This is a genomic window from Planococcus sp. RAB007_Raresut (assembly GCF_057369535.1).
This window is the reverse complement of sequence record NZ_JBXYIF010000007.1, coordinates 173,014-220,293: the sequence shown is the minus strand read 5'-3', so window position 1 is coordinate 220,293 and position 47,280 is coordinate 173,014. Positions and strand designations below refer to the sequence as shown.

Annotated in this window: 45 protein-coding genes and 10 tRNA genes (1 of these 55 only partly in view); 36 read left to right on the top strand and 19 right to left on the bottom strand. The window is 45.3% G+C overall.

Translation table 11 applies throughout. The features are described 5' to 3' along the window. The 10 genes from AC2Q9J_RS15795 (at position 1) to AC2Q9J_RS15750 (ending at position 891) form a co-directional block, all read left to right on the top strand. A tRNA-Phe gene (locus tag AC2Q9J_RS15795) sits at positions 1 to 76 on the top strand. 20 nt (positions 77 to 96) lie between these two features. After that, positions 97 to 172, top strand: a tRNA-Thr gene (locus tag AC2Q9J_RS15790). A 3-nt stretch (positions 173 to 175) separates the two neighbouring features. After that, a tRNA-Tyr gene (locus tag AC2Q9J_RS15785) sits at positions 176 to 259 on the top strand. Positions 260 to 265: 6 nt separating this feature from the next. Next, positions 266 to 339 (top strand) — tRNA-Trp (locus AC2Q9J_RS15780). A 22-nt stretch (positions 340 to 361) separates the two neighbouring features. After that, a tRNA-His gene (locus AC2Q9J_RS15775) sits at positions 362 to 437 on the top strand. 42 nt (positions 438 to 479) lie between these two features. Next, a tRNA-His gene (locus tag AC2Q9J_RS15770) sits at positions 480 to 555 on the top strand. A 9-nt stretch (positions 556 to 564) separates the two neighbouring features. After that, positions 565 to 636, top strand: a tRNA-Gln gene (locus AC2Q9J_RS15765). Between the two features lie 7 nt (positions 637 to 643). After that, a tRNA-Gly gene (locus AC2Q9J_RS15760) sits at positions 644 to 718 on the top strand. Between the two features lie 6 nt (positions 719 to 724). Continuing rightward, a tRNA-Cys gene (locus AC2Q9J_RS15755) sits at positions 725 to 798 on the top strand. A 9-nt stretch (positions 799 to 807) separates the two neighbouring features. Continuing rightward, positions 808 to 891, top strand: a tRNA-Leu gene (locus tag AC2Q9J_RS15750). Positions 892 to 986: 95 nt separating this feature from the next. Here the strand turns inward: AC2Q9J_RS15750 and AC2Q9J_RS15745 are convergent. Then, positions 987 to 2,033: a C45 family autoproteolytic acyltransferase/hydrolase gene (locus AC2Q9J_RS15745; RefSeq protein WP_499041443.1), complete on the bottom strand. Its 1,047-nt coding sequence runs from the start codon at positions 2,031 to 2,033 to the stop codon at positions 987 to 989. A gap of 102 nt (positions 2,034 to 2,135) precedes the next feature. After that, the gene (locus AC2Q9J_RS15740; protein ID WP_499041442.1) at positions 2,136 to 2,798 is read right to left on the bottom strand and encodes a B3/B4 domain-containing protein; all 663 of its coding nucleotides are present in this window, start codon (positions 2,796 to 2,798) and stop codon (positions 2,136 to 2,138) included. A 67-nt stretch (positions 2,799 to 2,865) separates the two neighbouring features. On the opposite strand from AC2Q9J_RS15740, the gene queG reads away from it, so the two are divergent. From queG to AC2Q9J_RS15720, 4 genes are all read left to right on the top strand, one after another. Next, a complete protein-coding gene (queG, locus tag AC2Q9J_RS15735; RefSeq protein WP_499041440.1) occupies positions 2,866 to 4,011 on the top strand; it encodes a tRNA epoxyqueuosine(34) reductase QueG in 1,146 nt (381 codons plus the stop codon). A 9-nt stretch (positions 4,012 to 4,020) separates the two neighbouring features. After that, a complete protein-coding gene (gene trmL / locus AC2Q9J_RS15730; protein WP_499041438.1) occupies positions 4,021 to 4,494 on the top strand; it encodes a tRNA (uridine(34)/cytosine(34)/5-carboxymethylaminomethyluridine(34)-2'-O)-methyltransferase TrmL in 474 nt (157 codons plus the stop codon). 337 nt (positions 4,495 to 4,831) lie between these two features. Next, positions 4,832 to 5,131 (top strand): hypothetical protein, encoded by a 300-nt coding sequence (locus tag AC2Q9J_RS15725; RefSeq protein WP_499041448.1) that lies wholly within the window; start codon positions 4,832 to 4,834, stop codon positions 5,129 to 5,131. 112 nt (positions 5,132 to 5,243) lie between these two features. Beyond that, a complete protein-coding gene (locus tag AC2Q9J_RS15720; RefSeq protein ID WP_499041436.1) occupies positions 5,244 to 6,074 on the top strand; it encodes an aldo/keto reductase in 831 nt (276 codons plus the stop codon). A gap of 42 nt (positions 6,075 to 6,116) precedes the next feature. Here AC2Q9J_RS15720 and AC2Q9J_RS15715 read toward each other — a convergent pair whose 3' ends face one another. Genes AC2Q9J_RS15715 through AC2Q9J_RS15705 form a run of 3 tightly spaced genes read right to left on the bottom strand, consistent with a single transcriptional unit; the run spans position 6,117 to position 7,914 of the window. Then, positions 6,117 to 6,962, bottom strand: coding sequence for an RluA family pseudouridine synthase (locus tag AC2Q9J_RS15715; protein WP_499041434.1), 846 nt, complete (start codon positions 6,960 to 6,962; stop codon positions 6,117 to 6,119). A 54-nt stretch (positions 6,963 to 7,016) separates the two neighbouring features. Then, on the bottom strand, positions 7,017 to 7,487 hold the full coding sequence (locus AC2Q9J_RS15710) for a thioredoxin family protein (RefSeq protein ID WP_499041432.1): 471 nt from the start codon (positions 7,485 to 7,487) through the stop codon (positions 7,017 to 7,019). Position 7,488: 1 nt separating this feature from the next. After that, positions 7,489 to 7,914: a disulfide oxidoreductase gene (locus tag AC2Q9J_RS15705; RefSeq protein WP_499041431.1), complete on the bottom strand. Its 426-nt coding sequence runs from the start codon at positions 7,912 to 7,914 to the stop codon at positions 7,489 to 7,491. A gap of 131 nt (positions 7,915 to 8,045) precedes the next feature. On the opposite strand from AC2Q9J_RS15705, the gene AC2Q9J_RS15700 reads away from it, so the two are divergent. The 4 genes from AC2Q9J_RS15700 to AC2Q9J_RS15685 all read left to right on the top strand — a co-directional run bounded on the left by AC2Q9J_RS15700 (position 8,046) and on the right by AC2Q9J_RS15685 (position 13,291). After that, the gene (locus tag AC2Q9J_RS15700; protein WP_499041429.1) at positions 8,046 to 9,590 is read left to right on the top strand and encodes a GNAT family N-acetyltransferase; all 1,545 of its coding nucleotides are present in this window, start codon (positions 8,046 to 8,048) and stop codon (positions 9,588 to 9,590) included. A gap of 121 nt (positions 9,591 to 9,711) precedes the next feature. After that, positions 9,712 to 11,415 carry a phospho-sugar mutase gene (locus AC2Q9J_RS15695; protein WP_499041427.1) on the top strand — a complete coding sequence of 568 codons (1,704 nt, stop codon included), beginning with the start codon at positions 9,712 to 9,714 and terminating at the stop codon, positions 11,413 to 11,415. Positions 11,416 to 11,518: 103 nt separating this feature from the next. Then, positions 11,519 to 12,634 (top strand): GAF domain-containing sensor histidine kinase, encoded by a 1,116-nt coding sequence (locus AC2Q9J_RS15690; RefSeq protein ID WP_499041425.1) that lies wholly within the window; start codon positions 11,519 to 11,521, stop codon positions 12,632 to 12,634. Positions 12,635 to 12,649: 15 nt separating this feature from the next. Next, the gene (locus AC2Q9J_RS15685; protein ID WP_499041423.1) at positions 12,650 to 13,291 is read left to right on the top strand and encodes a response regulator; all 642 of its coding nucleotides are present in this window, start codon (positions 12,650 to 12,652) and stop codon (positions 13,289 to 13,291) included. A 579-nt stretch (positions 13,292 to 13,870) separates the two neighbouring features. Here AC2Q9J_RS15685 and rsgA read toward each other — a convergent pair. Further along, a complete protein-coding gene (gene rsgA, locus AC2Q9J_RS15680; protein WP_499041420.1) occupies positions 13,871 to 14,926 on the bottom strand; it encodes a ribosome small subunit-dependent GTPase A in 1,056 nt (351 codons plus the stop codon). A gap of 371 nt (positions 14,927 to 15,297) precedes the next feature. On the opposite strand from rsgA, the gene AC2Q9J_RS15675 reads away from it, so the two are divergent. From AC2Q9J_RS15675 to AC2Q9J_RS15655, 5 genes are all read left to right on the top strand, one after another. Further along, complete coding sequence (locus AC2Q9J_RS15675) at positions 15,298 to 16,506, top strand: acyl-CoA dehydrogenase (protein ID WP_499041418.1); 1,209 nt, start codon at positions 15,298 to 15,300, stop codon at positions 16,504 to 16,506. Positions 16,507 to 16,524: 18 nt separating this feature from the next. Next, entirely contained in the window at positions 16,525 to 17,589 is a 1,065-nt protein-coding gene (locus tag AC2Q9J_RS15670; RefSeq protein WP_499041416.1) for a phosphotransferase family protein, read from the top strand. 290 nt (positions 17,590 to 17,879) lie between these two features. Next, the gene (locus AC2Q9J_RS15665) at positions 17,880 to 19,079 is read left to right on the top strand and encodes a cytochrome P450 family protein (RefSeq protein ID WP_499041414.1); all 1,200 of its coding nucleotides are present in this window, start codon (positions 17,880 to 17,882) and stop codon (positions 19,077 to 19,079) included. A gap of 152 nt (positions 19,080 to 19,231) precedes the next feature. Further along, positions 19,232 to 20,533, top strand: a complete 1,302-nt coding sequence (locus AC2Q9J_RS15660) for a DUF2254 domain-containing protein (RefSeq protein WP_499041412.1) — start codon at positions 19,232 to 19,234, stop codon at positions 20,531 to 20,533. A gap of 21 nt (positions 20,534 to 20,554) precedes the next feature. Continuing rightward, positions 20,555 to 21,616, top strand: a complete 1,062-nt coding sequence (locus AC2Q9J_RS15655) for a mechanosensitive ion channel family protein (protein ID WP_499041410.1) — start codon at positions 20,555 to 20,557, stop codon at positions 21,614 to 21,616. Between the two features lie 41 nt (positions 21,617 to 21,657). On the opposite strand, the gene AC2Q9J_RS15650 is transcribed toward AC2Q9J_RS15655, so the two are convergent. From AC2Q9J_RS15650 to AC2Q9J_RS15640, 3 genes are all read right to left on the bottom strand, one after another. Then, complete coding sequence (locus AC2Q9J_RS15650; protein ID WP_499041408.1) at positions 21,658 to 22,221, bottom strand: hypothetical protein; 564 nt, start codon at positions 22,219 to 22,221, stop codon at positions 21,658 to 21,660. Positions 22,222 to 22,224: 3 nt separating this feature from the next. Next, positions 22,225 to 23,127, bottom strand: a complete 903-nt coding sequence (locus AC2Q9J_RS15645; protein ID WP_499041406.1) for a cation diffusion facilitator family transporter — start codon at positions 23,125 to 23,127, stop codon at positions 22,225 to 22,227. 65 nt (positions 23,128 to 23,192) lie between these two features. Then, complete coding sequence (locus AC2Q9J_RS15640; RefSeq protein WP_499041404.1) at positions 23,193 to 24,509, bottom strand: hemolysin family protein; 1,317 nt, start codon at positions 24,507 to 24,509, stop codon at positions 23,193 to 23,195. Positions 24,510 to 24,710: 201 nt separating this feature from the next. Here AC2Q9J_RS15640 and chrA point away from each other — a divergent pair, with 201 nt between their 5' ends. From chrA to AC2Q9J_RS15625, 3 genes are read left to right on the top strand one after another with little or no spacing between them, the layout of a single operon-like run. Then, the gene (chrA, locus tag AC2Q9J_RS15635) at positions 24,711 to 25,880 is read left to right on the top strand and encodes a chromate efflux transporter (RefSeq protein WP_499041402.1); all 1,170 of its coding nucleotides are present in this window, start codon (positions 24,711 to 24,713) and stop codon (positions 25,878 to 25,880) included. 11 nt (positions 25,881 to 25,891) lie between these two features. Next, positions 25,892 to 27,151 (top strand): kynureninase, encoded by a 1,260-nt coding sequence (kynU, locus tag AC2Q9J_RS15630; protein WP_499041400.1) that lies wholly within the window; start codon positions 25,892 to 25,894, stop codon positions 27,149 to 27,151. Then, positions 27,152 to 27,775 (top strand): cyclase family protein, encoded by a 624-nt coding sequence (locus AC2Q9J_RS15625; protein ID WP_499041398.1) that lies wholly within the window; start codon positions 27,152 to 27,154, stop codon positions 27,773 to 27,775. Positions 27,776 to 27,809: 34 nt separating this feature from the next. Here AC2Q9J_RS15625 and AC2Q9J_RS15620 read toward each other — a convergent pair whose 3' ends face one another. Then, positions 27,810 to 28,244: an arsenate-mycothiol transferase ArsC gene (locus AC2Q9J_RS15620; RefSeq protein WP_499041396.1), complete on the bottom strand. Its 435-nt coding sequence runs from the start codon at positions 28,242 to 28,244 to the stop codon at positions 27,810 to 27,812. A gap of 163 nt (positions 28,245 to 28,407) precedes the next feature. Beyond that, entirely contained in the window at positions 28,408 to 28,929 is a 522-nt protein-coding gene (locus tag AC2Q9J_RS15615; RefSeq protein ID WP_499041394.1) for a universal stress protein, read from the bottom strand. 649 nt (positions 28,930 to 29,578) lie between these two features. Here AC2Q9J_RS15615 and AC2Q9J_RS15610 point away from each other — a divergent pair. After that, on the top strand, positions 29,579 to 31,315 hold the full coding sequence (locus AC2Q9J_RS15610; protein WP_499041392.1) for an ABC transporter ATP-binding protein: 1,737 nt from the start codon (positions 29,579 to 29,581) through the stop codon (positions 31,313 to 31,315). A 2-nt stretch (positions 31,316 to 31,317) separates the two neighbouring features. Continuing rightward, entirely contained in the window at positions 31,318 to 33,072 is a 1,755-nt protein-coding gene (locus AC2Q9J_RS15605) for an ABC transporter ATP-binding protein (RefSeq protein WP_499041391.1), read from the top strand. Between the two features lie 118 nt (positions 33,073 to 33,190). On the opposite strand, the gene AC2Q9J_RS15600 is transcribed toward AC2Q9J_RS15605, so the two are convergent. Then, positions 33,191 to 33,394 (bottom strand): YheE family protein, encoded by a 204-nt coding sequence (locus AC2Q9J_RS15600; RefSeq protein WP_499041389.1) that lies wholly within the window; start codon positions 33,392 to 33,394, stop codon positions 33,191 to 33,193. Between the two features lie 73 nt (positions 33,395 to 33,467). Here AC2Q9J_RS15600 and AC2Q9J_RS15595 point away from each other — a divergent pair, with 73 nt between their 5' ends. From AC2Q9J_RS15595 to AC2Q9J_RS15585, 3 genes are all read left to right on the top strand, one after another. After that, the gene (locus AC2Q9J_RS15595; RefSeq protein ID WP_499041387.1) at positions 33,468 to 34,625 is read left to right on the top strand and encodes a DUF445 domain-containing protein; all 1,158 of its coding nucleotides are present in this window, start codon (positions 33,468 to 33,470) and stop codon (positions 34,623 to 34,625) included. A gap of 12 nt (positions 34,626 to 34,637) precedes the next feature. Next, the gene (locus tag AC2Q9J_RS15590) at positions 34,638 to 34,985 is read left to right on the top strand and encodes a YlbF family regulator (RefSeq protein WP_499041386.1); all 348 of its coding nucleotides are present in this window, start codon (positions 34,638 to 34,640) and stop codon (positions 34,983 to 34,985) included. 401 nt (positions 34,986 to 35,386) lie between these two features. Beyond that, positions 35,387 to 36,166: an enoyl-CoA hydratase gene (locus tag AC2Q9J_RS15585; protein ID WP_499041384.1), complete on the top strand. Its 780-nt coding sequence runs from the start codon at positions 35,387 to 35,389 to the stop codon at positions 36,164 to 36,166. Between the two features lie 210 nt (positions 36,167 to 36,376). On the opposite strand, the gene AC2Q9J_RS15580 is transcribed toward AC2Q9J_RS15585, so the two are convergent. Continuing rightward, positions 36,377 to 36,562: a YhzD family protein gene (locus AC2Q9J_RS15580; protein ID WP_084242588.1), complete on the bottom strand. Its 186-nt coding sequence runs from the start codon at positions 36,560 to 36,562 to the stop codon at positions 36,377 to 36,379. Between the two features lie 142 nt (positions 36,563 to 36,704). Here AC2Q9J_RS15580 and AC2Q9J_RS15575 point away from each other — a divergent pair, with 142 nt between their 5' ends. From AC2Q9J_RS15575 to yhaM, 5 genes are all read left to right on the top strand, one after another. Further along, positions 36,705 to 37,604 (top strand): ABC transporter ATP-binding protein, encoded by a 900-nt coding sequence (locus tag AC2Q9J_RS15575; RefSeq protein ID WP_499041382.1) that lies wholly within the window; start codon positions 36,705 to 36,707, stop codon positions 37,602 to 37,604. Next, positions 37,597 to 38,844 carry an ABC transporter permease gene (locus AC2Q9J_RS15570; protein WP_499041380.1) on the top strand — a complete coding sequence of 416 codons (1,248 nt, stop codon included), beginning with the start codon at positions 37,597 to 37,599 and terminating at the stop codon, positions 38,842 to 38,844. Before AC2Q9J_RS15575 ends, AC2Q9J_RS15570 begins: the two co-directional genes overlap by 8 nt. 112 nt (positions 38,845 to 38,956) lie before the next feature. Further along, a complete protein-coding gene (locus AC2Q9J_RS15565; protein ID WP_499041378.1) occupies positions 38,957 to 40,174 on the top strand; it encodes a metallophosphoesterase family protein in 1,218 nt (405 codons plus the stop codon). A gap of 4 nt (positions 40,175 to 40,178) precedes the next feature. After that, positions 40,179 to 43,019 (top strand): ATP-binding protein, encoded by a 2,841-nt coding sequence (locus AC2Q9J_RS15560; protein WP_499041377.1) that lies wholly within the window; start codon positions 40,179 to 40,181, stop codon positions 43,017 to 43,019. Continuing rightward, positions 43,016 to 43,954 (top strand): 3'-5' exoribonuclease YhaM, encoded by a 939-nt coding sequence (gene yhaM, locus AC2Q9J_RS15555; protein ID WP_499041375.1) that lies wholly within the window; start codon positions 43,016 to 43,018, stop codon positions 43,952 to 43,954. Before AC2Q9J_RS15560 ends, yhaM begins: the two co-directional genes overlap by 4 nt. Before the next feature lie 68 nt (positions 43,955 to 44,022). Here yhaM and AC2Q9J_RS15550 read toward each other — a convergent pair whose 3' ends face one another. From AC2Q9J_RS15550 to AC2Q9J_RS15525, 6 genes are all read right to left on the bottom strand, one after another. Next, positions 44,023 to 44,907 carry a peptidylprolyl isomerase gene (locus AC2Q9J_RS15550; RefSeq protein ID WP_499041373.1) on the bottom strand — a complete coding sequence of 295 codons (885 nt, stop codon included), beginning with the start codon at positions 44,905 to 44,907 and terminating at the stop codon, positions 44,023 to 44,025. A gap of 138 nt (positions 44,908 to 45,045) precedes the next feature. Beyond that, complete coding sequence (locus tag AC2Q9J_RS15545) at positions 45,046 to 45,231, bottom strand: hypothetical protein (protein ID WP_033542465.1); 186 nt, start codon at positions 45,229 to 45,231, stop codon at positions 45,046 to 45,048. 59 nt (positions 45,232 to 45,290) lie between these two features. Next, the gene (locus tag AC2Q9J_RS15540) at positions 45,291 to 45,836 is read right to left on the bottom strand and encodes a DUF3267 domain-containing protein (RefSeq protein ID WP_499041371.1); all 546 of its coding nucleotides are present in this window, start codon (positions 45,834 to 45,836) and stop codon (positions 45,291 to 45,293) included. 110 nt (positions 45,837 to 45,946) lie between these two features. Beyond that, positions 45,947 to 46,504, bottom strand: coding sequence for an HTH-type transcriptional regulator Hpr (locus AC2Q9J_RS15535; protein WP_499041369.1), 558 nt, complete (start codon positions 46,502 to 46,504; stop codon positions 45,947 to 45,949). Between the two features lie 141 nt (positions 46,505 to 46,645). Next, a complete protein-coding gene (locus AC2Q9J_RS15530) occupies positions 46,646 to 47,092 on the bottom strand; it encodes a YtxH domain-containing protein (RefSeq protein WP_499041367.1) in 447 nt (148 codons plus the stop codon). A gap of 124 nt (positions 47,093 to 47,216) precedes the next feature. Then, positions 47,217 to 47,280, bottom strand: partial view of a tryptophan transporter gene (locus AC2Q9J_RS15525; protein WP_499041365.1) — the end only. It continues 467 nt past the right edge of the window; the window shows 64 of its 531 coding nt (coding positions 468–531); its start codon lies beyond the right edge, outside the window; it ends in the stop codon at positions 47,217 to 47,219.

The following is a 47,280-nucleotide window of genomic DNA, read 5'->3' as shown; positions in this document are numbered from 1 at the left end:
GGGTCAGTAGCTCAGTTGGTAGAGCATTAGATTGAAGCTCTAAGTGTCGGCGGTTCGATTCCGTCCTGACCCACCATATTTTTAAAATTTCTCCATGCCGGAGTAGCTCAACTGGTAGAGCAACTGACTTGTAATCAGTAGGTTGAGGGTTCAAGTCCTTTCTCCGGCACCACAGGGTGGGGTAGCGAAGTGGCTAAACGCGGCGGACTGTAAATCCGCTCCTTCGGGTTCGGCAGTTCGAATCTGCCCCCCACCACCAGTTTTTAGGGGCATAGTTTAACGGTAGAACAGAGGTCTCCAAAACCTCCGATGTGGGTTCGATTCCTACTGCCCCTGCCATTTTTATAAAAATTCTATTTTGGCGGTCGTGGCGAAGTGGTTAACGCACCGGATTGTGATTCCGGCACTCGGGGGTTCAATTCCCCTCGTCCGCCCCATTTATCATTCATAATTTAATGCACTTATAAAATAATAACGTGGCGGTCGTGGCGAAGTGGTTAACGCACCGGATTGTGATTCCGGCATTCGGGGGTTCAATTCCCCTCGTCCGCCCCATCTTATTATTGGGGTATAGCCAAGCGGTAAGGCAACGGGTTTTGATCCCGTCATGCCCTGGTTCGAATCCAGGTACCCCAGCTTTAATGCGGAAGTAGTTCAGTGGTAGAACGCCACCTTGCCAAGGTGGAGGTCGCGGGTTCGACCCCCGTCTTCCGCTCCAAAAATTGGCGGCATAGCCAAGTGGTAAGGCATGGGTCTGCAACACCCTTATCACCGGTTCGAGTCCGGTTGCCGCCTCCATTATATTTTGCCGGCGTGGCGGAATTGGCAGACGCGCGGGACTCAAAATCCCGTTCCTTCACGGGAGTGTCGGTTCGACCCCGACCGCCGGTATTATCCTTACTGTATGCCAAGCGGTAAGCCGAAAAAAAGCCCTGACACCAATAGTCAGGGCTTTTTTCTATCTTGATATGCAATGAATTCACTAACTACATTTCCGACATATGCGCAAAAGGCAGGTGGGTATCTATTTTTCCATTGATGCGTTTTGCATATAATCGTTCACCTTCAATCCATTTTTGGAAATCCATCATTAATGGAAGGCGATCAGGTCCAAGAGCAAAACCCACTTCGAGACTATGTGGGAAATAGGAAGCGGTATGCAGGGTTCCGGATGCGGTACTGTACTTCATAGAGAACACACCACTGTCCAAATCATTTAGAAGCCTAAAAGCACTATAGGCGTCCTCAGATTGTTTTTTATGAGTCAATAGAGCTTGCTCACGACGCTTTGAGTCGTCTGATTGATAACGGTTTTCTTCTGTCAGCAATTCAAAATGGTTGGTTGATACAGAAGCTTCCCGGACGACAACCGATCGAGGAGAGGCTTCTACTACAACTGATCTGCCACTGCGGTCCAATAGAACATAACTGAATGAACGACGGTGAGGCAGTTCTTCCAAGAGTTCGATCGCTTCACTGACATCGGCACAGTTTTCGAGGATAAGACGGCCAATCATATTACAGATAAAACCATCCTCCGAGTTTCGGCGATTAATGAAATTATAACCCATAGACAAGCCTTTTTCGTTGAGCCCATCGGTGCGCCCTGTTATTTGCATGGTAGGGCCAATTGTTGCATAGCCGCCGTCAGTCGGCTGGTAAAGCGCAAATCTTCCTTCGTATCCCTGCGGAGAACTGTCGTAATTACGGACCATGAAATCAGGGCCGGTTAATATAGAGCAGCCACTTCTTGTGTATTCCAGGTAATAACCGCCAAATTCGCGGATTGCATCATGCATGTTCCAGCCGAGCGCATCCGCCAGGCCGTTAATTTCATCCCATACTCTAGGGGCATATGTGAGAAGCATATCTCTCGCTTCTTTTTCGTTGATCATCAAATGTCGGTTTGAGGTGCCAAATTGTTTGCGGCGATTTGGAAGGATAAGTGAATCTTTTAGTTTCAATCCCTGCATATAACCGAAATCGTAATGGCTTCCCCGGAATTGGATTACATCAGTATAGATAGGTTTCAAAGTCAGATCCCTCTTTTATTCAGATTAATCCGAGTGTACTGCATGTAAGCGCTGCACGAAAAGAAATATGCCTGAGCAGCGTTAACTGGCTCAGGCATAGTGTCAGATGACATAAAAATCTGCGTCTCCGCCGTTGATGCCTGTAAACATATTGGCAGCGGCTGCGAGAAGTTCGAGTGCTGTATCACGGTCCATCGAAGGGCGCAGATAAAAGATATGCAACGCGTTTGTGGTCTGTGCGGTTACAGCTGTCCGTTTTGAATCTACGTAAGGGCTGCCGAATGCGCCATGCTGGTCTTTTGTGATAAGTATATTGGATAAAGTATTCAGGCGGTTATTGATGCCTTCATATTGATCATTGTCGGTTCCGATTGTTATCGTGACATCGCCTTCAATTTTATCGGCATCGTATAGTCCCAGCGGAATTTCATATTGAAGCGAAAGAAAGTTATTCATATCGACACCGGAATGGACTGGTGTGAGATAATTTTGTTTCTTGACTCTGCGGAAGAGTGCTTCTGCCGAAGGGCGGTAGCGATTCGGGTCCGCGCCAAGCGCTTTCCAGTTTACTTTCCATTCGAGCAGTCCTGGATAGTCGCTCAGCTCTTTATCTTCCAGGTCGAAGAATAATTGTTCCTGGAAAAGCTGGAGACGGCCTTTTAACATTTGAGGAGAATCGGAAACGGTGATATTGTTATAATGAATGATTCCAACTTTAAAGTCAGAAAGAATTTCAGAAATACGGGGATCGACTGTTGTTTCCACTGCACTCATCCTTTCGCATTAGCTATATATATTATCGTATCATATATTCAATGAAGGGGTTATCAGCATGAATCTTGAACAATTTCAAAAAGAGCTCGTTGCTTATGCCTCGGAAATCGGAATAGATAAAATCGGTTTTGCTTCAGCGGAACCATTCTTTAATTTGAAGCATCAATTGATACGGCAGCAGCAGCTGCAGTATCAGTCAGGTTTTGAAGAGTCGGATGTCGAAAAACGCACGCATCCGGAGCTATTATTGGAAGAAGCCGTTACAATTATTGCTATCGCGATCGCTTATCCCTCGAAGATGAATGACGCACCGCAAGGGACAAAGGGAGCAAGGCGCGGGATATTTTCCCGTTCATCTTGGGGAAAAGATTATCATTCAGCTTTGCGTGAGCGGCTGACTTTGCTGGAAGCTTTCATCGCCTCGCATTATCCGGATGCACGGATGCGTTCAATGGTGGATACTGGAGAATTATCCGACCGTGCTGTCGCTGAACGCGCGGGAATCGGTTGGAGTGCGAAGAACACCAATATCATTACGCCGGAATTTGGCTCTTATGTCTATCTGGGAGAAATGATCACCAATATCCCATTTACGTTGAATGAACCGATGGAAGATCAATGCGGCGACTGCCGGCTGTGCATCGATACCTGTCCGACAGGGGCCATTGTGGAAGGCGGGCAGTTGAACGCCCAGCGCTGCATTTCTTTTTTAACGCAGACGAAAGGCTTTCTGCCGGATGAATTCCGTTCGAAAATCGGTAATCGACTGTATGGCTGTGACACGTGCCAAACGGTTTGTCCGAAAAACAAACGTAAAGCGAATCAGATCCATACCGAATTTGAACCTGATCCGGAAATAGCCAAGCCATTGCTTGAGCCTTTATTGAAAATATCAAACCGGGAGTTCAAAGGAAAATTCGGATATGTATCCGGATCATGGAGAGGGAAAAAGCCGATCCAGCGCAATGCGATACTGGCTTTGGCGCATTTCAAGGAAGTAAGCGCTGTGCCGGCATTGATCGATTTGCTGGAATCGGATGAACGTCCGGTCATACGCGGTACAGCAGCCTGGGCAATCGGTAAGATTGGCACGGCTGAAGGACTGCATGCTTTGAAAAAGGCGGAAGAGCGGGAAACAGACAGTGAAGTGCTGGAGGAAATTCAAAAAGGATTGGCATTTTTTACTGAAGAATCGAAAGGATAAGTGAAGAGAGTGGCCATTAATATTGTTTTATATCAGCCGTTGATACCGGCGAATACAGGAAATATCGCACGTTCGTGCGCCGGAACAGGAGTCAGATTGCATTTGGTCCGGCCGCTTGGATTTTCAACGGATGATAAAATGTTGAAACGTGCAGGACTGGATTATTGGGAGCATGTGGATTTGACGTATCATGATTCTTTGCAGGAGCTGTTTGACAGTTATCCGGATGGTGAGTTTTATTACATTACAAAATTCGGTTCCAAACCGCATACGACATTCGATTTTTCGGATCAAGAAAAAGATCATTTCTTCGTGTTCGGCCAGGAGACGAAAGGTTTGCCGCCGGAATTGCTTGAAGCGAATCCGGATCATTGCCTGCGGATTCCGATGAATGATAATATCCGTTCCTTGAATCTTTCCAATACCGCTGCAATTCTCATGTATGAAGCATTGAGGCAGCAGGGGTATCCGGGACTCGAATAAAAAAAGGACAGCGGAAATTTATCCGCTGTCCTTTTTCAATGCTATTCTTTATCATAAGTACCTGGTTTGTCGTCGTATCCAGCAGTGAAAATAGCTGCAAGGAAAGCAACACAAACGCCTAGAATAAGGATTAAGTTCATTTATAACGACCTCCTTGAAATATGCATCTTAGTTTAGTATAGCGGAAAGTAGGGAAAAATGAAATATAAGTCCTTATTGAAATATGGAGATTTTCTGTCGGTTCAAATTTTTTGGAAACTATTGAAACTGATTCGGGTTTCATTCGTATACTAAGGTAGTGAAAATAACTAGAAGGAAAGGTTGATTATTAATGAAAATGAAAATTTCAGCTGCATTGCTGTGGGTATCAGCGATTGCAGAAGGATTCCTTGCCATTCCGTTTCTTGGCGGGTCGTTCGTCATCAGCACAGGGTACGCGGCACTTGGTTTCATGTTCGTTCTTCACGCCGTAACATTATTCTTCTGTTTCCGTGAATACTCGCCGAAATCCGGACCAATTCTGGGCTTAATCACAAGTTTGTTGGCCTGGATTCCGCTTATCGGTTGGGCATTGCACTTGCTTAGCGCAATCGTGCTATTCATCAACGCAGCTGTTGCCAGCCGCCCGCGCATCTAAACTATAACCGCCTGAAATGGCGGTTTTTTTTGTGCGTTTATTTCAGTTTGGAGTTTAAACTCGAAAATGTAGTATTGAATTCTGTACAATAAAAGAAGAAAGGGTGAGTGGAATGAATTTGACGATCAATTCAACAAAAACATTACATAATGGAGTGGAGATGCCGCGATTCGGTTTGGGCGTCTATAAAATGACGGACAAGGAAGAGGCGGTCAACGCAATGATCGCCGCAATTGATGCCGGCTACAAAGCGATCGACACGGCAACCGTTTATGAAAATGAACAGGAAGTCGGGGAAGCGGTTCGAAACGCGTCTGTGAAACGGGAAGATTTGTTCATCACTTCAAAAGTGTGGAATACGGATCAAGGTTATGACCAGACGCTTCGCGCTTTTGAAGCGTCTCTGGAGCGACTCGGGTTTGATTATTTGGATCTTTATCTGACACATTGGGCAGTGCCGGGGAAATACGAAGACACATACCGGGCGATCCAGCGGCTATATGATGAAAAGCTGGTGCGGTCAATCGGCGTGTCGAACCATCATCAGCCGCATTTGGAACGGATCCTGGCAAAAGCGAATACAAAGCCGATGGTCAATCAGATTGAGTTGCATCCCCAATTGACACAGGAGCCGCTGCGCGAATTCTGTGCGCAGCAGGAAATTGCGGTGACTTCCTGGTCGCCGCTTGCACGTGGCCGTTTGCTGGATGACGCCGTACTGGCGGAAATTGCAGCTAAGCACAATAAGACAATTGCACAGGTAATCATCCGCTGGCATTTACAGAATGACCTCATCGTTATTCCGAAATCGGTGACGCCATCCCGCATCGTGGAAAATGCCGACGTCTATGACTTTTCTCTGGCAGCGGAAGAAATAAACGCGATTGACGGCTTGAACCAAGATTGGAGAACGGGTACGAATCCAGATGATATCAAAGCATAAGAAAAGAAGTTCCCTTATTTTAATAGGGAACTTCTTTTCTTGTTATCTCGCTTTATCTTCCACGACAATTTTCTCATCAGTGAACGGATGGATAAACGACATCCGGAACGCGTGCAGATGATAGGCGCCGTCCTGCGTCGGCGGTCCGACGTATAATTCATCGCCGATGATCGGATGTCCGATGTGGGAAAGGTGGGTCCGGATCTGATGCGTCCGGCCAGTTTCAAGTGACAGCTGCAAAAGCGACTTGCCTTCCATATGGCGTAGCAATTTATAATGCGTAACAGCGCTTTGGCCTGTTGGTGATACCATACGGCGTGTTGGATGATGCCGGTCGCGGCCGATGGCGAAGTCGATAGTACCGGATTTATTGTGCACTTTGCCTTTAACGACAGCCTCGTAATCGCGTACCAATTGTTTCTGTTCCAGCATGCGGTCCAGGATGTTTTTCGCTACGGGGTGCTTCGCTACCATCAACAGCCCAGAAGTCCCCTGGTCGAGCCTATGGACGTGTTCGCCGTATGACCCGCCGCCGCGGATGATGTGGCCGATGACGGCATTGATGAATGTGTCATTTTGTCCGATTTCATTGGGGTGCGTGTTCATGCCTTTTGGCTTTTGGGCAATCAGGAAATGTTCGTCTTCGAAGAGCACAGGCAATTCGATGTCGTGGTTGGGTTCGTAAGGCGAATCCGCTTTCGGCAGGTCGAATTGCAGTACCGTTCCTTTCGTAAGTGGTTCTTTCCAAACGACTTCCTGAAATTTATCGTTCTTAACGGATTTCGCCATACGCAGCTCATGAACAACTTTCTTGCCGAGGCCCCATTCAGTGCGCAGCAATTCTTCGACGGTCATGCCGTCATCTTTGATTTCGTAATTCCAGCTCATTTTGTTTCCTCCATAAAAAAAGAGCATGCGCATTGCACATTGCTCTCTTGTCAGTTATTTTTTAACGACTTCTGTGAAAAATTCCTCGATATTCTCTTTTGGCTGTGCGCCAACCCAGCGTGAAACTTCTTCGCCGTTTTCATAATGGACAAGCGTCGGTGTCGCTTCGATGAAATAATCTGTCCAGCCCTGTTCATACTCTAACAGATTGTATTGCAGGACGTCTACATCCATATCTTCAGCAACCGGCATCAAAATAGGTGTGGTGTTCTGGCAATGCACACATGTCGGGCTGAAGAAATAAACCGTAGTCGGTTCGCCGCTTTCAATCTGTTCAGCAACTTCATCCGGCAAGGCGATGTTCTGATAATTTTCATCATCCAACTGGTCGATGGTAGCCGGGTCTAAATCATCCGTATCGTATGGGTTGTTTGCCAATTTTTCATTTTGGGACATTTGTGTAAGAACAATGATCAAAGCGAAAATGGCGAGAACAACGCCGCCGATGATAAGCATTTTTTTCAATTTAGTTTTCCTCCTTGATTGTTTTCAGCAAATAAATACTCATTCCAGCAATTAAAATGAATGCGATAAGCGCTAAAAATGGAATGGTGATAAAGCCGAAATAATTGATGTACTGGCCTGTGCAGGGAACCTGACCGCATGAAGGGGCGGACTCAGAAAGAAAGGCCAATTTTTGAATTCCATAGTGATACAGGGAAATCAAACCGCCGATGCCTGAGATGATCAGCGAGGTAAGAGCGATTCTGGCATTCTTTTGAAAATAAGCCACTCCGACAACGATGACCAGAGGATACATGAAAATACGCTGGATCCAGCAAAGCTCGCAAGGAATATAGCCGCGGATCTCTGAAAAATAAAGGGAACCGGCAGTGGCTATCAATGCTGTCGCCCAGATGCCAAGCAAAAGATTTTCTTGAATTTTCGTCATATGGCAGGTCCTCTCTTGTTAAATAGCTACTATAGAATTATAATTCTTTAGCTGGGGCAAGTAAAATAATATTAACCTCTGTGTATATCCTATATAATAAGATGTGATACTTTTGTGAAGGAGTGGCTAAAGTGGCAGAACAATTCGATTTATCCCATTTTGAAAAAAGCATGATCATCCGTGAGATGACCTATGCTGATATAAATGCCATTCTAGAGATGCAGCGTTTATGTTTTCCGGGCATGGAACCATGGGAAGAGGAACAGTTAAGAAGCCATTTGGGCGTATTTCCCCAAGGCCAGCTGGTAGCGGAACTGGACGGCAAAGTAATTGGCTCCTGTTCAAGTCTATTGATAAATTTCGATGAATACGACGACCGCCATACCTGGGACGATGTCACAGATGGCGGTTATATTACGAACCATAACCAGGACGGCTATAATATGTATGGCATTGAAGTTATGGTGCATCCGGAGTACCGCCGCATGCAGGTCGGCCAGCGGCTTTATGAAGCACGAAAAGAGTTGGCGCGTGAGCTGAACCTGAAATCGATCATCATCGGCGGGCGGATTCCAAATTATCATAAGCATGCGGAAGAAATGTCGCCTCGTGAATATGTGGATGCGGTATCCCGACATAAAATCTACGATCCTGTACTTACTTTCCAATTAATGAACGGTTTCCAGCTGATGCGCATCAACCCGAATTACCTGCGGGATGATAAAGCTTCCGGAAAATATGCGACATTGATGGAATGGAATAACGTCGATTACAAACCCGTTTCAAAACGGCATTTCAAGACGAGCCTGCCGGTTCGTATTTGTGTCGTTCAATACCTGATGCGCGCCATTGAGTCGTTTGATGACTTGGCGAACCAGGTGGAGTACTTTGTCGATGTGGCATCTGATGCCCATTCGGATTTTGTTGTTTTCCCTGAAATCTTCACGACTCAGCTGATGTCGTTCCTTAACGAACCATCGCCGAGCCAGGCTGTAAGAAAACTGACGGAATATACACCTCAGTATATTGAACTTTTCACCGATCTCGCGGTCCGCTATAACGTCAATATAATCGGCGGTTCCCATTTCGTGAAAGAAGAAGACGATGAAATCTACAATATCGCTTACCTGTTCCGTCGCGACGGCTCAATCGATAAGCAGTATAAAATCCACATCACGCCCAATGAGCGGAAGTGGTGGGGGATTTCTGCAGGGGATTCAGTCCGCGTATTCGATACGGATTGCGGCAAAATCGCCATCCAGATTTGTTATGACATCGAATTCCCGGAACTTGCGCGCATCGCAACAGATATGGGAGCGAACATCATCTTCTCGCCATTCTGTACAGAAGATCGCCAAGGCTATTTGCGCGTCCGTTATTGTGCACAGGCACGGGCTGTGGAAAATCAGATCTATACCGTTATTTCAGGTACTGTCGGCAACTTGCCGCAAACCGAGAATATGGATATCCAATATGCCCAATCGGCCATTTTTGCTCCGTCCGATTTTGAATATGCACGTGACGGCATTGTTGGCGAAACAAATGCCAATCTTGAAATGGTCCTGATCGGGGATGTGGATTTGGAAATCCTACGCCGCCAGCGCCAGAACGGCACCGTTAAACAATTGAAAGACCGCAGACATGATGTCTACCGCGTCGAGTATAAGAAAGATTAAATTCAGTCAATAAAGTGAAATTCCTGGACCGCTTCCTGATGGAGGCGGTTTTTTTTCTTCATTTTTGGTAAACTGGAAATAGACTGAACAACTTGTACGTATTATGGATGGAGGGTTCATTATGAATTGGAAAGATCGGATTAAACGCTGGCTGGATCACGAAGGGCTGGATGAAGAAACAAGAAAATCACTGAATCTATTGAAAGAAGACGAAAAATTGGCGGAAGACGCATTTTACCAGGATCTCACTTTCGGCACAGGTGGTATGAGGGGGGAAATTGGGCCGGGGACAAACCGCATGAACGTTTACACGGTGCGCAAGGCCTCACAGGGCATCGCCGATTACATAAAGTCAAACGGGGATGAAGCGATGGCAAGAGGAATCGTTATTGCCTATGACAGCCGCCGCATGTCACCCGAATTTGCGGAAGAAGCCGCTAAAACGTTTGCTTCAAACGGAATCCACACGTATTTGTATAACGGTACGCGCACGACGCCGCAATTGTCTTTCAGCGTCCGCTACTTGCACGCGTTTATGGGCGTAGTCATCACGGCAAGCCATAACCCGCCGGAATACAATGGCTATAAAGTATACGGGGAAGACGGCGCGCAATTGAATCTTGAAGACGCGGATCGCGTCATCGAATTCGTCAGCAAGGTGGAAGATGAATTGACGATTGTCAATGAACGCTTTAAACCTGAATTGTTAGTGACAGTCGGCGATACTGTAGACCAGGCGTATCTGACAAATGCTTTGACGGTCCGTGAGCAGCAAACAGCGTCACCGATTCAGGCGGTCTTCACGCCGCTTCACGGCGCATCCGGAGCAACTGTGCAGCAACTGCTTGAAAAAGCAGGCTACACGGATGTCACTTATGTTGCGGAACAGATGGAACCTAATGGTGAGTTTCCGACTGTAACGTCTCCTAATCCAGAAGAAGCGGAAGCATTCGAATTGGCGAAAAAATACGGTAAAGAAGCCGGTGCTGATTTATTGATCGCAGTGGATCCTGACGGAGATCGCGTCGGAATCGCGGTAACAAACGGCGAGCATTACGAATTGCTGTCCGGCAATCAAACAGGCGCCATCCTGATAGAATATTTATTGAGCCAGAAAAAAGCAAAAGGTGAACTTCCTGACAACGGGCGTATTTTCAAAACGATCGTAACATCCGAATTCGGCCGTGCGGTGGGTGATTCATACGGAGTCAAAACCACTGACGTCTTGACGGGCTTTAAATTCATCGGCGAAAAGCTGAGAGAGAATGACAGCACAGGAGAATTCGAATTTTTGTTTGGCTATGAAGAAAGCTATGGCTATTTGATCCGCGATTTTGCACGCGACAAAGATGCGGTGCAATCGGTGCTGCTTCTCGTTGAAGCGGCTGCGTATTATAAGACGCAGGGAAAAAACCTGCACGATGTGCTGCTCGAGTTATACAATCGCCACGGCTGGTACCGGGAAGAGCTGGTATCGGTAACGAAAAAAGGGGCGGATGGTGCGCGGGAAATCCAGTCGCTGTTGAGCGGCATGCGTCAGAACCCGCTGCAGTCCATCGCAGGAATTGCAGTAGCTTCAATAGAGGATTACGAAACTCAGAATCGTATTTTTACGGATTTGGATAAGAGTGAAAAGATCGAATTGCCACAGGCTAACGTTCTGAAATATTTCCTGGAAGACGGATCTTGGGTATGCCTTCGCCCTAGTGGCACGGAGCCGAAAGTGAAATTTTACTTCAGTGTCAAAGGGGAGACGGAGCAGGAAAGTGATGAAAAACTGGAATTGATCAAGGAATCATTCCTTGATGCAGTGAATAATAGATAACTGAAGGGCTCCCTTAATAAGGGAGCTTTTCTCATTCGAAATTATGAGGCGCAAAAGGCGTGTAAAGAGGTATGGTTGGAGTAATGGTGATGGGGTGAAAAACATGGAACTGAGCGAACATTCCAATGTAATTCTGCTTAAGGAAATTGCAGAACTTCTGAATGAGGAAACGGATATGGAACGTATGCTGACGGGAGCTATCCGGAAGCTGTTGAACGGTTCGAATTTTGAAACGGCATGGATTTTCTTTATAGACGGAGAAGGAAAGCACAGGCTCATGGCCCAAGCGAATCTTCCTTCGGCGCTGGAGGAAGACGATTGCCGCCATCTTCAAAAAGGCGGCTGCTGGTGTGTTAAAAGGTATCACGATGGCGATTTGGAGAAAGCATCCAATATCATCGCCTGCCAGCGGATCGAGAATTCAATAGCGGAAAAGACCGGAGACCATGGTAATATTACGCATCACGCGACGGTGCCGCTGCAATCCGGAGCAGAAAGGTTCGGCTTGCTGAATATTGCGGCGCCTGACCGGGAGCGTTTTTCTGCAGATGAACTGGCGTTGCTGGAATCCGTCGCTTTTCAGATCGGCTCTGCCATCAAACGCATCGGTCTGACCAAGCAGGAAAAGGAACTGGCGTTGGTGACCGAACGCAATAGACTGGCCCGTGATCTCCATGATTCAGTCAATCAATTACTGTTTTCCGTAACGCTGACCGCAAGAGGCGGCGTGGAAATGTCGGAAGAGCCGGCAATCCGGGAAACATTCAGTGATATTCAGCACCTGACACAGGAAGCGTTAAATGAAATGCGGGCGCTGATCTGGCAATTGCGTCCGAAAGGACTCGAGAGCGGCTTGCTCGAAGGGATAAAAGGCTATGCTGAGATGCTTGGTTTGGAGCTTGAAACGAAAGTGAACGGCGTCATCCAGCTTCCTTCAAGAATCGAAGAGACTTTATTCCGCATTGCGCAGGAAGCACTGAATAATATCCGGAAACATGCTGGTACAGACCGGGGACAATTGTTCCTGTCGGTTACCCAGACGGACGTGCTTCTTGTGTTGAAAGATGAAGGCAGAGGATTTGTGATGGACGAAAAACTGTATATCCCATCAATCGGCATGCTGAGCATGAAGGAACGGGCAAAATCCGAAGGCGGCACAGTGGAATGGTCCAGCGCAATGAATAAAGGGACGGAAATTCTCGTAAGGATTCCTTATTAGGGAGAGGGGGATGGAATGATGAAGGTTTTAATAGCGGATGATCATCATGTAGTCAGGAGAGGGCTGCTGTTTTTTCTGAAGACCCAAAAAGATATTGAAGTGGTCGGTGAAGCGGTGAATGGCAAGGAAGCGGTCGAAATGGCTGAGAGACTCCGTCCTGATATTGTGTTGATGGATTTGGTGATGCCGGTCATGGACGGAATTCAGGCTACACGCAAAATAAAGGAAAAGCATCCTGGAATCATTGTGCTGATGCTGACCAGTTTTTCGGACCGTGACCACGTCGTGCCGGCGATCGAAGCGGGAGCGGCGGGCTATCAACTGAAAGATATCGAACCGGATGAGCTGGTGGAATCGTTGCGAAGCTTAATGAGAGGCGAAAATACGCTGCATCCGAAGGCGACTTCTGAATTGATGAAAGGTCCGGCAGAACCAGCGCCGCATACCGTCAATTTTTTGACACCGCGTGAAAAAGAAGTGCTGGCTGAGTTGACGAAAGGGAAAAGCAACCGGGAAATCGCGTCGGCGTTATATGTGACGGAAAAAACGGTGAAAACGCATATTTCCAATATCTTTACGAAACTTGAAGTGCAGGACCGCACACAGGCTGCTCTTTATGCGGTAAAGCATGGGCTGACAGAAGCGGGGATGGAATAGAAAAGAGGCAAGAAACCGACACTTCTCAAATCATTTCGCTTTAGGCGGACGCGTTCCGCAGGGAGCTGCCTGAGCCTCCTCAGTCGCTAGGCTCCCTGCGGGGTCTCAGGACTCGCTCTATTTCCTGCAGGAAAGACATTGGCCGAAGCATGCGAGGACAAGTCTTTGCGACGAACCAGCGCAGCGATGCAGGAGCACATCTTTGCATTTCGCCGCCTGACGCTTCATTTAAGTTTCGTCTTAACTGAAGGAACATCTTCTTCAGACATTAAAAGTAAAAGACTTTTCTATTATAGAAAGCGAATTGAGATATGGAGCAAAACAGCGAAGACTCCCAGGCGACCAAGTGAAGTGCTGAGATCCACTCGGGCGAAGTGGAACGAGCACGAGTTAGCTCAGCGCGAGTAGCCAAGTGCGGCCAAAGTATTTCGGCCAGCGCTTTGCGACGAAGCTAGCGCAGCGATGCAGGAGCATGGTTTTGAAAACGAAGCTGTTTTGCGGAATATCGGTTTTAAAACTATATTTTTCTCGACAAGCAAAGGCAAGACGCATCAAGTGCGTCTTGCCTCTTTTTTCATTTCAGCGCTTTTTAACCGGCCGTTTACGTGAATCTTTCGTGATTTGCTTCCATTTCGAGCGCTCGGCTTTTTGTGCTGCCAGATCGCTTTTTCGTTCCATATGGGCAAGTTCCCGTTTCAATTTTACATAGCTGCGGAATCGCTCAGGCTCAAGTTCACCTGTTTCAAGCGCTTCACGGATTGCGCAGCCGGGTTCATTGCCATGGGCGCAGTCACGGAAACGGCAGGCATCCGCCAAAGTTTCCACATCCGTGAAGCCGGATTCCACGCCTTCGGAGTAATCACCGAGCTGAAATTCCCGCATTCCCGGTGTATCGATCAGCAGACCGCCGCTTGGCAGCAGCACCATCTCGCGGTGAGTTGTGGTGTGCCGCCCCTTGCTGTCATCTTCCCGGATTTCCTGGACTGCCATCAGTTCGGTGCCGGCGAGCGCATTGATCAGAGAAGATTTGCCGACGCCGGAGGAACCGAGCAAAGCACCTGTTTTGGAGCCGGACAGCACATTCTGTAACTCAGTGATTCCTTCCAGTGTGACACTGGAAACTGTATGGACCGGCACGCCGAACGCGACCGATTCCGTTTCTTTCAAATAAGGCTCTAGGTCGTCACATTGGTCTTTCTTGGTCAATACGATTACCGGATTTGCTCCCGAATCCCATGTTGCCAATAAATAACGTTCAAGCCGCCGGACATTAAAGTCGTGATTCAATGACATCACGAGGAATGCATAGTCCACATTCACCGCAATCGTCTGGATATCAGAAGTTTCACCTGCCGCTTTTCGTGAGAAGCTGGAGATGCGGGAAAGGACTTGATGAATGATTCCTTTTTGTTCGCCCGGCATCTGTTCGACAACGACCCAGTCGCCAACGCTGGGGAATTCCGACTTCGCATGGCTGTGCCTGTATTTTCCGGACAGGGAGCTGAGCCATTCGCCGTGATCTGTAACTACGCGGTAAAGATTTTTATGTTCGAGCACCACACGTCCCGGCACACCGTTTGTTTCAATTTTCTCCTGCCAGTTTTCGTTCCAGCCGTAATTTTCAATAATTGTCAATTTGAGTTCCTCCAATTTTTATGCATAATAAAAAACCATGGATGCGTCTTGCAAATCGCAGTCCATGGTTCCCGGGCATAATGGAAGAAGCGTATCGTCAGCGATACACGGAGCGGGATACTATAGACTGGATTTGCTGTTTCGTTGCAATGATATGAATAGCCATAATACCCCACCTCTTTCCTCAAGTTATCTTTAAGATACCGGATAATTCTGAAATGGTCAATCTATTTTTTATTTATGATTCCAATTTTTAAGATAATTCAGCAGAAGGCATTTCAAACTCTTGCAAACACTAAGCAGAAAGGCTACCATTAAATTAATATTCTGAACATACCAACTGGTCAGTATAAAGAAAGGTGGAAGTTATTTTGGATTTTTCCTATTCCCAAAAAACAAAAGATTTGCAGAAACGCTTGATCAGCTTCATGGAAGAGCATGTCTATCCGAATGAGAAAATTTTTGAACAGCAGCTGAATGAACAAAACAATCGATGGGCGCAAGTGCCGCCGGTTATGGAGGAGTTAAAACAGAAAGCGAAAGAACAGGGGCTGTGGAATCTCTTTCTCCCTGACAGTGAGTATGGAGCAGGTCTCACTAATCAGGAATACGCGCCGCTGTGTGAAATTATGGGCAGATCGCTGATTGGACCGGAAGTCTTTAATTGCGGAGCGCCGGATACCGGCAATATGGAAGTATTGGTCCGTTACGGCACAGATGAACAGAAGAAGAGCTGGCTCGAACCGCTGTTGAACGGTGAAATTCGTTCATGCTTTTCGATGACTGAACCGGATGTTGCGTCGAGTGACGCGACGAATATCTCCGCAACAATCACTAGAGACGGAGAAGAATACATCGTCAACGGCAGAAAATGGTGGTCTTCAGGGGCTGGCGATCCGCGCTGTAAAATTGCGATTGTAATGGGGAAAAATGATCCGGATGCCCCGAAGTATGAACAGCAATCGATGATCCTGGTGCCTTTGGATTCACCGGGCGTAACGATTGAACGGATGCTGCCGGTTTTCGGTTACGACCATGCACCGCACGGCCATGCTGAAATCAATTTTGATAATGTCCGTGTTCCGGCTGGCAATATGATTTGGGGAGAAGGCAAAGGTTTTGCCATTGCGCAGGGAAGACTAGGACCCGGCAGAATCCACCATTGCATGCGGCTGATTGGAGCTGCTGAACGGGCGCTTGAAGAAATGTGCCGCAGAGTTGCCGAGCGTGCACCATTTGGCAAGCCTTTGGCAAATCAAGGCGTAATCCGGGAATGGATAGCGGACTCGCGCATTGATATTGAACAGGCACGGCTTTTGACGTTGAAAGCGGCTTATATGATGGATACGGTGGGCAATAAAGAAGCGAAAGCGGAAATAGCGATGATAAAGGTCACTGCACCAAGTATGGCCTTGCGCGTTATCGACAGAGCCATTCAAGCATTTGGAGCAGCGGGTGTCAGCGATGATTTCACTTTGGCGGCACAATGGGCGAATGCGCGGACGCTTCGACTGGCGGACGGACCGGACGAAGTACACAGAAGCCAAATTGCTAAGCTGGAATTAAAAAAATACTTATAGGAAATGAGGGTTATCCAAATGGGGGATTTTACACAAGCAACGATTCCAGTTAGAAAAGGGGAAGAAATTAATCTGCAAAAACTTGAGGAATTTCTTCGCTCGTCAATTGATGGACTTCCTGAAGGCGAACTTGAAATCCGCCAGTTTGGCGCTGGCCATTCCAACTTAACCTATGCACTGAAAATTGGGGAATGGGAAGGTGTATTGCGTAAACCACCGCTTGGACCAGTGGCTCCAAAAGCGCATGATATGGAAAGGGAATTCAAAATTCTGCAGTCATTAGCTCCGATTTTTCCGGCAGCTCCAAAACCGTATCTATTTTCAGAAGAAACTTCTATAACGGGAAGTCCGTTCTTCGTCATGGAAAGGCGGCACGGCATTGTGCTGGATACAGAATTTCCAGCAGGAACAGAAGCGACTGCAGAACTCTGCAGGAAAATATCCGAGAAGATGGTGGATACGCTGGTTGAACTTCATGCCATCGATTATAAGAAAACGGCGCTTGCCGGCATGGCGAAACCGGATGGATTTATGGAACGGCAAGTCAATGGCTGGATTGGCCGGTATGACCGCGCGAAAACAGATGATATTGAAGAAGTGGAAGCTCTGAAGAAGTGGATGCTGGCCAATATACCGGAATCCCAGGAGCCGACTATCATCCATTACGATTTTAAATTGAACAATGCGCTGTTCAGTGAAGATTATACGGAAATTACCGGACTTTTTGATTGGGAAATGACAACTGTGGGCGATCCGCTGGCAGATTTGGGCGCGGCGATGAGTTATTGGATTCAAGCAGATGATCCCGAACTTCTGAAAAAGGGGATGGGCAAACCTCCTGTCACTGTCAATGAAGGATTTTATACTCGTGAGGAATTTATTCGCAGCTATGCGGAAAAGAGCGGACGGGACGTTTCGCAAATTGATTTTTATCTGACGTTCGCTTATTTCAAGCTGGCCGTCATTGTCCAGCAGATTTATTTCCGCTATAAAAATGGGCAGACGCAGGATCCAAGATTTGCGAATTTCGATCGATTCGTCAAAAGCCTGATCCGCTATGCACTTGGAACTGCAACAAAATAGAAACGGATAAAAAGAAGGCCGGGATTCCCGGTCTTTTCTTTTTAATGGGTCAGAATGTATAACTTTTTTAGTATGAAGGTTCTTAGGGAGAAGTGTTTCCGTGTCCAGACTTCAGCACCCAGCCCCTCGAGTCGCTTCAGCTTTGCCGTTAATGGCAAAGAACGCCATTATCGTCACCGCTTCCAGCGCTTGTCGGGGCTAGACGGGCGCTTCCGCTTTTCATTTTTAGGTGATTTGGCGGAGAAAAAAATGGTTGGCAGCGGGTATCAATAGAGAAAGGAGGCGTTGTGATGGACGTCAATAAATACGGCCAGCAATTATTTTCAGAAGGATTTGTGAAGAATCCCTATCCATATTACGCGCAGCTGCGTGAGGGAGACCCGGTCTATAAAACCCGGTTTCCGGATGGACAGCAGGGATGGCTGATTACAGGCTATACTGAAGCGGTGGAAGCTTTGAAAGAGCCGCGCTTCATCAAAGACTTCAGCAAACTTTACGGAGGCTCTATGGACGGAATGAGTGTTTTTACACAGAATATGCTTTTTTCTGATCCGCCAGATCATCGCCGTCTTCGGGGATTGGCGCAAAAAGCCTTTGCGCCGCGGGTCATCGAAGGCATGAAAGAACGCATTGAAGAAATAACCGATCAACTTTTGGACGATATGGAGTACAAAGAGGAAATCAATCTGATTGACGATTTTGCTTTTCCTTTGCCGATTATCGTCATTTGCGAAATTCTCGGTGTTCCAGCACAAGATCGCGATAAATTTCGGATCTGGTCGAATTCATTAATTGAAGGAAGCAGCGGTGAACCTGGTGTCAGTGTTTATCAGCATATGAATGATTTTATCCGTTATCTGGGAGAATGGTTCAACGAAACAAGGCAGGAGCCGAAAGACGATTTGATCAGCAAGCTGATTGCAGCTGAAGAAGCTGGGGATCGATTGACGGAAAAGGAATTATACGGTCTTGTAACCTTGTTGATCATCGCTGGCCACGAAACGACGGTCAATTTGATAGGGAATAGTTTTCTGAACCTGATTAGAAATCCTGAACAAAAAGAATTATTGTTTGAAAAACCAGAGCTGATTGAAGGAGCAGTAGAAGAATCATTGCGTTTTGATGGGCCCGTTGAATTCAGTACATCAAGATGGGCGAGTGAAAATCTTCAGTTTGCAGGAAAAGAAATCAAGCGGGGAGAATTGGTGGTGGTTGCCTTGAATGCAGCGGACCGCGATCCTGATAAATTCCATGACCCTGGAGTATTTGATATCAGCCGGGATAAGAGCCCGCATCTCGCTTTTGGAACAGGCATTCATCATTGCCTCGGTGCGCCGCTTGCACGGCTTGAGGGGAAGATAGCTATCAGCAAGCTGATGGAACGGTTTCCTGATATGAAGCTGCGTGTTCCTGAAAGCGAACTGAAGTGGCGGCCGGGCATGATTGTGAGGGGCGTAAAAGAGATTCCCGTTTTTAATCCAAAAACATAAGATGTGCTTTCTATTGGAAAAATAGCTCCTGCTTAAGGGGGCTTTTTTATTTCAGCGGAAATTGTGAGAACGCCGGAAAACCTGTTTAAAGTGTTTGTTACAGGCGGTAACAGGGGAAATATTTTATATAGGATGAATTGGGGGAAGTTATAATGAAAAATTTCACTTTTTGGATCAAAGAAAAATTATGGGTGACCCCGGCTGTCTACAGTATTTTTGCCGTGGCTTTGTCGATCATCTTCTTTTATATCGATTTGTATTTAATCGAATCGTACAGTGAGTACATACCTTCAATTCTTTTAACGAATGTCGACCTGGCAAAAACCATCATGGGTAATTTATCAGGCGCGTTGCTGACGATGACCACTTTTACATTCTCAACCATCCTCGTGGTGCTGACAATGTATTCCTCACAATTTTCACCTAGAACTTTAAAGAATTTTGTACACGACCGGCTGACGTGGAGGGTGTTGGGGATATTTCTTGGCGGGTTTATCTACAATACTTTATCGCTGTTGTTTATGCGGGCCCACCTTTACAGCCACGATGTCATTTCCACATTCATCGGCATCCTGATCGCCTTTTTCTGTTTAGCAACTTTTGCTTATTTCATTCATCATATCTCCACAACCGTTCAAGTCGGAAAGCTAGTGATTGATCTCGTGGGAGATACGGAACGGGTAATCGGAAAGTTCGAAGATTTATGGGAAAAGAGCACTGATGTGGGAACGATATGGAGACCCGATGGCATCAAGCAGTCTTTTTCAACAGGAAAAGCGGGCTTTATTGGCTATATATACTTTGATGAACTCTTGGAATTTGCAGAAAAAAATGGCATGGAAATCGAAATATTGGCTTGCATAGGTGATTACGTCCATGAAAACAAATTCATCGTAAATGTCTATATGACTGAATCAGAAGAATTCCAGATCAATGATTTTTTTGTAATTGGAGACGAGCGGACTTCTGAACAGGACATAGAATTCGCGCTGCAAAAGCTGGTGGAGATTTCACTTCGAGCGATATCACCCGGCATCAACGATCCGAACACCGCCAATGATATCGTGATCAGACTTGGCAACTTATTGGGGAAAATCGGCAACCTTAAAACGGATGAAGTCGTGCTGGTAGATCAGGAGGGCAATGGCCGCATACTCTACCCGTACCCTGATTTTAAAGAGATACTTTATAAGGTGTATTACCAGTTTGCCTATTACGGTAAAGAAGATATTTCGGTACTTGGGGCTTTAACGGATTCATTGATTATTACGGCGGAATCGGTGCCTGAAAAACATTACGGCGATTTATGGGATATTCAAATGTATGTATTAGAAGGTGTGGATACGAAGAACCTGAAGTCAATGGATAGGCTGTTTCTGCAAAAGAAAATGGATATTCTCGCTGAAAGAGTGAACAAAAGAACGGTTAATCTTTTGGCTTTCAATGAAGATTAAACAGGAGGGGAGGCAGAATGAATGGATAACAGCCAGTTGTTCAGTGGCATAGACGTGCTCAAGGATTTATCCGTTAGAGAATTCTTTATGTTTTTTGTTTATCTATCATTGATCTTTGTCATCAAGCTGACGGTAGAGTGGGTCTTCAAATTTGCATTGAAGCACACACGGTATAAAGAAAGAGTTTTACTGATCATTGAAGCGATCTTGAATTGGCTCGCTTTTTATAGTTCCATCATTCTGTTCTTATTTTATTTTTGGAAAGAAAGCTGGCTGACTTATGCATTTTATGAAACAGACGGTGTGGAAGTATCTGTCTTTCTGATTGTGGTGGTCGTCATGATAGTGACATTCGCCAGCAGGATCGTTAAGACTTTCAACCGGCACGTAATGCCTTTCATTTATGAACAATTCGATATCGATGTCGGATTGAGTTTCACAATCAACAGGTTGATTTATTATACGGTGATGTTTCTGGCTCTTGCCTTAAGCTTCACAACTGTCGGCCTGGATCTCACCGCGTTGGGTGTCGTGTTCAGCGTGCTCGGCATCGGAATCGGCTTCGGTGTCCGCAATATAGCGGCGAACTTCGTATCTGGCATCATCATTCTTTTTGAACGGCCGATGGAAGTGGGCGAAATGGTCGAGATCGATAAGAAAATCGGCAGAATTACGAGGATCAAACTGCGCTCTACTGTGGTTGAAACATTGAAAGATGGAACTATGGTTGTTCCCAACCAATATTTCATAGAGCAAATCGTTAAAAACCGTTCCAGTGCCGAATTATTTGCGAGAGTAGAAGTCAGTGTGGCGTATGGCAGTGATACTTCAAAAGTCGAAAGGTTAATCTTCGAAGCAGCAGATCTGGAAATCCCGGCGATGAAGGGGGTTCCTCTTGATCAAAAGCCTGATGTCCGATTTATCGGATTCCGTAATTCTGCACTGGACTTCCAAGTGGAGGTGCATGTGGTCGATGTCTCGATGAAGGAACAATTGGAAAGCAGGCTGAGGCACGCTATTGCAAAACTGTTTTTTGAAAATGATATTGAACTGGCCAAAGCGCATTCGCCGGCCGATGAATAAAGCCCCGTGCCAGTTGAAGGCAAGGGGCTTTATTCGTTGTTTTATTCTTCTGCAATCCGTTCATGGGCACCGCCTGAAGCCTGGACGTTATTGATGATGCTGCCGCTCATTGCTGCAAGTGAACCGGCAGGCATACTAATGACTTTGCCATTTTCCATATAGAAAGTTAACGAATCCACTTTGGTCATGCCGTTTTCTTTGATGATATTTTCTTCGACTTTATCGAATTCATTCCATTCGTATTCTTCAGATGTAAAAGTGAATGGAGCATTTAAAACGAATTTTTCAGGTGTTACATAAAAATAATCGGTTAATGAAAAGCTGACTCCAATCATCCCAGCAACGAACAGTAGACTCGCTGTTCCATATTTCATCAGCCTTTTTTCAACATTAGCCAATACGATAAGGCCGGCAGCTAATAAAACCAGACCTATCCCTCCTGTTACGAGTGACACAGGTGAAGTGTTGATAGCTATTGCCTCAGGAGTAATGAACATGGCTTTTATAGGATAAAAAATAGCAAATGGCGCGATTAAGGCAGAAATAAATAAAATGACCGCAAATGTAATATATATTATTCTCTTTTGATCGACAAAATCGTACATTGTCTAGTCCCCCTTTTGTGTCGGATCGTCATATTCAGAATAGTCCGGTTCTATATGTACGAGTACCACACAATTAGGTTTCGTTTTTTTTACTTTTCTTTCAATTTCTTCCGTTATCCAGTGGCTTTCCGTCACGTTCAGCAAAGGATCGACCTCGATCGTAAGATCCACAAACATGACATTGCCGTGGTGACGTCCTTTGAAATCACTCAATTTCCGGACTCCCGGCACTTTGCGGATGATGGCTGATAAGGTTTCAACTTCATCTTCGTTAAAGGCATCGGTCAATGTCATCACAGATTCCTTGAAAATATCCAAAGCGGTTTTGAGAATGATCAACCCGACGATAAAGGCCGTAATAATATCAATGACAGGAGCACCAAGGATAGCACCTAGAATCCCGATTCCGGCACCTATACTGACAAGTGCATCTGAGCGGTTGTCGTATGCAGCAGCTTTTACGGCACTGCTGTTAATTTCACGGCTCAGCTTTAAGTTATAACGATAAACGCCATACATGACGAGTGCTGAAAAAAAGGCGATGCCTGCGGTATATAGGGAAGGCTCTGTTTGTTCGCTCGGATTGAACAGATTCCGTCCAGCACCGAGTAAAACTTGAAGACCGATCACAGCCATGATGAATGATGCCAAAAGGGAAGCGACCGTCTCGGCCCGGAGGTGGCCATAGTGGTGGTTCTCATCCGGCGGTTTCTGGGATATCCGCAGCCCGACCAATACGGCGACGGAAGCGATGATATCAGTCAGGTTGTTCAATCCATCCGCTTTCAGCGCTTCAGAGGATCCGGCGAACCCGAATATGAGTTTTAATGTGCTGAGGAAAACATAAGCACCGATGCTTAACCAGGCACCTTTTTCCCCGCGGCGTAAATTTGTGTATAACTCCATAAAGTTTCCTTCCTCCAAATCCCTTTTACAAATCGAAAACGACCCCCGCATGAGAGTCGCCTTTGCTATTCTTCGTTTTCGGTTTCTTCAATTTTACGGACTTCCAGGTAAAGGATATGATGGCCGTCGACTTCCTTGATCTGAAATTCATAGCCCTGTTCAATAATCTTTTCTCCAGGGATGGCGTCGAAATTCATGCTCATCATCCATCCACCGATCGTATCGATATCTTCTTCGTCAATTTCAATATCCAGTATATCATTAATGCTTTCAATCAGCATCTTGGCACTGAAGATATAATGGTCTTCACCCATTTTCTGGACTTCAGGAACTTCTTCCAAATCGAATTCATCCTGGATATCGCCAACAATTTCTTCAATGATATCTTCAATTGTAACAAGTCCCGCGGTACCACCGTATTCATCCCGCAAAATCGCCATGTGGATCCGTTCACGCTGAATTTTCAGCAATAACTCGCTTAATGGCATGGAGTCGATCACCTGGATGACTGGGAGTACAAAGTTTTCAACCGCTTTATCCCCGTTCAGCGGATTTCGGATATAGGCGGTTAAAAGGTATTTCATGTTTAGGACGCCGATTATATGGTCTCTGTCCCCGTCAATGACCGGATAACGGGTAAATTGTTCGATTCCCGCTTTTTCGAAGACTTCTTTTAGTGTGAGATCTTTTTCAATGATTTTCATTTCTGTTCGCGGAACCATTATTTCTTTCGCTATGCGTTCATCGAATTCAAAGATTTTATTGACGAAGGCATATTCGGAAGGATTGATTTCTCCTTTTTCCAGACTGTCCGCAAGAATGATTTTCAAATCTTCCTCCGTATGGCCGATATCTGATTGTGAAACCTGGCTGACACCGAACAAGCCGGCTACCAGCCTGGTCGTTTTATGATAAAACCAGAGAAGTATGTACATTAGGTGATACGCAACAATCAGCGGTTTGGCTGTAGCCAATGTAATTTGCTCAGCTTTATGGATAGCGATCGTTTTTGGTACAAGTTCGCCAGCTATCGTTAAAGCCGTGAGAACGATGAAGAAAGCGATAAAGAAAGCCAGCACGCCTGCAATATTTTCCGTTATGCCCATGCTTGCTGTCAAGGGAGTGATAACATCGATAACTGAGGCATGGCCAAGCCAGCCCAGCCCGAGAACAGAAATCATGATCCCGATCTGGCATGCGGACAAATAGTCATCTACATTCGTAATGACCCGTTTGGCAGCCAGGGCATTGCGATTTCCTTCTTCTATCAATTGATCAATCCGGCTGCTGCGGACTTTTACAATAGCGTATTCGCTTGCCGAAAAGAAAGCAGCTGCGATAATAAGCAAGATAAATACCGTCAATTGTATGGCTATATCCAAATAAGTCCTTTGCTTCAGTCACAAAGATGAGTGAAACAAAGTTTGCACCTCCCGCGGAGAAATATAAATTAATTTAATGATACGGGAAGAAAAATGAAAAAACAAATAATTCCGTCAATAAAATTTACATGCCTGTAATTTAATTCATATAAGCAATCAGTTATGCTTAAATGAATAGTAAGTAAAAAAGGAGAGGCTCGAATGGCACAGAATAAGTACTTGGAAATTTTAAAAGCTTCGACAAAACTGGGATTGACCTCATTTGGCGGTCCGACTGCCCACCTTGGATATTTCAGGGATGAATACGTAGAGAAACGAAAATGGCTGGATGATAAATCTTATGCCGATATCGTGGCTTTATGTCAATTTCTGCCGGGACCTGCCAGTTCACAGGTCGGTATTTCAATAGGAATGCTGAGAGGGGGGATTCTCGGAGGATTCCTTTCGTGGTTCGGCTTTACTATGCCGTCTGTACTGATTCTCGCTTTGTTCGCGATGTTCATTTCGGGAGCGGCGTTTGATACGGGCTGGATACAAGGGTTGAAAATTGTAGCGGTCGCCGTCGTTGCACACGCGTTGCTCGGAATGGGGAAATCATTGGTTCCGGACAGGCAAAGGGTCGCCATCGCCGTTTTATCGACAGCCGCCATTTTATTGGTGCCGACAGCTTGGGCCCAGATTGGAGTCATCGTCATAGCGGGGATCATCGGCTTTCTGATTTACAGAAATGATAAAGCACCGGAAGCCGTCAAACTAGTGCTTACTTTCGGCAAAAAGACAGGTATAGCCGCATGGACCATCTTCGCTGGATTGCTGATTGGATTACCGTTGCTGCGCCCTATAATCGAATCCAGTTATTATGCGATTTTTGATATCTTTTACCGCGTCGGATCTATTGTATTTGGCGGCGGACACGTTGTCCTGCCGATGCTTGAAAGGGAAATAGTACCCGGCTTCATGGATGCGGATACATTCATTGCCGGCTATGGTGCCGCACAGGCGGTTCCAGGTCCGCTCTTTACGCTTTCCGCTTACCTCGGGCAATTGATGGGCAGTGGATGGGGCGTCTTGGTAGCGGTCTTCGCCATGTTTCTTCCGTCATTTTTACTGGTAATCGGGACGTTGCCGTTTTGGAGCATTATTCGCACAAAATCAGGTGTCCAGGCTGCATTGAAAGGGGTAAATGCTGCAGTGGTGGGCATCCTGCTCGCGGCGCTTTATGATCCTGTATTCACTTCAGCAATCCAAGGCCCAGCTGACTTTGCCGTTGCGGTAATTGCATTTGCCATGTTAGTCTATTTTAAACTCGCCCCTTGGATAGTCGTTCTCATTACCGCGATCCTCGGAGCTGTAATGTATGCATTCCTATAGATGAAAGGAAGATGACAATGGTGACCGCCCAACAATTGGATGAGCAAGATCTGCTGAAAAATTTCAAAGATGAGTTTTATATGGAAGAAGGACAAATCTATATGGATGGAAATTCACTCGGCTTGATGTCGAAGCGGGCAGAAGCTAAATTGCTCAGCTTAATGGACAGCTGGAAAAGTTTCGGCATCGATGGATGGACAGAAGGTGAGAACCCCTGGTTTACGCTGGCGGAGGATATGAGTTCACGCATTGCTCCTTTTGTGGGTGCTAAGGCGAACGAAGTGATGGTGACAGGTTCGATCACAGCGAATATCCACCAGATGTTATCGACACTATTTCAGCCGACAGCAGAAAGAGCGGTTATTCTTGTCGATGAACTGAATTTCCCATCTGATATTTATGCGGTTGAAAGCCATCTTCGTTTGCGCGGCCTCGATCCAGAGCAATTCATGCGGAAGGTGAAAAGCCGAAACGGCTATACATTGGAATTGGAAGATATAGTGGAACAACTTTCAGAAGACGTTGCAATCGTCTTGCTGCCTTCCGTGCTCTACCGCAGCGGCCAGTTATTGGCTATTCGGGAAATCACGGAAGCGGCCCATGCGAAAGGGATACTGGTTGGATTCGATTTAGCCCATTCGATTGGGGCCATGCCCCATAGGCTTCATCAGGACGAGGTGGATTTTGCGGTTTGGTGCCATTATAAATATATGAACTCAGGTCCAGGCGGAACGGGCGGCCTTTATATTCATGAGCGTCACCATCATTTATTGCCCGGTAATGCGGGATGGTTCGGCTCTGATAAAGCAAAACAATTCGATATGGATCATCAATTCAGCAAAGCGGAAGGAGCAGGGGCTTATCAGATCGGTACGCCGAATATTTTCAGTATGGCGCCGCTTCTCGGCAGCATCGAGATTTTTGAAGAAGCAGATATCGCTCGTGTCCGTGATAAATCCCTGCAATTGACGTTACTGCTTCGTGAGCAATTGGCTCTGCATGTGCCGGAACTTAAAGATGTAACACCGCGGCAGGACGAGGAACGCGGAGGGCATATTGCGCTGTCCCATCCGGAAGCCGCCAGAATCTGCAAAGCGCTGAAAGATGAAGGTGTCGTGCCGGATTTCCGAGCACCGAATATTATCCGCCTCGCTCCGGTCGCTTTATATACCTCTTTTGAAGACGTGGAGCGCACAGTAGGAATACTTAAAAAAATCATGGCTGAAGAATTGTTCAAGAATTACAGCAATGAAAGAAATGTGGTGGCTTAAATGAAAACCAAAAAGATTTTCGATATTTCCATGGAATTGAATGCAGAGACCCCTGAATGGCCGGGAGACCGTCCGTTCGAATATTCACTTTCGGTGACAAAGGAACAAAGCGGTTCCGTGAATGTCGGCGAAATTAAAACAAGCACACATATGGGCACCCATATCGACGCGCCGTTCCATTACGATGACAACGGTTTAACAATAGAAGAAATGCCGCTTGAAGTGTATCTCAGCACTGCGCAAGTCGTTGATGTGCAAGGGCTGAAGAAGATAACCAGCGAAAATTTGCCGGAACCCGGCGAAGGGGTGACGGCGGTTTTATTGAAATCATGCACTTGGAAAGACCGGACGAAGTTTCCAGAAGCTTGGCCGGTGTTCGATGAATCGATTGCTGTGTGGTTGAAAGAAAAAGGGATTTGGCTGCTTGGCGTCGATGTGCCATCAGTCGACCAGGAAACCAGCAAGGAATTGCCGATGCATCAGGCTATGAATGCTAACGGCCGATTTATCCTGGAAGGCATAGTGCTGGATAACATTGAGGCCGGCGTCTATCAATTAGCGGCATTGCCGTTAAAGATCAAAGGCGCAGAGGGAAGCCCAGTACGAGCAGTTCTTTATAAATAAAAAAAACCTTCACCTGTTAATCGGGTGAAGGTTTTTACATATAATCAGACCGGAAATAGTTTTCCATATTCTTTATATTCATGGCGATTTCATCACAGATCTCTTGATATAGAGCCCATTGTTCTGTTTCATCCAACGACCGAAGTTCCGGATTTCGGATATCCCATCGCAATAATTTTTGAGCGGGCAAATCTGCAGGTATATCATCTTGTTCCAATTCACCGTCATGCATCGCGATTATCAAATCCGCTTCGCTGACCTCATCGTGATTATAGGATCTCGGTTCCACCTCTGGCAGATCGAGAATGATTTCCTTCATGATTTCCATTGGAGTCTCGCTGATTGAAGGCTGACTCCAAGCGGCGCTCCGAATTTCCCAGTCAGGAAGTTCGAGGCGATTTGCCCATATCTCAGCCATCAGTCCACGGTGCTGGTGTGAAGACAGAAAGTAGACAGTTTGCTTAGACATGGCTGTTCTCCTTCTTCCTTTGTTTCGAGTTTTCTATACTTAGTAATGTTTACCCATTTCAAACTGAAGTAAACTAATATAATTGTGACGGATTTAGCACGAAATTATCATTTTTAAAGCGACTTAAAATGCTGTCAGCCGGGCTCTCCCAAAGAGAAAAATATTATTTAACGACCAGAACCGAACAAGATGCTTCTTTCAGTAACTTCTTGCTGACAGATCCGACGAAGAACTTTTGCATACCGGATTTTCCGCTATTTCCCACAACCAACAAATCGATTTTTTGTTCATCAATGAAGGCTGGGATGGTTTTTGAAGCATTGCCTTCCAAAGCCAGAACATTTGCCTCGATATTTTTCTCGTCCAATTGCTGCTGTATCGAGTTATGCATGTGCTTTGAAAATTCGGCTGGCCGTTCCATCGGGTCTCTAGGCACTCTGCTGCCGCCATTATCCCCAATTCCATAAGGCATGAACTGCGCGTATGTGCTGTCGACATTAGATGAGGTTACAGGGGCCGAAGCATCTCCTGCACTCATGAAACCGATGCTGTCCTGTGTTTCTTCATTAACATAGATAATCGATAACTGAAGATCAGGAAAATCCTGTTTCAATTCCAAAGCCTTGTCAAAAGCCATTTTGCTGCCGTCTGAACCATCGTATGCTACTGCCAGTCTTTTATACATATGCTTTCACCCCGCTAAGTTTTACTCTTATTATGAAAGTACCCTCATGGCAAATAATAAAAACATTCGTTTGCCAAGCCTTGTCCGAAGCTTGCGAGGGTAAGGCTTTGCGACGAAGCTAGCGAAGCGATGCAGGAGCATGGGGGTTGGAAAGCGCAGCTGTATTGCGGAATAACGATTATTAAAGATCATTAATTTAACTTATATAGACAATGAATATTCTCTTTTTTTAAAATAATCTTGACAATTCAAAAAAGGCAGTGGTAGGCTTGAACTATCAAATTTAAAGGAATGGAGGTTTTGACGATGAAAAAAGTATTTGTAAACACTCAGTCCAATTTCATATCTACGTCAGGCCATCCTGTTTTTTGTCTTTGAATTTATTTCGTGACTAGAAGTTTCGGGGCCGGTCTGAGTACCTGTCCATTTTCCTGAGCGCATGCCGAGAAAAATTGGCATGCGCTTTTTTATGGTTATGAAAAGATTTTAACCAGCACCTGCTGTTTAAATAATCGGCACTGGGGATCAGTTGCCAAATAAAAAACAAAGGAGAATATGAAAATGGAAAAAATCCAACAAAGAAAAATTATGACGAAGGAAGCGCTTGAAGGAGACTAGCTGAAATCGGAAACGAAAGAAGGAATTGTACATGTTTGATGTTTTATGGAAATTAAAATGGTTTTTTAAAGAAAATTGGATTCGCTATACAATCGCAGTCGGCTTATTGCTTATTGCCAATGTGCTGGAAATCATACCGCCATGGTTGATCGGAGTCGCCATCGACTCGATTGCGCAAAATGAGCTGACCACAGAACTTTTATGGCAATACATTATCGTTTTGGCGGTTGCAATGATTCTTGCCTACTTGATTAACTTTGTCTGGCAATATCAATTGTTCGGCGGTGCTTATGTAATCGAGCGCCAGCTGCGTTCAAGTTTGATGGGACATTTCTTGAAAATGACGCCGACATTCTTTGAAAAGAACAGAACCGGCGATTTGATGGCGCGTTCGACAAACGATTTGCGGGCTATATCAGAAACCGCAGGATTCGGTATACTGACGCTGGTCGATTCGACATTGTATATGGGAACTATCATAATTGCGATGGGATTCCTTGTATCGTGGGAATTGACTTTACTGGCATTGATCCCGCTGCCTATTCTGGCAATCGTCGTTCAGATTCTCGGACGAAAAATTCATGATCGCTATACATTGGCGCAGGACGCTTTCGGCGATATGAACGACAGTGTCCTCGAATCAGTCGGCGGTGTGCGAGTAGTGCGTGCTTATGTACAGGAACGTGCTTCCGAGCAGCAATTTGCTGAAATGACAGATGATGTCTATGAGAAGAATATGGCAGTTGAACGGATTGATGCGCTATTTGCGCCAGTAACAAAAGTGCTGACCGCAATCAGTTATATGATCGGACTCGGATACGGGGCATTTCTTGTCGCGGAAGGGGTCATGACTCTTGGAGACCTGGTGGCATTCAACGTTTACCTCGGGATGATCGTCTGGCCGATGTTCGCTATCGGCGAATTGATCAATATCCTGCAACGGGGCAATGCTTCATTGGACCGTGTAAATGAAACATTGGATTACGAGGAAGATGTTGTTGATCCGGCGAAACCGGCATATGCAGATAAACCGGAAAATATCGGTTTCCGTGATTTCAGTTTCACCTATCCGCAGTCAAGCTCCATCAATCTGCAAGGCATCAACCTGTCGATGAACAGTGGACAGACACTTGGTATCGTCGGCAAGACGGGAAGCGGAAAAACGACCTTCGTGAAACAATTAATGAGGGAATATCCCGCAGGGGAAGGTTCGATCTTGTTGAACGGAATCGAACTTCAGGATCTTACGAAAGATCAGCTGAGAGGCTGGATCGGCTATGTGCCGCAGGATCACGTCCTGTTTTCAAGAACGATCCGGGCGAATATCCTGTTCGGAAAATCAGATGCGACCGAAGAAGACATTGCGGAAGCAATACGTCTTTCCCACTTCACCAAAGATTTGGAAATGCTGCCAAATGGCCTTGATACCTTAGTGGGTGAAAAAGGGGTGGCGTTATCGGGTGGCCAGAAACAGCGGATTTCAATTGCGAGAGCACTGATCAAAAACCCTGAAATCTTAATACTCGATGATTCCCTGTCCGCTGTAGATGCGAAGACAGAAGCGCGGATCATCGAAAATATTCAAAAAGAACGTTCCGGGAAAACAACAATCATCACCACGCACCGCTTGTCGGCGGTTCAGCATGCTGACTGGATTGTCGTACTGGATGACGGACTAGTCATCGAAGAAGGAACGCATGACGATTTGCTGAAGAAAAATGGATGGTATAACGAACAATTCCTCCGTCAGCAGATTGAGGAGGTGTAAGAATGACTACAGGAAAAAGATTATTAAATTATGCTTTGAACTTTAAAGGGGTGTTGATTGTCGGCCTCGTCTTTCTGGCAATCGCAGTCGCTGCAGACTTGGCGACACCGCTTATTGCAAAAGAAATAATAGACAATCATATCGCAACTTCCGGTGAAGCAATCGATTTTGAACCGATTGCCTACCTATTGGCGTTATTCTTTGCACTCGGAATCGTCACTGCCGTATTCCGCTATCTGCAATATATCTTATTGCAAAAAGGGGCCAACAAAATCATCCGAAAAATGAGGAATGATGTTTTTGAGCACGTGCAAAGATTGCCGATCCGTTACTTCGATAACTTGCCGGCAGGTAAAGTTGTGGCCCGCATAACGAACGATACGGAAGCGATTCGGGAACTATTTGTTACCGTGCTGTCGCAGTTCGCGACAAGCTTCATGTATATGGCAGGTATTTATGCGGCCCTATTCTATCTTGACTGGCGCATGGCACTGATCACGTTTGTCATCGTACCGCTATTATATGTATGGATGTTGGTCTACCGGAAATATGCTGCGAAATATAATCACGTGGTTCGTGAAAAGGTCAGTGATATGAACGCGATGATCAATGAGTCAATCCAAGGGATGACGATCATTCAGGCATTCAGACGTGAGAAGCAGATGAAAGAAGAATTCGAGAGTATGAATAATGTTCATTTCAAATTTCAGCAAAAGCTGCTCATTTTAGAAGCTGCAGCCTCACATAATATGGTGGGGGTTTTGCGTTCGATGGTTTTCATCGCTTTCATCTGGTATTTCGGTGGAACGACAATGTCCGGCAACGAAGTAGTTACGGTGGGTGTACTTTATGCCTTCGTCGATTACATCATCCGCCTTTTCAATCCAATCAGCGGAATCGTCAACCAGTTTGCGAAATTGGAGCAGGCGTTGGTGGCTGCTGAGCGTGTCTTCCGCTTGCTTGACCGCAGCGGGGAAAAGGTCAGTGATGAGAAAATTGCAAGATACCATGGCAATGTCCGTTTTGAGGATGTCTGGTTCGCGTACAAAGAAGAAGAGTATGTCTTGAAAGATCTGACATTTGAGGCGAAACAAGGAGAAACGGTTGCGCTCGTCGGCCACACCGGTTCAGGGAAAAGTTCCATCATGAACCTGCTGTTCCGTTTTTACGATGTTTCCAAAGGCAGCATTACGATTGATGGCATCAATATCAATGATATGTCGAGGCAGGCTGTCCGGGAACATATGGGGATCGTATTACAGGATCCGTATCTATTCTCCGGCACAATCGAATCGAACATTACACTCGGCGATAAGCGCATCACCCGCGAACGCGCCATTAAAGCACTGGAGGAAGTCGGAGGCGAAAGGGTGCTGAAGCATTTGCCGAATGGCATCGATGAACCTGTTGTCGAAAAGGGCAGCACATTGTCTTCCGGCCAGCGCCAATTGGTATCATTCGCACGTGCTTTGGCTTTTGATCCGGCCATATTGATACTGGATGAAGCCACGTCGAACATCGATACTGAAACAGAAGAAATAATCCAGCATGCGATGGAAGTGCTGAAAAAAGGAAGAACGACTTTCATCATTGCGCACAGATTATCTACTATTAAAAATGCGGATCGTATCCTGGTTCTCGACCGCGGTGAAATTGCGGAGGCCGGTTCACACGATGAACTGATGAAACTCGGCGGCACTTATTACCAGATGTATCAAATCCAATCAGGAATGTCTTCTGCCCAGAAAATCGGGTAAGGGACATTCCCTTTTTTTATTTGCGGCTGTACTAAAAATGCTATTACTATTAAATTTGCAACGCTTTACTTTATAATGAAGGAACGGATGAAAAAAAGCGCTGGAACCTTCCAGCGCTTTAATCGTATACATGAAAGAGCATAAGCTCATGAATCATCTTTTTGACTGCCTCTTCATCCTCAGGCTGTTTGTTTCCCCAAGTGATCGTGCCATCGGGATGGTATTCTCCTGTGATGCGTTCATTCTGGTAGAAAAATGAGATGTTCCAGCCCGGCAATTGGCGATTCTCGAACATCGGTGTAAATTTAAAATGCTGCAGCATACAGATCCTCCTTTGTCTCTTGCATTCATTATAAAGGCAGGAAACAGGATTGACAAAGATGAAAAAGAAATGAGTGACGAATTTGAATATACTTCTTACATTAATTTTTATGGCATTCATCGGTGCTCTCATCGGTGGCGTCACCAATCATATTGCCATCAAGATGCTTTTTTGGCCGTACGAAGCAAAGTATATCGGGAATTTCCGAGTTCCTTTCACACCCGGACTTATTCCAAAAAGACGGGATGAACTTTCCACTCAGCTCGGACGCACCGTGGTTGAGCACCTCCTGACGCCAGAAACCTTTAAAAAGCGTTTTTTCAATGAAGAAATGCGGGTTAAGACTGAAAAATGGATCCAGCGGCAACTAGCCAAACATGTATTTGAATCTCCAAAAACTTTTAAAGACTGGCTGGATGCAGCGGGCCAAAAAAATGTCGAAATAAAGATAGAGCGGAAAATCGATAGATTGGTGGAACGCCAATATGAGTCGCTGCTTTCTTATATTGATGGCAAGACGATCCGCGAATTAATGCCGGAATCCTGGAAAGATGAAGCGGAAGTGAAAATGATCCAGTCCGTGAAGTATGGCATTGATAGAGGGTCCGATTACTTCGAATCGGTGGAAGGCAGACGCGCCATAAAAACTTTGCTTGACGAATTTTTGGCTTCGCGCGGGAGAATAGGCAATATGCTGCACTCGATACTCGGTGAATCAAGGCCGTTAGTGGACCGGATTCAGCCCGAGATCATCAAATTCCTTAATTCGCCGAAAACATTTGAATTGCTGGTTTCCATCGCTTATGCCGAATGGGATAAATTGCAGGATCGCCGAGCTGATGCTTTGCTTGAGGAATTCGATTTTAATCCGGCACTGGAAGCGGTTAAACAATACGTCCGTGAAACGGCCAATATTGAAGTGCGCTTAAACACGACACTTGCACAGTCCTGGCCGGGAGGGTTAGAATGGACAAGTGAAAACTTTACTCCGCTTGTCACCGATTTCATTTTCGAGCAAGGGGAGCAAAAATTGGAAGAGACCATACACAAGATTAATATCGAAAGTATGGTGAAAGAGCAAGTGGATTCTCTGCCGCTGAGCCGTCTGGAAGAATTGGTTCTGGGGATTTCACGGAGAGAGTTCAAGATGATCACAGTACTTGGCGCATTTATCGGGGGAGCTGTTGGTATTCTCCAGGGAGTGTTAGTCTCGGTACTGAATATATTGTAGAGGAGAATCATAATGGCAGTTAACATTTATGACGACATCAACAAATTGGAAAGCACTTTCCGTTCGACAGAGGAATTTCAGAAACTTGAAGCAGCTGTGGAAAACGTGAAATCAGATAACGAGGCTAATGAATTATTCAAGAGCTTCCGCGATCTTCAAATCTCGTTGCAGCAGAAACAGCAGCAAGGCGAAGAAATCACTGAAGAAGAAATGATGGGTGCGCAAACTACAGCTCAGGCTGCTCAGCAAAACGAGAAGATTCTTGCTATGCTGGAAGCTGAAATGGGCCTTAGCCAAATGATCGAGGAAGTTAACCGCGTATTGATCAAACCTGTACAATCTCTTTATGAAAGCATGTAATAAGAAAAGCGACGGCGCCCGTTTAGCTCTGAAAGGCATAAGACGGATTAGCGAAGCAGCGCTCTTCGCTGCACAGCTGAGCCGGCTTATGACCCGAAGAGCTGGGCCGCTGGAGTCTGGACAAAGAAAAGCGACGGCGCCCGTTAAGCTCTGAAAGGCATAAGGCGAGCTAGCGAAGCGGCGGTCTTTGCCGCACAGCTAGATTGACTTATGACCCGAAGAGCTGGGCCGCTGGAGTCTGGACACGGAAACACTATTTTCTAAGAATCTTCTTATGAAAAAATTATATTTTCCTATCCATTAAAAATTTCCTTTAGTAAAAAATAGAGGGATTTGGAAAAAGACACCGAATAAGTAAAGATGAATGACAATTCATTTTTACGAAAGGGTGTCTTTTTTCTATGTATGAAACAATCCGATTGGAAAAACAAGGCCGCGTTGGCCATGTGGTGTTAAACCGCCCAAATTCCATGAATGCGATGAATGGGCAGATGATGAAAGAGCTGGCGGACTGCTTTGAATCGCTGCATAACGACAACACACTCCACGTTGTAAAAATTTACGGAGAAGGCAGGGCATTTTCTGCCGGAGGCGATATCAAAGAAATGATGGATCCGAACAATCCGATGGATATCGAATTGGTTATGAAAGATGTAAGCAGGCTCGCGAAAGCCCTCTACACGCTTCCACAAGTAACGATAGCCGTTATTCACGGTGCTTCAGCGGGACTCGGTTTCTCTATGGCTCTGGCATGCGACCATGTAATTGCTGAAGAGAACAGCAAACTGGCGATGAATTTCATTGGCATCGGCCTTGTGCCTGATGGCGGCGGACATTTCTTCATGAAAGAACGTGTTGGTGTGCCGAAAGCGAAAGAAATCATCTGGGCTGGTCAAACTCTCAAAGCCCATGATGCGCTGGCGAAAGGGCTGATTGAAGAAGTGACGGCGGAGGGCCGCTCCATGGAGCACGCAGATAATTACGCAAACGATGTTCTGAGTTCACCTGTGCTGTCAAAACTTGCCTCGAAAAATATCCTTCATACTATGAAGCTGAAGGAACTCGAGCAGGTGCTGGAGATGGAAGCTTCGGCGCAATCAGCGATGCGCAAAACAAAAGATCATCTGGAAGGCATTCAGGCTTTCGTTCAGAAACGCAAACCTGATTTCAGAGGGGAATAAAATAAAGAAAAGGTGTCCTGCCAAAGTGGCGGGACACCTTTTTAGAGGTACGGGAACAGCAAATATTTATTCTTAAAAGAAGTTGTTAGTGTCTAGACTCCGTCGGCCCCGCTCTTTGGGTCATAAAAAAGCTCGGTTGCGCGGCCAAGGCCGCCGCACTGAGCTTTCTTATGCATTTCAGAACTAAACGGGTGCCGTCGCTTTTCGATACTATGAATGGAACAGCAATAATTTGCCGGCCGGTGAAGCAAGGCGGTGCGTTTGATCTTCAAGTTCTTTTTCCTTTAGGATCTCTCGGCCTTTTTCTTTTGCCAAGTCATCGTTTTCGGCTGTGAAAGTCTCTTCGGTAATCAACTTTCCGGTCTGTTCAAAAGCGGTTAATTTATAGGTTCTCATCATGGATCAATCCTTTCTGAATCACTATTCATTTTTAGTATAAAGAGTTTCTGGTGAAATGTCCTGCAATTATTTGAAACATTTCCGGACAAACGCCGTATACATATTATACATACTATACATAACCAAAGGAGGATTTAAAATGGCATTGTCCGTAGAACACGCAACAAAAAAGTTCGGGGATTTTACCGCTGTCGACAATTTATCATTAAATGTCGAAAAAGGACAGATGCATGGTTTTTTAGGAGCTAACGGAGCTGGAAAAACGACTACTTTCCGGATGATACTGGGGTTATTGGATCCCACCCATGGCCAAGTTACCTGGAACGGTAAACCGATTACTTACGAATCAAGCCCTTTTATCGGTTACTTGCCGGAGGAACGGGGATTGTATCCGAAAATGAAAGTGGAAGACCAATTGGTTTATCTGGCACAGCTCCGCAAAATGTCCAAAGAGGATGCAAAAAAAGAAACACATGCATGGCTTGAACGTTTTGAAGTTCCTCATTACGCTGGAAAAAAAGTGGAGGAGCTGTCGAAAGGAAACCAGCAAAAAATCCAATTGATTGCCTCATTGGTGCATAAACCCTCGCTGATCATTTTGGATGAACCATTTTCAGGCCTTGATCCTGTAAACGTGGGGATGCTGAAGAGCGCAATATTGGATGTGCAAAAACAAGGAGCCACTATCGTGTTCTCGAGCCACCGGATGGATCACGTCGAGGAGTTATGTGATGATATGAGTATTCTTGACCAAGGTAAAGTGGTTGTTGGCGGTTCCATTAGAGAAGTGAAGCGGAATTTTGGCAAGCAAAATGTGCGCCTTAAAATGGACCAGGATTTAACTTCACTCAGCCAGTTGCCTGGAGTAGAAAAATATACCGGCACCATCGACGGGGCAGTTCTGCAGATAACCAATGAATCAACAGCTGATTTAATTCTCGCCGAATCGATGAAGCTGGGTCAGCTGAGACACTTCTCCATTGAAGAGCCTTCACTCGAGGAAATCTTTATTGCGAAGGTGGGCAAAGCATATGCATAGTTTCTGGATTATTTTTAAACAGGCCTTTATGACAAAAGCGCGGACCAAGTCGTTCATCATCACGACCATCATCGTCGCAGCTGCCTTTTTCCTGCTGGCGAACTTGCCAAATATCATTGAATCTTTCAGCAGTGATGAGGAAGGGCAGGTTCTTCATGTAATCGATGAAAGCGGTGAACTGGTACCAAAATTGCAATCTCAACTCGAACAGACTGAAAGTGATATTCAGGCTATGCCGACTGAAATGTCAGAAGAGGAATTGCAGCAGGGCATCACCGAAGGCACCATTGAATCCTATTTGGTAATTGAAGAAGGCGAGACGTTATCAGCCCGCTATGTCTCTGAATCGGCAAACGAAATCGGAGCGGGTTCCGATGTGGAAAATGCTGTACAGGCGATTCAGACTGCCCAGACAGCTGAGAGGCTAGGCTTAAGCGGAGAGGAAGTCGGCGAGCTGTTCATGCCGGCTGAATTTGAGCGGGAAGCGGTTTCCGACAGTTCCAAAACGGAAGAGGAGCTGAGCCAGGCCAGAGGGCTTGTCTATGTATTGATCCTGCTGATTTATGTGGCAGTGATTTACTATCCGAATATGATTGCCATGGAAGTGGCAAACGAGAAATCTTCACGAGTAATGGAAATCCTTATATCAAGTGTGTCGCCTGTAAAGCATATGTTTGCGAAAATAGCCGGAATCGGCACACTCGGAATTGTACAGATGATGATATTTGGAATTGCCGGATACTTTGCCTTTAAAACATCAGGATCGGATATGGCGGAAGGATTCTTCAGCGTTATGGGATTCTCGGAGATTAAAGTGAGCACATTCCTGTTTGCTGTTCTGTTTTTCCTGCTGGGCTATTTCCTCTACGCTGTTCTGGCGGCGTTGCTTGGTTCTCTTGTCAGCAGGACTGAAGATGTGCAGCAATTGATGCTGCCGATGATGTTCCTGATCATCATTTCATCGTTCATTGCATTTTCGGGAATCGGTATGCCGGAAGCAAGCTATGTCACTATTTCTTCTTACATTCCATTCTTTGCGCCGCTGGTCATGTTCCTTCGCGTCGGCATGCTTGACATTCCTCTTTGGGAACCGTTGCTGTCCATCGCCATCATGCTCCTTACAATTGGTGTGCTGGGCTGGTTCGGTGCCCGCGTATACCGTGGCGGCGTGTTGATGTATGGTTCCTCGCAATCACTGAAAGATATCGGCAAAGCAATACGCCTTGGCAATAAAAAATAGTGAAAGCGGCCATAAAAGCTGTTTGTGGAGAGATTTCCGCAAACAGTTTTTTTTATAGGGGGGACATGGTAAAATTAGAACAAATATTCGCTTTCAGGAAAGAGGGAAAAGAATGGCGCCAATCCGTTTTATACATACCGCCGATTTGCATTTGGGCAGTCCGTTCACAGGCATCTCCGGTCTTGCCTCAGCGCAGCGGAAAAAATTAGCAGATACTGTTTATCAGGCTTTTGATACCCTGATTGATTACGCTGTAAAAGAGAAGCCGGATTTCATGTTGATCGCTGGAGATATCTATGACGGAGAAGACCGGACGCTTCGCGCGCAATTTAAATTCCAAAAAGGAATGGAGCGATTAAACGAGGCTGGAGTTCCAGTAATCATCAGCCACGGCAACCACGACCATCTGGGCGGCGGATGGACGCGCTTTGAATTGCCTGCAAATGTGCACGTTTATGATGATGGAGTCAGCAGCCACAGTTTTACAGTTTCCGGAAACAAGGTTACCGTCACGGGTTTCAGTTATGGAGAGCGCCATGTAAAAGAAGCCAAGATTCTTGAATTCCCACAGGCAGATGAGACGTCCGCCTATCATATCGGCATGCTGCACGGCAGCATGGATGGCGATTCCAGCCATGCGGTTTATGCACCATTTAAAAAAGAGCAGCTGCTCAGCAAAAATTATCATTATTGGGCACTTGGCCATATCCATCTTCGCCAAATTCTCCATCAGGATCCGTACATCATCTATCCTGGCAATATACAGGGACGGCACCGGAAAGAAACCGGACCTAAAGGATTCTATGATGTGCGTTTAGAAAATGCAGAGACCAGCATGGAATTTATTCAAACATCGGCTGTGTGTTTCGATCGGCTTGAGGTGTCCTGCAACGAAATTATCCACATGAACGAATTGATTGATGCATGTACAGAAGCGGTGGAAAAATACACAGCTGAAAATAACGCCGTTATGGCTGTGCTTCATCTGAAGTATGTGGACGAACAGTCGGCTGAACTTTTGGAAGGGATTCCGGAAGAGGCATTATTGGAAGCGATTCAGGAAGCGCTTGAAACCACTTCCGCTGATGCATGGATCACTGGTGTAGTTGTGGATGAAGCATTGAACGAAACCCATATCTCTGCTATTGGTGAGAAAATCTCGACAACCATGAACGAATGGGAACAAAGCGATTGGAAGTGGGTGCTTAAAGATCTTTATCAGCATCCAAAAGCAAGCAGATATCTGGATTCATTGTCTGATGAACTGATACAGGAAATCGCAGCCGAGGCGGTTCCGAAAATCCATAAAGCCATGAGAGTGGAGGAATGAAGGAATGAAAATCGAAAAAATGACGATTTACGGCTTCGGCAAGCACGAAAATCTGACATTGGATATCAATGATGAATTAGCGGTTTTCTACGGCAATAACGAAGCTGGAAAAACCACCATCCAGCAATTCATCATTCAGATTCTATTCGGATTTCCATCTCGCAATCAGGCAGGAAGCCGATATGAACCGAAAGCTGGAGGGAAATATGGTGGCCAGCTCTATTTGAACGACGCACAGTATGGAAAAGTGATTGTCGAACGTGTAAAAGGCAAGGCGGCTGGGGATGTTACCGTCTATTTCGAAGATGGCACTCGTGGAGCAGAAACCGAACTGAAAAAGTTACTGCGTGAATATGACCGGGCTTCATTCGAAGCGATTTTTTCATTTTCCATTCATGAACTGCAGGGGCTTGATAAAATGACGGAAGAGCAATTGAGCCGTACGCTGTTGGCGTCAGGCACTACAGGAGTCGATGCCATAACAAAGATGGAGTCCGAGCTTGAAAAGGAGATGGGCATGCTGTTTAAGAAAGGTGGCCGAAATCCCCAGCTGAATGGGTTGATCGAGCAGCTCCGGAACGATGAACGCGAGTTGAAAGAACACCGTGAGCAGGCGGATTCATATGGACCTTTTCTTGAACAAATGGATGCACTCGACAGCCGGCTGGAGGAAATAGCGGAGCGGGAAAATTCCATTTCCGATTTGCTTTCCGAAGTTGCAAAACGCCAACAGGCTGCTCCTATAGCCCAGCGTAAAAGGCAGCTGGAAGAGCAGCTGTCTTCGCTGTCCGTCGATTTTTTCCCGGCAGACGGCAGCAGGCGGATGGAACGATTGGCAGAACGGATATCTGAAGCTTCAGCTAAAATGAAACAAGCTGAAAAAGAACTTGCTGCTTTACCGGAAATTGCATCTGGCGTAACCAGCGGTGAATCACTGGCAGAGCTGCTTGAAAAGGAATCAGAATGGCTTAGGTTTTTATCGCAATATAAAAATGTTGAAGAAGAAGCCGGGAAATTAAATGATGAACTTGGCCGCCAGCTTGGCTTGATTGGCATGGGGTTAAACGATGCGCTTAAATTTAATGCATCCTTGATTAATGAAGAAAAACTGCGTAATTTAGCGGCAGAAGCGGATAGGGAAGAAGAAAACAGACGTTTTCGTGAACGGGAACTTCAAGAGGAAAAACAGAAACTGATTGATTCTGAAAAAGAGATGTCCTATCTCGAAAGTACCGCTCCTACTTCGGAACAGCTGGAGACAGCGGCAAAATGGCCTGAAAACGCGCTTAAGCTTGCTGAAGCGAAAGCCATGAAACGGCTGGGTGCTGAACCTGCGAATCAGCTCTTTTCCTATATACTCATTGCACTTGGTGCTGCAGGAGTTTTGGCAGGGTTAATGCGAGGCGATTTCGTGATTGCGATAATATCCTTTGCAGCGGCCGCAGCCGGCATATGGATGCTTATAAAAAACCGTAAAAAGCCAGATTCAATGGAAGAAAATCTGGATGATGTCATTAAACGTTACAGCGGTAAAGAAGCAGAAATGGAAATGCTCCAGCATAAAATAGCAGAACATGACCGAAAAGTTGAACAAACTTTGCGTATCATCTCAAAGGCTGATCAGAAAATTGAGGAACTTGTAAAAAATATGGATGTGCAGCCTGCTAAAAAAGAGCTCGGCGCCTATCTTGGGGAGATTGGAATTTCAACCTCCGCAAGTTCTGCTATTGTCATCGAGCTCTTCCAAACTATCAGGAGGGTGCAGGAACTTCATAGTAAATTGGTAAGAAACGAAGAGGTTTTAAAAAATGCTGAAATCGAGAAAGCGGCTTGGCTGGAAAAAGCTGCTCAGGCAACAGGCAAAAGGATTCAAGCAGGAGAGATGTATCCGATTCTCCGTGTTGAAGCTAAAAAAATGTATGAAATAAATGATAGGAATCAGCGGAGTTCAGAAAAAAGGATAGCTTTGTCAGAAGAACTGGAGCGTCAATCTGGTTATTTGCAGGAGCTGGAGCTGGAGAGAGCCGCGCTCTTGAAGGAAAGTGGAGCTGCAGATATAGAACAATTTCATCAATTTCACCTTGAGTGGCTGCGCAAAAAAGAGATGGAGCAGGAGCTCGGACTCGTCACCAGCCAATGGCAGGCTGTTGGAGCAGCCGAACCAGAAAAGGATGAATCAGAGTTTTCATTAAAAGAACGGCTGAATGAGCTTGAACAGGAGCTTTCCAAATTTAAAAATGAACGCAATCAAATTTTGAATGAAAGAGCCGAACTGCAGCAAAAAGTGAATCATTTATTGACGGACGAAGATTATGAGTTGAAACTGCAGAAATATGAAGAGAAAAAAGCCCGATTCAATGAACTCGCTCTTCGCTGGTCAGTGGACAAAGCGATTATAGAGGCTATCCGCAATACGATGGCCGAGCTGAAAGAAAAATCATTGCCTGCGGTTCTTTCGAAAGCATGCGAGTATTTCGAGCGATTAACCGGAAATTCCTATACAGCAATGGAAATTCATCCAGAAGGACATTTTGAAGCAGTCAGAAAAGACAATGTTCGCTTTCGCATAGCAGAACTGAGTCAGGCTACGAAAGAGCAGGCATATTTGGCGCTGCGGCTCAGTCTGGCGGTGTCGATGCAGAAGAGCCATCCTTTCCCTATCATCATGGATGATCCATTTGTCCATTTTGATCGCCTGCGGCTTCAGCAAGTGATAAACTTGATAAAAGAGCTGCAAACGGATCATCAGTTCATTTATTTTACTTGCCACGAAGATATGTGCCGGGCTTGGCCTGAAGCGCAAGTGATCGATGTGGCCAACACTGGAAGGAGTGTGTATTTATGAAGAAAGGCATTACCCAACGTGCTGTTGGAGAAACAATAGATGAATTCCTTTTGATCAAGCAATCGGTAAAAGGGGTGACTACAACGGGCAATCCTTTCATGTCACTTGTTTTGCAGGATAAAAGCGGAGACATTGAAGCGAAATTATGGGATACAAAAGATGATCATGAAAAGCTTTTTGCCGCTGAAACGATTGTGCGGGTAGGCGGAGAAATCCATAATTACCGTGGAAAGAACCAATTGCGCATCAAGAGCATACGGCCGGCAAAGCCGGAAGAAAACCAGTCAATCGGCGATTTGCTTCCAGCTTCCGAAAAAAGCACGGAGCAGCTTTTCGAAGAAATCATGCAATATCTTTTCGAAATGGAAAATCCGCAAATTCAACGGATTACACGCCATATCTTGAAGAAACATCAGCAAAGCGTATTGACTTTTCCCGCAGCAACCCGTAATCACCATGATTATGTATCAGGATTAGCGGATCATGTGGTTTCGATGCTCCGATTAGGGAAAGCGCTGCTTACCATTTATCCGACCTTGAATAAAGATCTCCTATATGCCGGAATCATCCTGCATGATATCGGAAAAGTGTTCGAACTATCAGGACCGATTGCCACTACTTATACGGTGGAAGGCAATCTTCTGGGCCATATTTCGATCATGGTGACGGAAATTTCAAAAACCGCTGAAGAACTTGAAATCGAAGGGGAAGAAGTAATGCTTCTTCAACATATGGTTCTGTCCCACCACGGAAAAGAAGAGTGGGGAAGCCCGAAACGGCCGATGATCAAAGAAGCCGAGATGCTTCATTATATTGATAATATCGATGCGAAAATGATGATGCTGGACCGGGCACTCGAAAAAACAAAACCCGGCGAATTTTCCGAAAGGCTCTTCCCATTGGAAAACCGCTCATTCTATAAACCGAAAATATAATGCGATGAAAATCAGCAAGAACAAAAACCCCCATTTCAAATTGAAATGGGGGTTTTGTTGCATAATCCTTATTCTTCAGCAGGTGCTCCTGCGTTCATGATTTCGTCCAATGCGCCTTCAAGATCTTCATCTTGGATTTCTACATTAGCTTGTTCCATCAATTCAGCAATTCTTGGAAGCAATGCGGCTTGATCCGCTTTTTGCATAGCGATCTCGCTGCGGATTTCATCTTCCTGTCCTTCCAGTGGTTCAGCGCCTTCAACTTCGCGCTTGTCAGTAATTTGGATGATATGGAATCCAAATTGTGATTGAACAGGTTCGCTGATTTCATCAACTTCCAATGAATAAGCCGCTTCTTCGAATTCAGGTACCATTGCACCGACTCCGAACCAGCCTAAATCTCCGCCTTCTGCAGCAGAGCCATCAGATGAATATTCTTGTGCCAATTCAGCAAAGTCTGCGCCGCCGTCCAATTCCTCTTTAACTGTAGCAGCAGTTTCTTCATCTGCAACTAAAATATGGCGTCCGTTAAGTTCCATTGTTTGGCGTTCGTACTGTGCCTGAATTTCTTCGTCAGTCACTTCAACACCATCAGTTAAAGCTTTTTCCTGTAAAAGGTTCAAACGGATTACTTTTTCATAGCTTTCCTCTGTTTGATTGTTCTGCTCAAGGAAGGCTTCATAGTTTTCACCATATTCTTCTTTAGAGCTGTCAATTTCAGCTTGGATTTCTTCGTCAGTTACTTCGTATTCCTCGGACAGGACTTTTTCGATCATCAGGATCTGAATGGCCTGGTCGCCGATTGAAGTTTTCATTTCTTGGTATAAATCCTCTTTAGTGACATCTCCGACTTCTGATGTAACAAGGACTGTGCTGTCAGCATTGTCGTCGCTGCAGGCTGCTAATGCCAATACTGATGCCGCTAAAGATAAAGTTAAGACTGTTTTTTTCATAAATTCCGCTCCTATCATACATTCTTGTTGCCGTAGTTACTATACCATAAACGTTTAAAAATTAAAAAAGTTTCTTTAACAGGGAAAATCTTTATCATTTTGGATAAAAAAAATCTACCTGCCAAAGGGCAAATAGATTTAAGGTGTAAATTCTACGCCTACATAAAGCGAGACCAATAAAATTGTAATCAATATATTAATTGTACGGAATATTTTCTCGTGATTTTCTTCTGGAATTTCCCGTGATGTCACCAATGCCAAAGTCATTCTGTTGATTTGGAACAGGTAAAACACTGAGAACATTACTACAAACGCGATAATCATGAATTTCCTCCCCTCTGCCTTAGATTCAAGTATAACAAATTCGGAAAGAAAATACAGGATTAACCGATTGCCTGCGGAACCAGAATTTCAAAGCCTGTCTCAGTTTCTTCAATCAACGCATGTTTTGGTGTGCGAAGCAGGTGACGAACATAGATCAGGTCGGTCAGGCAAAGGCTGCAATGGTAAGCAAGCAGAATCGCGAAATAATGGATATAGGCAGGGAAGAGGGCACTAAGCAAAATGATCACTGTGTTCAAAAGAACAAACGGTGTCAGCAGTGCCAACAGGAATCTTGTTTTTGCCACCGGCTCTTTTACATGCAATGATATTCCGGGTAACAAGACCATTTGTTTACGTAAAATGATTTTCAAACATTTTCGGCTGCCGATCAGCGGCACAAAGTGCAGCATTTTATGAAGCGGATAAACTGCTAATATCCCCAGGAAGAAAAAGAAAAAATAACGATCAGATAAGGGTGTGGTATAAAAGAAATTTAAAAGGACATAAAATATTGTGAATACACCCATTCCAGCTAACACTGCGAATGTGAAAAGGCGGTTAAAGCCATATTCTTTTTTTACATTTATCGTTTTCCAGCAGTGCATAAAATGTATCCCCCGCAAATTGGTATTCTCAGATGAGTCGATACATACAATACAACGATTTTTCGATAAATGCAAGCCAATTTAAAACATAGTTTCTGACAGCGTTTTCATTATTTTTCGGCAGCTTCGACAATATGGTTTTCTTCATTGAATTTACTTTCAATATTTTTGAACGAGGCTTCAAAAATTTCCATGAAATCATCGCCATAAATGGTTCTGATAACAGCCATAACCTCTAAAAACTCTGGGAATTTTCCATAAAGCTCCCGCAGCTTCAAAGATCCATCAATCACAGAATGAGGTGTGTCGTGATAGCGTTCTATCATTTCCTGCATCAAGTCTTCACCTTTACTAGTCAGTTCAATGTACGTATTCCGTTTATCAGTGTCGCGTTTTGAAAATGACAAAAGTTCTCGTTCTTCGAGTTTTTTGGAGAAGTTGAAAGCAGTTGATACGTGCATGACACCGAATTTTGCGACGTCCGAAATGGAGGCGCCTTTCAAATGATACGCTATCCATAAAATATGATGCTCATTAATATTCAGGTCATACGGTTTGATCCATAACTGCCAATCTTTTTCGACTGCTTTCCATAACGCTTTGGATAATTGTCCGATACGCTGGCTGAACATCATCGCTTCTTTCATCGTATAATCGCGTTCGACCACAAAAGCACCTTCTTCCCATAGTTTGAGATTTTCTTCATTATAGCAATAAAGTAAAGTGAATAAAAGTCCGAATAGTAAAAAAACTTATTAAAAAAACTGCCATTTGGCAGTTTTTTGGTCTTTATTTAGTTAATAAATGGATTATTGTGAAACTTTTTTATCATCTTCTGTTTCGATTTCATTAAATTCTTCGTTTTTTACATATTTTTTGTCATCATCGTTATCGTCTTTTTTGTCTTTGCTGATGGATTTCTGCAATTCTTCAATGGCATTCTGGATAGCCATAATTTCCAATTGAAGATGTTCTTTTGCTGGAGCAGTGCCTTCCTGCCATTCAGCCATTGATTGTTTCAATCCTTCCATTGCAGGCGGAATCTGGGTTTTCGCTTCAATTTTCAGATGGTTGATCGATTCCTTCAATTGGTTTACCTGTTCTTTGACATCGGCCAATTTTTCTTTCCAGTCTGTAGAAGCGGTTTTAACTGAAGTCCGAAGTTCTTCACCGGATTGTGGTGTCGAGAATAATGTTGCTGCCGCTCCGGTGGCCAGCCCTGTCGCAAGTCCTATAAAAAAGTTCGATGCTTTCATGAATGATGCGCCCCTTTCGTCCTATAAAGGTCTTTTCCTCTATTTAACTTAATTAAAACATAAAACTGAATTGGTGTTCAAAGAAAAAAAGCTTTCCGGCAAATAATATGCCAGAAAGCTAATATTATACTGTCTGAGAGACAGCTGTTTCGAACTTGGATCTTTTCACTAAAGTGATGACAATTGGG

Excerpts from the sequence above, each read along its gene's own strand:
- queG (WP_499041440.1), top strand. The coding sequence starts at position 2,866 with ATGAATCTTGAACAATTTCAAAAAGAGCTCGTTGCTTATGCCTCGGAA.
- AC2Q9J_RS15725 (WP_499041448.1), top strand. The coding sequence starts at position 4,832 with ATGAAAATTTCAGCTGCATTGCTGTGGGTATCAGCGATTGCAGAAGGA.
- AC2Q9J_RS15720 (WP_499041436.1), top strand. The coding sequence starts at position 5,244 with ATGAATTTGACGATCAATTCAACAAAAACATTACATAATGGAGTGGAG.
- AC2Q9J_RS15715 (WP_499041434.1), bottom strand. The coding sequence starts at position 6,962 with ATGAGCTGGAATTACGAAATCAAAGATGACGGCATGACCGTCGAAGAA.
- AC2Q9J_RS15705 (WP_499041431.1), bottom strand. The coding sequence starts at position 7,914 with ATGACGAAAATTCAAGAAAATCTTTTGCTTGGCATCTGGGCGACAGCA.
- AC2Q9J_RS15695 (WP_499041427.1), top strand. The coding sequence starts at position 9,712 with ATGAATTGGAAAGATCGGATTAAACGCTGGCTGGATCACGAAGGGCTG.
- AC2Q9J_RS15690 (WP_499041425.1), top strand. The coding sequence starts at position 11,519 with ATGGAACTGAGCGAACATTCCAATGTAATTCTGCTTAAGGAAATTGCA.
- AC2Q9J_RS15685 (WP_499041423.1), top strand. The coding sequence starts at position 12,650 with ATGATGAAGGTTTTAATAGCGGATGATCATCATGTAGTCAGGAGAGGG.
- AC2Q9J_RS15670 (WP_499041416.1), top strand. The coding sequence starts at position 16,525 with ATGGGGGATTTTACACAAGCAACGATTCCAGTTAGAAAAGGGGAAGAA.
- AC2Q9J_RS15665 (WP_499041414.1), top strand. The coding sequence starts at position 17,880 with ATGGACGTCAATAAATACGGCCAGCAATTATTTTCAGAAGGATTTGTG.
- AC2Q9J_RS15660 (WP_499041412.1), top strand. The coding sequence starts at position 19,232 with ATGAAAAATTTCACTTTTTGGATCAAAGAAAAATTATGGGTGACCCCG.
- AC2Q9J_RS15655 (WP_499041410.1), top strand. The coding sequence starts at position 20,555 with ATGGATAACAGCCAGTTGTTCAGTGGCATAGACGTGCTCAAGGATTTA.
- AC2Q9J_RS15650 (WP_499041408.1), bottom strand. The coding sequence starts at position 22,221 with ATGTACGATTTTGTCGATCAAAAGAGAATAATATATATTACATTTGCG.
- AC2Q9J_RS15645 (WP_499041406.1), bottom strand. The coding sequence starts at position 23,127 with ATGGAGTTATACACAAATTTACGCCGCGGGGAAAAAGGTGCCTGGTTA.
- chrA (WP_499041402.1), top strand. The coding sequence starts at position 24,711 with ATGGCACAGAATAAGTACTTGGAAATTTTAAAAGCTTCGACAAAACTG.
- kynU (WP_499041400.1), top strand. The coding sequence starts at position 25,892 with ATGACAATGGTGACCGCCCAACAATTGGATGAGCAAGATCTGCTGAAA.
- AC2Q9J_RS15625 (WP_499041398.1), top strand. The coding sequence starts at position 27,152 with ATGAAAACCAAAAAGATTTTCGATATTTCCATGGAATTGAATGCAGAG.
- AC2Q9J_RS15620 (WP_499041396.1), bottom strand. The coding sequence starts at position 28,244 with ATGTCTAAGCAAACTGTCTACTTTCTGTCTTCACACCAGCACCGTGGA.
- AC2Q9J_RS15615 (WP_499041394.1), bottom strand. The coding sequence starts at position 28,929 with ATGTATAAAAGACTGGCAGTAGCATACGATGGTTCAGACGGCAGCAAA.
- AC2Q9J_RS15610 (WP_499041392.1), top strand. The coding sequence starts at position 29,579 with ATGTTTGATGTTTTATGGAAATTAAAATGGTTTTTTAAAGAAAATTGG.
- AC2Q9J_RS15605 (WP_499041391.1), top strand. The coding sequence starts at position 31,318 with ATGACTACAGGAAAAAGATTATTAAATTATGCTTTGAACTTTAAAGGG.
- AC2Q9J_RS15600 (WP_499041389.1), bottom strand. The coding sequence starts at position 33,394 with ATGCTGCAGCATTTTAAATTTACACCGATGTTCGAGAATCGCCAATTG.
- AC2Q9J_RS15590 (WP_499041386.1), top strand. The coding sequence starts at position 34,638 with ATGGCAGTTAACATTTATGACGACATCAACAAATTGGAAAGCACTTTC.
- AC2Q9J_RS15585 (WP_499041384.1), top strand. The coding sequence starts at position 35,387 with ATGTATGAAACAATCCGATTGGAAAAACAAGGCCGCGTTGGCCATGTG.
- AC2Q9J_RS15580 (WP_084242588.1), bottom strand. The coding sequence starts at position 36,562 with ATGAGAACCTATAAATTAACCGCTTTTGAACAGACCGGAAAGTTGATT.
- AC2Q9J_RS15575 (WP_499041382.1), top strand. The coding sequence starts at position 36,705 with ATGGCATTGTCCGTAGAACACGCAACAAAAAAGTTCGGGGATTTTACC.
- AC2Q9J_RS15570 (WP_499041380.1), top strand. The coding sequence starts at position 37,597 with ATGCATAGTTTCTGGATTATTTTTAAACAGGCCTTTATGACAAAAGCG.
- AC2Q9J_RS15565 (WP_499041378.1), top strand. The coding sequence starts at position 38,957 with ATGGCGCCAATCCGTTTTATACATACCGCCGATTTGCATTTGGGCAGT.
- AC2Q9J_RS15560 (WP_499041377.1), top strand. The coding sequence starts at position 40,179 with ATGAAAATCGAAAAAATGACGATTTACGGCTTCGGCAAGCACGAAAAT.
- yhaM (WP_499041375.1), top strand. The coding sequence starts at position 43,016 with ATGAAGAAAGGCATTACCCAACGTGCTGTTGGAGAAACAATAGATGAA.
- AC2Q9J_RS15550 (WP_499041373.1), bottom strand. The coding sequence starts at position 44,907 with ATGAAAAAAACAGTCTTAACTTTATCTTTAGCGGCATCAGTATTGGCA.
- AC2Q9J_RS15545 (WP_033542465.1), bottom strand. The coding sequence starts at position 45,231 with ATGATTATCGCGTTTGTAGTAATGTTCTCAGTGTTTTACCTGTTCCAA.
- AC2Q9J_RS15540 (WP_499041371.1), bottom strand. The coding sequence starts at position 45,836 with ATGCACTGCTGGAAAACGATAAATGTAAAAAAAGAATATGGCTTTAAC.
- AC2Q9J_RS15530 (WP_499041367.1), bottom strand. The coding sequence starts at position 47,092 with ATGAAAGCATCGAACTTTTTTATAGGACTTGCGACAGGGCTGGCCACC.